The sequence below is a fragment of the Streptomyces sp. NPDC003697 genome, from assembly GCF_053587115.1.
In genome coordinates this window covers 57,030-114,007 of record NZ_JBSFNN010000007.1, presented here as the reverse complement: position 1 = coordinate 114,007, position 56,978 = coordinate 57,030, and the positions used below count along the sequence as shown (strand labels likewise).

Annotated in this window: 49 protein-coding genes, 3 tRNA genes and 1 pseudogene (2 of these 53 cut by a window edge); 19 read left to right on the top strand and 34 right to left on the bottom strand. The window is 71.5% G+C overall.

What is annotated here, in order from left to right:
- The 5 genes in view from ACWDNY_RS04935 to pdhA are tightly spaced (at most 54 nt apart) and all read right to left on the bottom strand, a layout consistent with a single transcriptional unit that may run on beyond the window.
- Positions 1-249, bottom strand: the start of a protein-coding gene (locus ACWDNY_RS04935; protein ID WP_451644288.1) for a molybdopterin molybdotransferase MoeA. It extends 1,161 nt beyond the left edge of the window; only the first 249 of its 1,410 coding nucleotides appear in the window; the start codon lies at positions 247-249; its stop codon lies off the left edge, out of view.
- Positions 246-1,295: an NTP transferase domain-containing protein gene (locus tag ACWDNY_RS04930; RefSeq protein WP_451644287.1), complete on the bottom strand. Its 1,050-nt coding sequence runs from the start codon at positions 1,293-1,295 to the stop codon at positions 246-248. The genes ACWDNY_RS04935 and ACWDNY_RS04930 overlap by 4 nt, the downstream gene beginning before the upstream one ends.
- Positions 1,296-1,349: 54 nt before the next feature.
- Positions 1,350-2,771: a dihydrolipoamide acetyltransferase family protein gene (locus tag ACWDNY_RS04925; RefSeq protein ID WP_451644286.1), complete on the bottom strand. Its 1,422-nt coding sequence runs from the start codon at positions 2,769-2,771 to the stop codon at positions 1,350-1,352.
- Positions 2,771-3,775: an alpha-ketoacid dehydrogenase subunit beta gene (locus ACWDNY_RS04920; protein ID WP_451644285.1), complete on the bottom strand. Its 1,005-nt coding sequence runs from the start codon at positions 3,773-3,775 to the stop codon at positions 2,771-2,773. Before ACWDNY_RS04920 ends, ACWDNY_RS04925 begins: the two co-directional genes overlap by 1 nt.
- Positions 3,772-4,917: a pyruvate dehydrogenase (acetyl-transferring) E1 component subunit alpha gene (pdhA, locus tag ACWDNY_RS04915; protein WP_451644284.1), complete on the bottom strand. Its 1,146-nt coding sequence runs from the start codon at positions 4,915-4,917 to the stop codon at positions 3,772-3,774. Before pdhA ends, ACWDNY_RS04920 begins: the two co-directional genes overlap by 4 nt.
- Positions 4,918-5,107: 190 nt before the next feature.
- Here pdhA and ACWDNY_RS04910 point away from each other — a divergent pair, with 190 nt between their 5' ends.
- Positions 5,108-5,590 (top strand): Lrp/AsnC family transcriptional regulator, encoded by a 483-nt coding sequence (locus ACWDNY_RS04910; protein WP_451644312.1) that lies wholly within the window; start codon positions 5,108-5,110, stop codon positions 5,588-5,590.
- A 17-nt stretch (positions 5,591-5,607) separates the two neighbouring features.
- Here the strand turns inward: ACWDNY_RS04910 and ACWDNY_RS04905 are convergent, their stop codons facing one another.
- Both ACWDNY_RS04905 and ACWDNY_RS04900 read right to left on the bottom strand, forming a co-directional pair.
- A complete protein-coding gene (locus tag ACWDNY_RS04905) occupies positions 5,608-6,198 on the bottom strand; it encodes a TetR/AcrR family transcriptional regulator (protein WP_451644283.1) in 591 nt (196 codons plus the stop codon).
- Positions 6,195-7,709: a 3-hydroxyacyl-CoA dehydrogenase gene (locus ACWDNY_RS04900; RefSeq protein WP_451644282.1), complete on the bottom strand. Its 1,515-nt coding sequence runs from the start codon at positions 7,707-7,709 to the stop codon at positions 6,195-6,197. Before ACWDNY_RS04900 ends, ACWDNY_RS04905 begins: the two co-directional genes overlap by 4 nt.
- A 148-nt stretch (positions 7,710-7,857) precedes the next feature.
- On the opposite strand from ACWDNY_RS04900, the gene paaN reads away from it, so the two are divergent.
- On the top strand, positions 7,858-9,567 hold the full coding sequence (gene paaN / locus ACWDNY_RS04895; protein WP_451644281.1) for a phenylacetic acid degradation protein PaaN: 1,710 nt from the start codon (positions 7,858-7,860) through the stop codon (positions 9,565-9,567).
- Positions 9,568-9,668: 101 nt separating this feature from the next.
- Here paaN and ACWDNY_RS04890 read toward each other — a convergent pair whose 3' ends face one another.
- The 3 genes from ACWDNY_RS04890 to ACWDNY_RS04880 are packed head-to-tail and all read right to left on the bottom strand — an operon-like array spanning position 9,669 to position 12,759.
- Complete coding sequence (locus ACWDNY_RS04890) at positions 9,669-10,424, bottom strand: TrmH family RNA methyltransferase (RefSeq protein WP_451644280.1); 756 nt, start codon at positions 10,422-10,424, stop codon at positions 9,669-9,671.
- A complete protein-coding gene (locus ACWDNY_RS04885) occupies positions 10,421-11,635 on the bottom strand; it encodes an HTTM domain-containing protein (RefSeq protein WP_451644279.1) in 1,215 nt (404 codons plus the stop codon). Before ACWDNY_RS04885 ends, ACWDNY_RS04890 begins: the two co-directional genes overlap by 4 nt.
- Positions 11,632-12,759, bottom strand: a complete 1,128-nt coding sequence (locus tag ACWDNY_RS04880) for a DUF5819 family protein (protein WP_451644278.1) — start codon at positions 12,757-12,759, stop codon at positions 11,632-11,634. The genes ACWDNY_RS04885 and ACWDNY_RS04880 overlap by 4 nt, the downstream gene beginning before the upstream one ends.
- A 397-nt stretch (positions 12,760-13,156) precedes the next feature.
- On the opposite strand from ACWDNY_RS04880, the gene paaA reads away from it, so the two are divergent.
- From paaA to ACWDNY_RS04855, 5 genes are read left to right on the top strand one after another with little or no spacing between them, the layout of a single operon-like run.
- Complete coding sequence (gene paaA / locus ACWDNY_RS04875; protein ID WP_451644277.1) at positions 13,157-14,167, top strand: 1,2-phenylacetyl-CoA epoxidase subunit PaaA; 1,011 nt, start codon at positions 13,157-13,159, stop codon at positions 14,165-14,167.
- Complete coding sequence (paaB, locus tag ACWDNY_RS04870) at positions 14,164-14,451, top strand: 1,2-phenylacetyl-CoA epoxidase subunit PaaB (RefSeq protein ID WP_443240505.1); 288 nt, start codon at positions 14,164-14,166, stop codon at positions 14,449-14,451. The genes paaA and paaB overlap by 4 nt, the downstream gene beginning before the upstream one ends.
- Positions 14,448-15,167 (top strand): 1,2-phenylacetyl-CoA epoxidase subunit PaaC, encoded by a 720-nt coding sequence (gene paaC / locus ACWDNY_RS04865; RefSeq protein ID WP_451644276.1) that lies wholly within the window; start codon positions 14,448-14,450, stop codon positions 15,165-15,167. Before paaB ends, paaC begins: the two co-directional genes overlap by 4 nt.
- Complete coding sequence (gene paaD, locus ACWDNY_RS04860; RefSeq protein ID WP_451644311.1) at positions 15,164-15,709, top strand: 1,2-phenylacetyl-CoA epoxidase subunit PaaD; 546 nt, start codon at positions 15,164-15,166, stop codon at positions 15,707-15,709. Before paaC ends, paaD begins: the two co-directional genes overlap by 4 nt.
- Positions 15,709-16,773 (top strand): 2Fe-2S iron-sulfur cluster-binding protein, encoded by a 1,065-nt coding sequence (locus ACWDNY_RS04855; RefSeq protein ID WP_451644275.1) that lies wholly within the window; start codon positions 15,709-15,711, stop codon positions 16,771-16,773. The genes paaD and ACWDNY_RS04855 overlap by 1 nt, the downstream gene beginning before the upstream one ends.
- A 131-nt stretch (positions 16,774-16,904) precedes the next feature.
- Here the strand turns inward: ACWDNY_RS04855 and ACWDNY_RS04850 are convergent, their stop codons facing one another.
- From ACWDNY_RS04850 to ACWDNY_RS04835, 4 genes are all read right to left on the bottom strand, one after another.
- On the bottom strand, positions 16,905-17,234 hold the full coding sequence (locus ACWDNY_RS04850; protein ID WP_451644310.1) for a rhodanese-like domain-containing protein: 330 nt from the start codon (positions 17,232-17,234) through the stop codon (positions 16,905-16,907).
- Between the two features lie 98 nt (positions 17,235-17,332).
- Positions 17,333-18,181: a hypothetical protein gene (locus ACWDNY_RS04845; protein WP_451644274.1), complete on the bottom strand. Its 849-nt coding sequence runs from the start codon at positions 18,179-18,181 to the stop codon at positions 17,333-17,335.
- Between the two features lie 137 nt (positions 18,182-18,318).
- Complete coding sequence (locus ACWDNY_RS04840; protein ID WP_451644273.1) at positions 18,319-19,842, bottom strand: DUF2252 domain-containing protein; 1,524 nt, start codon at positions 19,840-19,842, stop codon at positions 18,319-18,321.
- A gap of 278 nt (positions 19,843-20,120) precedes the next feature.
- Positions 20,121-20,204: transfer RNA gene (locus tag ACWDNY_RS04835), tRNA-Leu, on the bottom strand.
- Between the two features lie 737 nt (positions 20,205-20,941).
- Between ACWDNY_RS04835 and ACWDNY_RS04830 the strand changes: the two genes are divergently transcribed.
- From ACWDNY_RS04830 to pknB, 6 genes are all read left to right on the top strand, one after another.
- Positions 20,942-21,799, top strand: coding sequence for an FhaA domain-containing protein (locus ACWDNY_RS04830; RefSeq protein WP_451644272.1), 858 nt, complete (start codon positions 20,942-20,944; stop codon positions 21,797-21,799).
- 10 nt (positions 21,800-21,809) lie between these two features.
- Positions 21,810-22,322: an FHA domain-containing protein FhaB/FipA gene (locus ACWDNY_RS04825; protein WP_451644271.1), complete on the top strand. Its 513-nt coding sequence runs from the start codon at positions 21,810-21,812 to the stop codon at positions 22,320-22,322.
- A gap of 140 nt (positions 22,323-22,462) precedes the next feature.
- Positions 22,463-24,031, top strand: coding sequence for a Stp1/IreP family PP2C-type Ser/Thr phosphatase (locus ACWDNY_RS04820; protein ID WP_451644270.1), 1,569 nt, complete (start codon positions 22,463-22,465; stop codon positions 24,029-24,031).
- A gap of 27 nt (positions 24,032-24,058) precedes the next feature.
- Positions 24,059-25,495 (top strand): FtsW/RodA/SpoVE family cell cycle protein, encoded by a 1,437-nt coding sequence (locus ACWDNY_RS04815; RefSeq protein WP_451644269.1) that lies wholly within the window; start codon positions 24,059-24,061, stop codon positions 25,493-25,495.
- The gene (locus ACWDNY_RS04810; protein WP_451644268.1) at positions 25,492-26,973 is read left to right on the top strand and encodes a peptidoglycan D,D-transpeptidase FtsI family protein; all 1,482 of its coding nucleotides are present in this window, start codon (positions 25,492-25,494) and stop codon (positions 26,971-26,973) included. The genes ACWDNY_RS04815 and ACWDNY_RS04810 overlap by 4 nt, the downstream gene beginning before the upstream one ends.
- Before the next feature lie 169 nt (positions 26,974-27,142).
- Positions 27,143-29,155, top strand: coding sequence for a Stk1 family PASTA domain-containing Ser/Thr kinase (gene pknB, locus ACWDNY_RS04805; RefSeq protein ID WP_451644267.1), 2,013 nt, complete (start codon positions 27,143-27,145; stop codon positions 29,153-29,155).
- A gap of 146 nt (positions 29,156-29,301) precedes the next feature.
- Here the strand turns inward: pknB and ACWDNY_RS04800 are convergent, their stop codons facing one another.
- The 5 genes from ACWDNY_RS04800 to ACWDNY_RS04780 all read right to left on the bottom strand — a co-directional run bounded on the left by ACWDNY_RS04800 (position 29,302) and on the right by ACWDNY_RS04780 (position 33,041).
- Positions 29,302-30,069, bottom strand: coding sequence for a class E sortase (locus ACWDNY_RS04800; protein ID WP_451644266.1), 768 nt, complete (start codon positions 30,067-30,069; stop codon positions 29,302-29,304).
- A gap of 14 nt (positions 30,070-30,083) precedes the next feature.
- Positions 30,084-31,292, bottom strand: coding sequence for a class E sortase (locus ACWDNY_RS04795; protein ID WP_451644265.1), 1,209 nt, complete (start codon positions 31,290-31,292; stop codon positions 30,084-30,086).
- Positions 31,289-31,927 carry an aminodeoxychorismate/anthranilate synthase component II gene (locus ACWDNY_RS04790; RefSeq protein ID WP_451644264.1) on the bottom strand — a complete coding sequence of 213 codons (639 nt, stop codon included), beginning with the start codon at positions 31,925-31,927 and terminating at the stop codon, positions 31,289-31,291. The genes ACWDNY_RS04795 and ACWDNY_RS04790 overlap by 4 nt, the downstream gene beginning before the upstream one ends.
- A complete protein-coding gene (locus tag ACWDNY_RS04785) occupies positions 31,924-32,121 on the bottom strand; it encodes a hypothetical protein (protein WP_451644313.1) in 198 nt (65 codons plus the stop codon). Before ACWDNY_RS04785 ends, ACWDNY_RS04790 begins: the two co-directional genes overlap by 4 nt.
- Positions 32,122-32,261: 140 nt before the next feature.
- The gene (locus ACWDNY_RS04780) at positions 32,262-33,041 is read right to left on the bottom strand and encodes a DUF881 domain-containing protein (protein ID WP_451644263.1); all 780 of its coding nucleotides are present in this window, start codon (positions 33,039-33,041) and stop codon (positions 32,262-32,264) included.
- A 140-nt stretch (positions 33,042-33,181) separates the two neighbouring features.
- Between ACWDNY_RS04780 and crgA the strand changes: the two genes are divergently transcribed.
- On the top strand, positions 33,182-33,436 hold the full coding sequence (gene crgA, locus ACWDNY_RS04775; RefSeq protein WP_451644262.1) for a cell division protein CrgA: 255 nt from the start codon (positions 33,182-33,184) through the stop codon (positions 33,434-33,436).
- 556 nt (positions 33,437-33,992) lie between these two features.
- Here the strand turns inward: crgA and ACWDNY_RS04770 are convergent.
- Together ACWDNY_RS04770 and ACWDNY_RS04765 are read right to left on the bottom strand one after the other, a co-directional pair.
- On the bottom strand, positions 33,993-34,889 hold the full coding sequence (locus tag ACWDNY_RS04770) for a rhomboid family intramembrane serine protease (protein WP_451644261.1): 897 nt from the start codon (positions 34,887-34,889) through the stop codon (positions 33,993-33,995).
- A gap of 89 nt (positions 34,890-34,978) precedes the next feature.
- Entirely contained in the window at positions 34,979-35,512 is a 534-nt protein-coding gene (locus ACWDNY_RS04765) for a peptidylprolyl isomerase (RefSeq protein WP_451644259.1), read from the bottom strand.
- 382 nt (positions 35,513-35,894) lie between these two features.
- Between ACWDNY_RS04765 and ACWDNY_RS04760 the strand changes: the two genes are divergently transcribed.
- Positions 35,895-36,596, top strand: coding sequence for a DUF5324 family protein (locus tag ACWDNY_RS04760; RefSeq protein WP_451644258.1), 702 nt, complete (start codon positions 35,895-35,897; stop codon positions 36,594-36,596).
- Between the two features lie 84 nt (positions 36,597-36,680).
- Here the strand turns inward: ACWDNY_RS04760 and ACWDNY_RS04755 are convergent.
- Positions 36,681-36,753: transfer RNA gene (locus ACWDNY_RS04755), tRNA-Ala, on the bottom strand.
- A 183-nt stretch (positions 36,754-36,936) separates the two neighbouring features.
- On the opposite strand from ACWDNY_RS04755, the gene ACWDNY_RS04750 reads away from it, so the two are divergent.
- Together ACWDNY_RS04750 and ACWDNY_RS04745 are read left to right on the top strand one after the other, a co-directional pair.
- Entirely contained in the window at positions 36,937-37,485 is a 549-nt protein-coding gene (locus tag ACWDNY_RS04750) for a helix-turn-helix domain-containing protein (RefSeq protein ID WP_451644257.1), read from the top strand.
- A gap of 76 nt (positions 37,486-37,561) precedes the next feature.
- A pseudogene (locus tag ACWDNY_RS04745) lies at positions 37,562-38,473 on the top strand (serine/threonine-protein kinase); the annotation flags it as partial.
- Positions 38,474-39,769: 1,296 nt separating this feature from the next.
- Here ACWDNY_RS04745 and ACWDNY_RS04740 read toward each other — a convergent pair.
- Both ACWDNY_RS04740 and ACWDNY_RS04735 read right to left on the bottom strand, forming a co-directional pair.
- Positions 39,770-41,086 carry a hypothetical protein gene (locus tag ACWDNY_RS04740; protein WP_451644256.1) on the bottom strand — a complete coding sequence of 439 codons (1,317 nt, stop codon included), beginning with the start codon at positions 41,084-41,086 and terminating at the stop codon, positions 39,770-39,772.
- Between the two features lie 238 nt (positions 41,087-41,324).
- Positions 41,325-41,453, bottom strand: coding sequence for a DLW-39 family protein (locus tag ACWDNY_RS04735; protein ID WP_003999697.1), 129 nt, complete (start codon positions 41,451-41,453; stop codon positions 41,325-41,327).
- A 336-nt stretch (positions 41,454-41,789) separates the two neighbouring features.
- Here ACWDNY_RS04735 and ACWDNY_RS04730 point away from each other — a divergent pair, with 336 nt between their 5' ends.
- The gene (locus ACWDNY_RS04730; protein ID WP_451644255.1) at positions 41,790-42,143 is read left to right on the top strand and encodes a DUF6344 domain-containing protein; all 354 of its coding nucleotides are present in this window, start codon (positions 41,790-41,792) and stop codon (positions 42,141-42,143) included.
- A 193-nt stretch (positions 42,144-42,336) separates the two neighbouring features.
- A complete protein-coding gene (locus tag ACWDNY_RS04725; protein ID WP_451644254.1) occupies positions 42,337-42,624 on the top strand; it encodes a hypothetical protein in 288 nt (95 codons plus the stop codon).
- 1,209 nt (positions 42,625-43,833) lie between these two features.
- Here the strand turns inward: ACWDNY_RS04725 and ACWDNY_RS04720 are convergent.
- The 10 genes from ACWDNY_RS04720 to dnaA all read right to left on the bottom strand — a co-directional run.
- A complete protein-coding gene (locus tag ACWDNY_RS04720) occupies positions 43,834-44,589 on the bottom strand; it encodes a DUF6585 family protein (RefSeq protein WP_451644253.1) in 756 nt (251 codons plus the stop codon).
- Positions 44,590-44,969: 380 nt separating this feature from the next.
- Positions 44,970-45,046, bottom strand: a tRNA-Ile gene (locus ACWDNY_RS04715).
- Positions 45,047-45,145: 99 nt separating this feature from the next.
- On the bottom strand, positions 45,146-45,877 hold the full coding sequence (locus ACWDNY_RS04710) for a DUF3566 domain-containing protein (RefSeq protein ID WP_451644252.1): 732 nt from the start codon (positions 45,875-45,877) through the stop codon (positions 45,146-45,148).
- 18 nt (positions 45,878-45,895) lie between these two features.
- Positions 45,896-48,490, bottom strand: a complete 2,595-nt coding sequence (gene gyrA / locus ACWDNY_RS04705; RefSeq protein ID WP_451644251.1) for a DNA gyrase subunit A — start codon at positions 48,488-48,490, stop codon at positions 45,896-45,898.
- A 42-nt stretch (positions 48,491-48,532) separates the two neighbouring features.
- Positions 48,533-50,614, bottom strand: a complete 2,082-nt coding sequence (gene gyrB, locus ACWDNY_RS04700; RefSeq protein ID WP_451644309.1) for a DNA topoisomerase (ATP-hydrolyzing) subunit B — start codon at positions 50,612-50,614, stop codon at positions 48,533-48,535.
- Between the two features lie 376 nt (positions 50,615-50,990).
- Complete coding sequence (locus ACWDNY_RS04695) at positions 50,991-51,524, bottom strand: DUF721 domain-containing protein (protein ID WP_451644250.1); 534 nt, start codon at positions 51,522-51,524, stop codon at positions 50,991-50,993.
- Complete coding sequence (gene recF / locus ACWDNY_RS04690) at positions 51,521-52,642, bottom strand: DNA replication/repair protein RecF (RefSeq protein WP_451644249.1); 1,122 nt, start codon at positions 52,640-52,642, stop codon at positions 51,521-51,523. The genes ACWDNY_RS04695 and recF overlap by 4 nt, the downstream gene beginning before the upstream one ends.
- 113 nt (positions 52,643-52,755) lie before the next feature.
- Positions 52,756-53,631 carry a phosphogluconate dehydrogenase (NAD(+)-dependent, decarboxylating) gene (gnd, locus tag ACWDNY_RS04685; protein ID WP_451644248.1) on the bottom strand — a complete coding sequence of 292 codons (876 nt, stop codon included), beginning with the start codon at positions 53,629-53,631 and terminating at the stop codon, positions 52,756-52,758.
- Between the two features lie 235 nt (positions 53,632-53,866).
- Positions 53,867-54,997 carry a DNA polymerase III subunit beta gene (gene dnaN / locus ACWDNY_RS04680; RefSeq protein WP_451644247.1) on the bottom strand — a complete coding sequence of 377 codons (1,131 nt, stop codon included), beginning with the start codon at positions 54,995-54,997 and terminating at the stop codon, positions 53,867-53,869.
- Positions 54,998-56,075: 1,078 nt separating this feature from the next.
- Positions 56,076-56,978 carry the end of a chromosomal replication initiator protein DnaA gene (dnaA, locus tag ACWDNY_RS04675; RefSeq protein WP_451644246.1) on the bottom strand. It continues 1,104 nt past the right edge of the window, so the window shows 903 of its 2,007 coding nt (coding positions 1,105-2,007); the start codon falls outside the window, past its right edge; its stop codon occupies positions 56,076-56,078.

The window sequence follows — 56,978 nt, the reverse complement described above, 5'->3', positions numbered from 1 at the left end:
CGCCCCGTCGGGTGCCGGGGGAAGGACGGCGGCGGCCGCGATCTCGCGGGCCTGCGGCCAGGGGGTGGCCCGGTGGCGGCCGTCGGCCGTGTGCGCGAGGTGGTCGCCCGCTCCGGCCGGGTCCTGGCCGGCGGCCCGGCCCGGGCCGCCGCCCGCTGCCGGTCCGTTGCCTTCCTTCACGAGGGCGAGCACCTCCTCGACATCGAGATCCTCGACGTCCTCGCCGGCCTGGACGCCGCGGGGGGTCATCCGGCGCCCGGTTCCGCGCCGGGGCCCGCATCGGCGGTGGTCTCGTCCGCCCAGCGCCGGGCGAGCACGGCGGCCTTCCGGGCGGCTTCGGCGACGGCCTCGGGGCCGCCCTTGCCCTGCGCGGCCGCGTACCCCACGAGGAAGGTGGTCAGCGGTGCGGCGGGCCGGGCCACGCCGTGCGCGGCGTCACGGGCGAGGTCGAGCAGGGCGCCGGTGTCGACGTCCAGGTCGATGCCCAGCTCGTCCTTGACTGCGGTGATCCATTCATCCAACACGTGCCCATGCTCCCTGATGCGTGCCCTGGCGGCGGCGATGTCGTCCCAGGTGTCGCAGTCGAAGGACGCGACGGGATCGGGGACGCGGCTGAGGTCGAGCGCGGCGGTCAGCCGGCGCAGCGGCAGCCCGGCGAGGACACCGCCCGCACCGGGACCGTCGGCGGACCCCGTGCCGGCGGGGGCGCCACCCGCGCCCGAGCCCTCGGCAGGCGCCGCATCGCCGGGGGCGCCGCTCGCGCGGGAAGCGCCGCCGGACGCCGCGTCCGTGAGGGCCGCCAGTCCGCGGCGCAGCGCGGCCGTACGGTAGGCGGCGACCAGGGGCTGGTCGCGCCCGTCGGCGTCGGTGAGCAGAACGCCGTCGCTGCTGCCCGCGCGCAGGGCGCCCAGCAGCCGGCGGACCGTGTCCTCGCCGACGAAGGGCAGGTCGGCGGAGAGCACGACGACGTGTTCGGCCGTGGTGCCGCGCAGTCCGGCCTCGAGGGCGGCGACCGGCCCGACCCCCGGGGGGTCCTCACGCGTCCACCGCACGGGCCGCCCGGTGCCTCTCGGCTCGGCGACCACCACGGTCGTCCGGGCCCCGGCGCAGGCGGCGAGGACCCGGTCGAGCAGGGCCCGCCCGCCCACACGCAGTCCGGGCTTGTCCACGCCGCCGAGCCGCCGGGCGCCACCGCCCGCCAGCACCACGGCGTCGTAGGCGGGGCCGGGCTCGCCGGAGTCACCCGGGGCCCTGGAGCTGGGCGGCTCGTACTCGGGAGGCTCGTACGCGGTCACCCCCCGAGTATGCGTCCCGCCGGGATCACAGGGAACGCGGGCGGGGCCCCTCCGTCACACAGTGCGCAGCAGCACCGCCGGCTGTTCCACGCAGTCGGCCACATACCGCAGGAAACCGCCCGCCGTGCCGCCGTCGCACACCCGGTGGTCGAAGGTCAGCGACAACTGGACGACCTGGCGCACCGCCAGCTCGCCCTCGTGCACCCAGGGCTTGGGGACGATGCGGCCGACGCCGAGCATGGCGGCCTCGGGGTGGTTGATGATCGGCGTGGAGCCGTCGACGCCGAACACGCCGTAGTTGTTCAGGGTGAAGGTGCCGCCGGTGAGTTCGCCGGGCGTCAGGGTGCCCGCCCGTGCCCGCTCGGTCAGCCGGGCGAACTCGGCGGTCAGCGACTCGGCGTCCCGTGCCTGCGCGTCCCGCACGACGGGCACGACCAGCCCGCGCTCGGTCTGTGCGGCGAAGCCGAGATGCACCCGGTCGAGCCGGACGACCTCCCGGGCCTCCATGTCGACGGTCGAGTTGAGCTCGGGGAATCGGGCGAGCGCGGCCGTGCAGATCCGGGCCAGCAGCGCCAGCAGGGAGATCTTCGGCCCTCCGGCCGCGTTCATGGCCGCCCGGGCCCGCATCAGCTCCGTCGCGTCGGCGTCCACCCAGCAGGTCGCGTCCGGGATCTCCCGGCGACTGCGGGACAGCTTGTCGGCGACAGCACCCCGGACGCCCCTGAGCGGGACGCGCGTCCCGGCGGCGGTGGGTGCCGCGGACCCCGGGGCGGGCGCGGAGGGGGCGGCCGGTGCGCCGGGCCGGCGGTGACCGTTCGGTGCGAGGGCCGCGGGAGCGGACGTGCCGTGGGATGCCGCGGCCGCCGGCGGCTCCGTCGCGAGGTCCCGCGCGGCCTTCGCCCGGAGCACGCCCTCGACGTCCGCACGCAGGATCAGCCCGTCGGGACCGGAGCCCGCCAGCCGCCGAAGGTCGACGCCGTTCTCCCGGGCGAGCCGGCGGACGAGCGGCGAGATGACGGGGACGGGACCGTCGGCGTGCTGCGCGGCCTCCCGCACCGGGCCGGGCACCGCGGCGGCCGCAGGCCCACCCGCGCGCGAGGGCGCGTGCGCCGCGCCCGCGGTGACCGGTGCCGGCCGCGGCCGCACCCTGCGGCGCCGCGCCGGGGCCTTTGAGGTGCCGTATCCGACCAGGACGTTGCCGGAGCCCCCGGGCTCCTCCCCGGCGGCCGGTTCGCCGACCGCGACGGTCAGCAGGGGCGCGCCGACGGGCAGTTCGGTCCCCTCCTCGCCGAAGCGGGCCGTGACCACCCCGCCGTAGGGGCAGGGCACCTCCACCATCGCCTTGGCCGTCTCGACCTCGACGACGGGCTGGTCGACGGCGACGACGTCACCGACCTCGACCAGCCACCGGACGATCTCCGCCTCGGTGAGGCCCTCCCCGAGGTCGGGGAGCCTGAACTCCAGCACCTGTGGCATCAGCTCTCCGCCTCCCACTGCAGACGCGCCACGGCGTCCAGGATCCGGTCCACGCCGGGCAGGTGGTGCCGCTCCAGCATGGGCGGCGGGTAGGGGATGTCGAACCCGGCCACCCGCAGCACCGGCGCCTCCAGGTGGTGGAAGCAGCGCTCCGTGACGCGGGCGGCGATCTCTCCGCCCGGGCCGCCGAACCCGCCCGACTCGTGCACGACGACCGCGCGCCCGGTGCGCCGCACCGACGCGCAGACCGTCTCGTCGTCGAAGGGCACCAGCGAGCGCAGGTCGACCACCTCCAGATCCCAGCCCTCGGCCTGCGCCGCCTCGGCGGCCTCCAGGCACACGGGCACGGACGGGCCGTAGGTGATGAGCGTGGCGCTCCGGCCGGTCCGCCGCACCACCGCACGGCCGATCGGGTCGACGCCCGGCGGTTCCTCCGGGTTCCAGGAGTCCTTCGACCAGTACAGGCGCTTGGGCTCCAGGAAGACGACCGGGTCGTCGGAGGCGATGGCGGCGCGCAGCAGCCCGTAGGCGTCGGGCACGGTGGCGGGCGTGACCACGTGCAGGCCCGGAGTCGCCATGTAGTACGCCTCGGAGGCGTCGCTGTGGTGTTCCACGCCGCCGATTCCGCCGCCGTAGGGGATGCGGATCGTGAGCGGCAGCGGCATCCTGCCGCGCGTGCGGTTGCGCATCTTCGCCACATGGCTGACGAGCTGCTCGAAGGCGGGGTACGCGAAGGCGTCGAACTGCATCTCGACGACCGGACGCAGGCCGTACATCGCCATGCCGACGGCCGTGCCGAGGATGCCCGCCTCGGCCAGCGGTGTGTCCGTGCAGCGGTCCTCGCCGAACTCCTGGGCGAGTCCGTCGGTGACGCGGAAGACGCCGCCGAGCGTGCCGACGTCCTCGCCCATGACGTGCACGGACGGGTCGGCGGCCATCGCGTCGCGGAGCGCGCGCGTGAGGGCCTGGGCCATGGTGGCCGGCTTGAGCGCGACGGTGGTCATCGGGCGGTGCCCTCCTCCGACTCGTTCCCGGCGTCGAGTTCCGCGCGCAGCTGCTCCTGCTGCTGCCGCAGCTGCGGTGTGGGTTCGGCGTACACGTGGGCGAACAGGTCCGCCGGGTCCAGGACCGCCTCCTGGTTCATGCGCTCGCGCAGCCGTGCCGCCATCGTCTCGGCGTCCTGGCGCACGCTCTGGACGGCGTCGTCGTCGAGCAGGCCGCGCGCGGTCAGCTCCCGCTCCAGCAGGGCGATCGGGTCGTGTTCGCGCCAGGCCTCGACCTCGGCGTCGCCGCGGTAGCGGGTGGCGTCGTCGGCGTTGGTGTGGGCGTCGATGCGGTAGGTCACCGCCTCCACCAGCGTCGGGCCGCCTCCCGCGCGGGCGTGCCGTACGGCGTCGGCGAGCACCTCGTGCACGGCGGCGGCGTCGTTGCCGTCGACCAGGCGGCCCGGCATGCCGTACCCGACGGCCTTGTGGGCCAGGGAGGGCGCGGCGGTCTGCTTGGCCAGCGGGACGGAGATGGCGAAGCCGTTGTTCTGCACGAGGAAGACGACGGGGGCCTGCCAGACGGCGGCGAAGTTCAGCGCCTCGTGGAAGTCGCCCTCGCTGGTGCCGCCGTCGCCGACCATCGCCAGGGCGACCACGTCGTCGCCCTTGAGACGGGCGGCGTGGGCGAGGCCCACGGCGTGCGGCAGCTGGGTGGCGAGCGGGGTGGACAGGGGGGCGACGCGGTGCTCGTAGGGGTCGTAGCCGGTGTGCCAGTCACCGCGCAGCAGGGTGAGGGCCTCGACGGGATCCACGCCACGTGCCACGACGGCGAGCGTGTCGCGGTAGCTGGGGAAGAGCCAGTCGCGCTCCTCCAGGGCCAGTGCCGCGGCCACCTCACAGGCCTCCTGGCCGGTGCTGGAGGGGTAGACGGCGAGACGGCCCTGCTTGGTCAGGGCCGTCGCCTGCGCGTTGTACCGGCGGCCGAGGACCAGCTGCGCGTACAGCCGGCGCAGCAGCTCCGGATCGGCCTTCGCGGCGGCCTGCGTGCCCAGGACGCGGTAGGGCTCCGTGTCGGGCAGCAGGGGCGCGGGGTCGGTACGGGGCTGCCAGGCGGGCGGCGGCGATGGCCGGTACGCGCCTCGCTGCTCCATGACCGTCATGACGGCACCTCCTCGTGGGAGCGGCTTCGGGAGGCACGGCGTCTGTGACGCGCCTCACCTACCGATTGTTCGGTCGTCGGCACATTTTGGCTACAGGCGGCCCCAGGCTGTGGACAAACGGTTCTGCACAGCCTGAGATGGACGCAGTGCGTCCACGGCGGAGAGGCGGGGGGACATGGCAGCTGAACAAATGGCCGCGGGACGGGACGACAGCGCGCTGCCGCCGCCCCGCCCGCTGGACGCCGTCGACCAGGACATCCTGCGGATGCTCCAGACGGACGGCCGCGCCTCGATACGGTCGGTCGCCGAGCGGGTCCACGTCTCCCGGGCCAACGCCTACGCGCGTATCAACCGCCTCGTCGAGGACGGTGTCATCCGCGGCTTCGCCGCCCGGGTCGACCACGAACGCGCCGGCCAGGCGACGTCGGCGTACATCACCCTGAAGATCGTGCAGAACTCCTGGCGCACGGTCCGCGAGAAATTGCGGCAGCTGCCCGGCGCCTCCCATATCGCCCTGGTCGGCGGCGACTTCGACGTCCTGCTGCTGGTGCACACGCCGGACAACCGGGCCCTGCGCGAGGTGGTGCTCACCCGGCTCCAGGCGATCCCCGAAGTGCTCAGCACCCGCACGCTGCTGGTGTTCGAGGAGGAGGACCTGGAGCCGCAGGGGTGAGCCGGGGCCTGCCCGCCTCACTGCTGGTGGCGCAGGCCCCCGAAGACCAACCGGGCCACGGCGTCGGCCACTTCCCGCTCGTTCATGCCGCGCCCGTCGGGCCGGTACCACTCGGCGATCGAGTTGATCATGCCGAAGACGAGCCGGGTCGCGAGCCGCACCTCCACGTCGCCGCGCACGTCGCCGTCGGCGGCGGCCGCCTTCAGCAGCTGGGCGACCCGGTGGTCGAACTCGCGGCGCCGTTCCAGCGCCCACCGCTCGGTGCCGGTGTTGCCGCGCACCCGCAGCAGCAGCGTGACGTACGGCAGTTCGGCGATGAGCACCTCGACCATGCGCCGCACCACGTACTCCAGGCGGTCGGCGGCACGTCCCGCGCGCGCCTGGTCCTCGTCGAGGATCCCGAACAGCCCGTCCAGCGCCCGGCTCACCGCCCGGCGCAGCAGCTCCTCCTTGCCGGCGACGTGGTGGTAGATCGACGACTTGGAGATGCCCGCCGCCTTCGACAGGTGCTCCATGGAGGTGCCGTCGTAGCCGCGCTCGTTGAAGACGCGCACGGCTACGGACAGCAGGGTCTCGGGCGTGTACGTGTCGCGTCGTGCGGTCGTCATGACGTGCCCTCCCGCTGGTCGGTGGCGTACGCGTGGCGGTACAGCGCGAGTGAGGGCGCGTAGCGTCCCGACGGGTCGCGCAGGTGCAGGTCGTCCAGGAGTTCGTAGGCCCAGGTCCGGCCGAGCCGGCGGTTCCACTCGAAGGGGCCGAGAGGATAGTTCACACCCAGACGCATCGCGGTGTCGACGTCCTCCTCGGTGGCCACGCCCTTGGCCACGGCGTCGAGCGCCAGGTCGACGATCCGGGCGACCGTGCGCGCGACGATCATGCCGGGGATGTCGCCGATGACGCTGACGTCCTTGCCGAGCGCCTGGAAGAGGCCGGTGGCCTCCGCCAGGGTCCGCGGGGAGGTGTCCTTCGAGGCGGACAGGGCGATGCGCGTGGCCCTGCGGTAGTCGAGGGCGAGGTCGAAGTAGACGACGTCCTGGAACTCGACGGCGGTCTGCCCGTCGGCGAGCACCAGCTGGCCGCCGCCCGGCAGCACCAGCCGGGTGCCGTGGTCCTCTTCCTCCTCGCGCACGGGGATGCCCGCCTCACGGATCAGCGCCGGCAGCTCGGCGGCGGGACCGAGGTCTCCCTCCACTACGACCTGGGAAGGAGCCTCGGCCTTCTCCGCGGTGTGCGGCTCGGGGCGCTCCGCCCCGTCGGAGTGGTCGTACCAGCCGCGGCCGGACTTGCGGCCGAGTCGGCCCGACTCGACCAGGCGCCGCTGGGCGAGCGAGGGCGTGAAGCGCACGTCCTGGAAGAAGGACTGCCACACGGAGTGCGTGACGGACTCGTTGACGTCCTGCCCGATCAGGTCGGTCAGCTCGAACGCCCCCATCCGGAACCCGCCGGACCCGCGCAGGACCGCGTCGATGGTGGCGGGGTCGGCGGCCTGTGCCTCGTACACGGCGAAGGCCTCCGCGTAGAACGGCCGGGCGATCCGGTTGACGATGAAGCCGGGCGTGTCCGCGCAGGCGACCGGGGTCTTGCCCCAGGCCCGGGCCGTCTCGTACGCGCGCGTGGCCGACGTGACGTCGGTGGCGAACCCGGAGACGACCTCCACCAACGGCATCAGCGGGGCCGGGTTGAAGAAATGCAGCCCGACGAAACGGCCGGGCGCGGCGAGGGCGCCGCCGATGGCCGTCACCGAGAGGGACGAGGTGTTCGTGGCGAGCAGGCAGTCGTCGGCGACGACGCCCTCCAGCTCGCGCAGCAGTTCCTGCTTGACGTCCAGCCGCTCCAGGACGGCCTCGACGACCAGCGCGCAGTCCGCGAGGTCACGGAGGCCCTCCGCGGGCAGCAGCCGTGCGCGGGCCGCGTCCCGCTCCGCGCCGGTGAGCCGCTCCTTCTCGACGAGCCGGTCGAGGCGGGCTCCGATCGCGGCGGCCGCCTCCCGGGCCCGCCCGGGCACGGCGTCGTACAGCCGCACGGGGTGCCCGGCGACCAGCGCGACCTGGGCGATGCCCTGGCCCATGGTGCCGGTGCCGACGACGGCCACGGGGCTGCTGAGGTCGAGTGCTGTCATGTGCGCGATCCTTCCGCACGACGTTTTCCACAGATGCGGCGGTCCCCCTTGTCCCGACCGATCGTTCGGTTACTCTAGCCCTGTCCGGCTGTTTCCGCCCAGGTCATGAGCTCGACGAAGAGTTCTCCAGACGAGGAGTTGGTCCCGCATGGCCGCCGAACTGACCGCGCAGGAGCTGATCGCAAGGCACCGGCCCACCCTGGACCAGGCGCTCGATGCGATCCGCACGCGCGCGTACTGGTCCCCGCACCCGGAGCACCCCAAGGCCTACGGTGAGGGCGGCAGCCTGGACGCGGCGGCGGGCAGGGCCGCCTTCGACGCCGTCCTCGGCACCCGCCTCGACCTCGGCCAGCCCGGCACCGACGACTGGGTGGGCGGCGAGGTATCGCCGTACGGCATCGACCTCGGCGTGACGTACCCCCACGCGGACCTCGACGTGCTGCTGCCCGCCATGAGCGCCGGCCTGCGGGCCTGGCGGGACGCGGGCGCCGAGACGCGCGCCATGGTGTGCCTGGAGATCCTCCGCCGCATCAGCGACCGCACGCACGAGTTCGCGCACGCGGTGATGCACACCTCCGGCCAGGCCTTCCTCATGGCGTTCCAGGCGGGCGGCCCGCACGCCCAGGACCGGGGCCTGGAGGCGGTGGCCTACGCCTACCAGGAGCAGGTGCGCACCCCGGACACCGCGCGGTGGACGAAGCCGCAGGGCAAGCGCGACCCGCTCGCCCTCGCCAAGCAGTTCACGCCCGTTCCGCGCGGCATCGCCCTCGTCATCGGCTGCAACACCTTCCCGACGTGGAACGGCTATCCGGGCCTGTTCGCCTCCCTGGCCACGGGCAACCCCGTCCTGGTCAAGCCGCACCCGCGCGCGGTGCTGCCGCTCGCGCTGACGGTGCGGACCGCCCGCGAGGTGCTCGCCGAGGCGGGCTTCGACCCGAACCTGGTGGCGCTGGCCGCCGAACGTCCCGGCGAGGGCATCGCGAAGACCCTGGCCACGCGCCCCGAGATCAGGATCATCGACTACACGGGATCGACGTCCTTCGGCGACTGGCTGGAGACCAACGCCCGCCAGGCGCAGGTCTACACGGAGAAGGCCGGCGTCAACACGGTGATCGTGGAGTCGACCGACGACTACAAGGGGATGCTGTCCAACCTGGCCTTCTCGCTGTCCCTGTACAGCGGCCAGATGTGCACCACCCCGCAGAACCTGCTCGTCCCCCGCGGCGGCATCCGCACCGACGAGGGCCCCAAGACCTTCGACGAGGTGGTGGCCGACCTCGCGAAGTCCGTCGCCGGGCTCCTCGGCGACGACGCCCGCGCGAACGCCCTGCTCGGCGCCATCGTCAACCCGGACGTCAAGGCCCGCCTGGACACCGCCGCCGACCTGGGCGAAGTCGCCCTCGCCTCCCGCGAGGTGACCAACCCCGACTTCCCGGGCGCGGTCGTGCGCACACCGGTGATCGTGAAGCTGGACGGCGCCAAGCCGGACGCCGAGACCGCCTACATGAGCGAGTGCTTCGGCCCGGTGTCCTTCGCCGTCGCCGTCGACTCGGCGGCGGACGCGGTGGAGCTGCTGCGCCGGACGATCCGCGAGAAGGGCGCGATGACCGTGGGCGCCTACACCACGGACGAGGAGGTCGAGCAGGCGGTGCAGGAGGTGTGCCTGGAGGAGGCCGCCCAGCTGTCGTTCAACCTCACCGGCGGGGTGTACGTCAACCAGACGGCCGCCTTCTCCGACTTCCACGGCTCGGGCGGCAACCCGGCGGCCAACGCGGCCCTGTGCGACGCCGCGTTCGTGGCCAACCGCTTCCGGGTGGTGGAGGTGCGCCGCAGCGCCCCACAGGCCGCCGCCGGGTAGCGCGGGAGCGGGCCGGCCGGGGCCGCTGCCCGTGCCCCCTCGGGGCTGCACGGGCGGAGACGGTGCACCGCGTGGCGGGGCGGGGCGTCGCCACGCGGCCCTCAGGGGACGCGGTGCGCCCCGGCCGTGGCGCTCCAGTGGTACAGCGTCATGGCCACGCTCGTCGCGAGGTTGTAGCTGGAGACCTGCGGACGCATCGGCAGCGCCAGCAGATGGTCCGTGCGGGCGCGGAGCCCGGCGGACAGGCCGCTGCGCTCCGAACCGAAGGCGAGCACGGCGTCGTCCGGCAGCTTCACCCCGCGGATGTCCTCGCCCTCCGGGTCGAGGGCGAACAGCGGGCCGGGCGGCAGCTCCTCGACCGACAGCCGCTCGACGGCGGTCGCGAAGTGCAGCCCCGCCCCGCCGCGCACCACCGCCGGGTGCCACGGGTCGAGGGTGCCGGTGGTGACCACGCCCGTCGCCCCGAAACCGGCGGCGAGCCGGACCACGGCCCCCGCGTTGCCGAGGTTGCGCGGCTGGTCGAGGACCACGACGGGAGCACCGCGGGGCCTGCGGGTCAGCGCCCGCAGCTGGGCGTCACGGGAGGGCCGGACGGCCAGGGCGGCCACGGCGGTGGGGTGCGGCCGGGGCACGACGGAGGTGTACGTCGCCCGGTCCACCTCCGTCAGCAGCGCCTCCAGCCGGTCCCGCACGTCCGGGGCCAGCTCGTCGGCCAGGGCGAGCGCCGCCCGCCGGTCGCTGGTGACCGCCACCGGGACGTCGGCGCCGAAGCGGACCGCGTGCTTGAGGGCGTGGAAGCCGTCGAGCAGCACGGCGGTGCCGGCGAGCCGGTGCCAGTCGGGCAGGGGGTCGGTCATGCCCCGAAGCCTACGTGGGCGGGCTCACCCGGCTCCGGGGAGCGCGGTCCCCCGGGCACCGCCCGCCCGCCGCGCCCGGGCAGGCGTCCTCGCACCCGTGCCGCCCGGTCGCCGAGCCGGCGCAGGAACGACGTCGGCAGGAACACCGCGTCCGTCGCGATCATCGCCAGCGAGAAGAACGGCAGTCCCAGCACCACCGCGATCACGGCGTGCTCGACCATCATGGCCGCCAGCAGGGCGTTCTTCACCCGCCGGTTGAAGAGCGTGAACGGGAAGGCGACCTGCACGATCACCGTCCCGTACGTCACCAGCATCACCAGCGTGCCGCTGGCGGACATCAGGTCGGCGAGTGCCGGCCAGGGCGAGAAGTAGTCGAGGTGCAGCGGGTAGTAGACGGCGGTCCCGTCCTGCCAGCGCGAACCCTGGATCTTGTACCACCCGGCCGCCGAGTAGATCAGACAGGCCTCAGCCATGATCACGAGCAGGGCCGCGTTGTGCACGGCGTTCGCGATCACGTCGAGCAGGATCCGCGGCTCCGGCGAGACCCCCGCACGCCGTTCGACGAGCCACCACAGGGCCTGCGACAGCCACACGCCCCACAGCAGGGCGGGGACCAGCCACTCGCCGTCGAGCCGTCCCGCCGCCGTCACCGCGACCAGGGCCGACCCGAGCACCGCCCACAGGGCGGGGCCGGCCCGGTCGGGCCGGTGTTCGCCGCGTGCGCGGGCCGCACGCCTCCGCGCGGCCCGCCGCGCGTCCAGCGACCACACCTGGCCGCAGCGCGTGAACACCAGGTAGAGCGCCATCAGGTGCAGCACGTTGTCGCCGCCGTCGCCCACGAAGACACTGCGGTTCTGCAGCGACAGCATGCCGACCATGAAGAGCACGGACGTCGTACGGGTGCGCCAGCCCAGCATCAGCAGCAGGCCGGACAGGGCGGCCAGCAGATAGACGGTCTCGAACCACAGTCCACCTCTGAACCACAGAAGCGCGGTGAAGGCGCCGTTGCCCGAGGTCAGCTGCCGGGCGAGATCCCAGCTCCACGGGCCGCCGGGCCCGTACAGCTCCTCGCGGTGGGGGAACTCGCGCAGCAGGAACAGCAGCCAGGTGGCCGGGAAGCCGATGCGTATCACGGCCGTCTGGTACGGGCCGAGGGCCGCTCCGGTGACCCGGCCCATGCCCTGCCAGAGGGACAGCGAGAGGCGGTTCACCGCGCTCCCCCCTCCGTCTCGTCCGTGGGCACCGGCCACCAGGGCAGCTGGTGGTAGGCGGGCGTGCTGGGCACCTTCTCCTCGCTCCACTCGGGCGGGGGCACGTTGGTGGTGCGGCTGCGGACCTGGACGCGTTCGACGGCGCCGCCCGGACCGGCCGCGTGCGCGTGGTCCAGGCGCAGCACGACGATGCGGCGCAGATACTGTTCCGCGAGCTCCCCCCGCGGGCCCGCCGGGCGGTCGCCGTCGGCGTGCGAGGCGGCGAAGAAGTCCCAGGCGCGGCGCAGCTCGTTCTGCTGGGTGTGGCTGGGCAGCGGGTTGCCCTCGATGGCCCGGCCGTCCTGGGCCGACAGGTCGTACCAGCCGGTGGTGCGGGTGCCGCCGTCCGGCGTCCGGACCTGGGCCCGCGCCTGCACGGCGATGTTCTGCTGGAGTGGGTTCGGCGCGAAGAGCTTCCAGTTCTGCTCGAACTCCGGGTAGATCCACTCGTCGACGGCCCTGCCGTGCTGCTTCGTCACCGTGTTCGACGGAGCGACGTGGAGGAACAGCATGCCGATGTGCACACAGGCGACGGCCGCGACGATGGCGAGCGCCAGTGCCGCTGCGGCCTGGTAGCGCGGGGAGAGCGCGGCGACACCGGTACGGGTCTCGGCCGGGGGGCCTGCGGGCCGGGCGACAGCGGGCCACGCCTGCTCGCGGCGAGGGCCGGGCACGGACGCACGGCCGGGGTCCGGCACGGAACCGGAGCGGAGCCCCGGCACGGGGTCGCGATCGGGGTCCGCCACCGCATCGGGGCGCCCGGGGTCCGGCACGGGCTCGCGGCCGAGGTCCGGCACGGAACCGGAGCGGAGCCCCGGCACGGGGTCGCGGTCGGGGTCCGGCACCGCGTCGGGGCGGCCGGGGTCCGGCACGGGCTCGCGGCCGTGGTCCGGCACGGAGTCAGCAGCGATCCCCGGCACGGACTCGCGGCGAGGGCCGGGGACGGACAGGCCGGGTAGCCGCCCGCGGCCGGCGGTCACCGGGCCCGCCGAAGCCGTCTCCCCGGCGCCGCGGGCAGCGGACGGCCCGCGTGCCGGCGCTTGCGGCCCGTCCGGGGCGTTCGATTCCTCGTCGTACGCGTCCATCCGCCCGTTTCCCCGATCCCCATCCGTCGTCCGCCCGTCCGGCGACCCGGTCAGAGGCCTGCCCGGTCACAGGGCCACCCGGCGCGGGGCCACCCGGCCGCGGATCGTCTCCCGCCGTGCGGCACCCCGCCCGGCGTTCCTCGTTCCGCTCGCCGTTCCCGGCACGGCGTCCGGCACCCGGCGTCCGCACACGGTACTCAGGCCCGCGCACCGGGCGCAGCCCCCGCCGCCCTGCCGGGGCGGCCCGGCCGCTCGCTGCTCCCGCCGTCCGTCCACAGGGTCGGCGGCCGGTTGTCCACAGCGGTTGACACCTTACGGCGTGGCGCTCCACCATTGATGACGACGGACCGAACGATCGGTCGGGAGACGGCAGGAAGTCGAGGTCGAGGGAGACCGCATGGCGACAGCAGCCGCGCACCGGACGACCCGCAGCGAGGCGTACGACGCCTCCGGCGGCGCCGACCACACCGATGCCCACCAGCAGGCGTTCGACGCGGCGGTGGCCGCCGACGAGCGCATCGAGCCACGCGACTGGATGCCGGACGCCTACCGCGCGACGCTGGTCCGGCAGATCGCCCAGCACGCCCACTCCGAGATCATCGGCATGCAGCCGGAGGCCAACTGGATCACCCGCGCGCCGTCCCTGCGCCGCAAGGCCATCCTCATGGCCAAGGTCCAGGACGAGGCGGGCCACGGCCTGTACCTGTACAGCGCGGCGGAGACCCTCGGCACCGGCCGTGACGAACTCCTCGACAAGCTGCACAGCGGCCGCCAGAAGTACTCCTCGATCTTCAACTACCCCACGCTGACCTGGGCGGACGTCGGCGCCATCGGATGGCTGGTGGACGGCGCCGCGATCACCAACCAGGTCCCGCTGTGCCGGTGCTCCTACGGTCCGTACGCGCGCGCGATGGTCCGCATCTGCAAGGAGGAGTCCTTCCACCAGCGCCAGGGGTACGAGCTGCTGCTGGCCCTGAGCCGCGGCACACCCGAGCAGCACGCGATGGCGCAGGACGCGGTGGACCGCTGGTGGTGGCCGTCGCTGATGATGTTCGGTCCGCCCGACGACGCCTCGCAGCACTCCGCGCAGTCCATGGCCTGGAAGATCAAGCGCCACTCCAACGACGAACTGCGCCAGCGCTTCGTGGACATCTGCGTCCCCCAGGCCGCGTCCCTCGGCCTCACCCTTCCCGACCCCGACCTCGAGTGGAACGAGGAGCGGGGGCACTACGACTTCGGCACCATCGACTGGACCGAGTTCTGGGAGGTCCTCAAGGGCAACGGGCCGTGCAACGAACAGCGCATCACCCAGCGAATGCGGGCCCACGACGAGGGCGCGTGGGTACGGGAGGCAGCCGCGGCGTACGCGGCCAAGCACGCCGGTGAGACGGGAGCGGAACGAGCATGACCAACACCGACTGGCCCCTGTGGGAGGTCTTCGTGCGCTCCCGGCGCGGCCTGTCCCACACCCATGCCGGCAGCCTGCACGCGCCGGACGCGGAACTGGCCCTGCGCAACGCGCGGGACCTGTACACCCGGCGCGGGGAGGGCGTGTCGATCTGGGTGGTGCCGTCCTCGGCGATCACCGCCTCCTCGCCGGACGAGAAGGACCCCTTCTTCGAACCGTCCGCCGACAAGCCCTACCGGCACCCGACCTTCTACGACATCCCGGAGGGGGTGAAGCACCTGTGACGACCACCGTCACCGCGACCGCCGCCCTCGCCCTGGGCGACGACGCCCTGGTGCTCTCCCACCGCCTCGGCGAATGGGCGGGCCACGCCCCCGTCCTGGAGGAGGAGGTCGCCCTCGCCAACATCGCGCTGGACCTGCTCGGCCAGGCCCGGGTCCTGCTCTCCATGGCCGGGGACGAGGACGAACTGGCGTATCTGCGCGAGGAGCGCGCCTTCCGCAATCTCCAGCTCGTGGAGCAGCCGAACGGCGACTTCGCGCACACGATCGCCCGCCAGCTGTACTTCTCCACCTACCAGCACCTGCTGTACGGCCGACTGGCCGACGGGGGCGGGGACTTCGCGCCACTGGCCGGCAAGGCGGTCAAGGAGGTCGCCTACCACCGCGACCACGCCGAGCAGTGGACGCTCCGGCTCGGCGACGGCACCGACATGAGCCACCAGCGGATGCAGCGGGCCTGCGCGGCGCTGTGGCGCTTCACGGGCGAGATGTTCGAGCCGGTGGAGGGCCTGGACGTCGACCGGGCGGAGCTGCGGGCCGCCTGGCTGACGTCCGTGGGCGACGTGCTGAGCCGGGCCACCCTGACGCTTCCCGAGGGTCCGCAGACCGGGGCCTGGTCGGCGGGCGCCGGCCGGCAGGGCGTGCACACCGAGCCGTTCGGCCGGATGCTCGCCGAGATGCAGCACCTGCACCGCAGCCACCCGGGGGCGTCATGGTGACCACGGCCACGACCCTGGAGACCGAGCTGCTGCGGCTCGCGGGCTCGGTGCCGGACCCGGAACTGCCCGTGCTCAGCCTCGCGGAGCTGGGCGTCCTGCGGGCCGTGCGCCTGCGCGCCGCGGACGCGGTCGAGGTGGACCTGACCCCGACGTACACCGGCTGCCCGGCCATCGAGGCGATGTCCCTCGACATCGAGCGGGTGCTGCGCGAGCACGGCATGCGGGAGGTCACCGTCCGCACGGTGCTGGCACCGGCCTGGTCCACCGACGACATCACGGCCGAAGGACGGCGCAAGCTCAGGGAGTTCGGCATAGCGCCCCCACGCGTCCAGGGCACCTCCGGGCCGGTCGCGCTGGAACTCGGCCCGACACGCACGCTCTCCGGGCGGCAGGGCGCCGCGGCCGAGCCGGACCCCGTCCACTGCCCCCACTGCGGTTCGGCCCGTACCGAGCTGCTCAGCCGGTTCTCCTCCACCGCCTGCAAGGCACTGCGGCGCTGCCTCACCTGCCGGGAACCGTTCGACCACTTCAAGGAGGTGTGATGGCCCGCTTCCACCCGCTGCCCGTGACCGCGGTCGACAGGCTCACCGACGATTCCGTCGCCCTGACCCTCGCGGTGCCGCCCGGACTGCGCGAGGAGTACCGGCACGCACCGGGCCAGCACCTGACCCTGCGGCGCGTGGCCGACGGAGTGGAGATACGGCGGACGTACTCGATCTGCTCCCCCGCGCCCGCCCCCGGCGGGGACGGACCGCGGACGCTGCGGGTCGGGGTCCGCCTGGTCGACGGCGGCGCCTTCTCCACGTACGCGCTGAAGGAGATCGACGTCGGCGACGAACTGGAGGTGATGACCCCCGCGGGCCGCTTCACGCTGGAACCCGCGCCGGGCCTGTATGCCGCCGTCGTCGGCGGCAGCGGTATCACGCCGGTGCTGTCGATCGCCTCCACGCTGCTGGCGCGGGAGCCCGCCGCCCGCTTCTGCCTGATACGCAGCGACAGGACGACCGCCTCGACGATGTTCCTGGAGGAGGTCGCCGACCTGAAGGACCGTCACCCCGAGCGGCTCCAGGTCGTGACGGTGCTCTCCCGCGAGGAGCAGCAGGCCGGGTTGCCGTCCGGGCGGCTCGACCAGGCGCGCCTGACGGAGCTGCTTCCCGCGCTGCTCCCGGTGGCAGAGGTGGCCGGCTGGTTCCTGTGCGGGCCGTACGGGCTGGTGGGGCAGGCCGAACGGGCCCTGCGAGGACTCGGGGTGACCAAGCCCAGGATCCACCAGGAGATCTTCCACGTGGACGGCGGCACGGCACTCGCCCCGGCGTCCACGGCCCCGGCGAACAGCACGGTGACCGTCCGGCTCGACGGCCGCGGCGGAACCTGGCCGGTCCAGGACGGCGAGACCCTGCTCGAGACGGTCCTGCGCAACCGGCCGGACGCGCCCTACGCCTGCAAGGGCGGCGTCTGCGGTACCTGCCGGGCCTTCCTGGTGTCGGGCGAGGTGCGCATGGACCGCAACTTCGCACTGGAGCCGGAGGAGACGGAGGCGGGGTACGTGCTCGCCTGCCAGTCGCATCCGAGGACGGAGTCGGTGGAACTCGACTTCGACCGCTGACATTCCCTGATCAGGGTGGCCCGGCCATTCGGGGCCGGGCCACCCGAGGCGGGGCGGGGCCACTCGGCCCCGAGCCCGAATGCGGCCGGGGCCCCGGCGACCGGGAGCGGGAAGCGACCTTCCTCACATCGTCAGAGGACGTGGCCCGGCTTGCCCTCATCGGTCACGACGGGGCGGCCCGAGGCGGCCCAGACCTGCATGCCGCCGTCGACGTTCACCGCGTCGACGCCCTGCTGGGCCAGGTACATCGCGACCTGGGCGGAGCGCCCGCCGGAGCGGCAGATCACATGGACCCGCCCGTCCCGCGGCGCGGCCTCGGTCAGCTCTCCGTACCGGGCGACGAACTCACTGATGGGGATGTGCAGCGCCCCTTCGGCGTGACCCGCCTGCCACTCGTCGTCCTCACGGACGTCCAGCAGGAAGTCGCCGTCCTTGAGGTCCGTGACCTGGACCGTGGGCACACCAGCTCCAAAATGCATGCGTCCGACGCTACCCGACCCGGCCGCCCGTCGGCCTCGCTCCGGGCGACGCCGCGGCCGGGGACGCGGGGCCGGCCGTGTCAGCCCTGCGCCAGCAGCGCCGCCAGCTCGGCCTCCCGCCGGGCCACGTCGTCGCGCAACTGCTCGCCGATCTCGTCGAGGAGGCGGTCGGGGTCGTCGGGGGCCATCCGGAGCATCGACGCGATGGCGCTCTCCTCCAGCTCCCGCGCCACCATGGTGAGCAGTTCCTTGCGCTCGGAGAGCCACTCGAGGCGGGCGTAGAGCTCCTCGCTGCGGCTCGGACGCTGCTCCGCCGGCTTCGGCCCGGCCGCCCACTCCCCGGCCAGCTCGCGCAGCTCCCCCGCGTCCCCACGGGCGTACGCGGCATTGACCCGGGTGACGAAATCCTCACGCCGCTTGCGCTCGTCCTCCTCCTGCACCAGGTCGGGGTGGGCCTTGCGGACCAGGTCCCGGTAGAGCCTGCGCGCCTCCTCGCTCGGACGAACCCGCTGCGGGGGTCGCACGGGCTGCTCCGTGAGCATCGCGGCGGCCTCCGGGAACAGTCCGTCCCCGTCCATCCAGCCGTGGAGCAGTTCCTCGACGGCGGGGATCGGCATCAGCCGTGCCCGGGCCTCCTCCGCTCTGCGCAGGTCCTCCGGGTCACCGGTGCGGGCGGCCCGTACCTCGGCTATCTGCGCGTCCAGCTCCTCGAGCCGGGCGTAGAGGGGGCCCAGCTTCTGCTGGTGCAGCCGGGAGAAGTTCTCGACCTCCACACGGAAGGTCTCCACCGCGATCTCGTACTCGATGAGCGCCTGCTCGGCGGCCCGTACGGCCCGTTCGAGCCGCTCCTCGGGCCGCGCCGCACCGTCCTCGGACGTCGCCCGAGCGGCACCGGCGACGCCATCCTGCTCAGCTTCCGGGGTCGTCACCCGACCAGCCTAGGCCACTGAGCCGGTGCTCCCCGCTCCCACCGCGACCGAGGCGCCGCCGACACCGGAGCGCCCCCTCGGTCCCGGCGCCCTCGGATCCGCGCCCTCAGCCCTTCCTCAGGCACCCACAGGCCTCCTCACACGCCCCTCTCCGCCGCGATGCGGCCCGTGCGTACCGCCGTCACCAGCGCGGCGTGGTCGGCCTCCGTGCGGTCGGCGTAGGCCACGGCGAACGCGGCGACGGCCTCGTCCAGTTCCTCGTTCTTGCCGCAGTAGCCGGCGATCACCCGGGGGTCCGCGCTGTGGGAGTGGGCACGGGCCAGGAGGGCGCCCGTCATCCGTCCGTAGTCGTCCATCTGGTCGGCGGCGAGCGCGGCCGGGTCGACGCTGCCCTTGCGGTTGCGGAACTGCCGTACCTGGTAGGGCCGTCCGTCGACCGTCGTCCACCCCAGCAGGATGTCGCTCACCACCTGCATGCGCTGCTGCCCGAGGACCACGCGCCGGCCCTCGTGCGCGACCTCGGGCACCTCCAGCCCGGCGGCCATCAGATGCGGCACCAGCGCCGAGGGCCGTGCCTCCTTCACCTGCAGCACCAGCGGTTCGCCGCGGTGGTCCAGCAGCAGCACCACGTAGGACCGCGTGCCCACGCTGCCGGTGCCGACGACCCGGAACGCGACGTCGTGCACCGCGTGACGGGCCAACAGCGGCAGACGGTCCTCGGACAGCGTGTTCAGGTAGTGCTCCAGTGACGCCGCCACCGCCGCGGCCTCCGCGTCCGGTACCCGTCGCAGCACCGGCGGGGCGTCGACGAAGCGGCGCCCGCCGTCCTCGGTGGCCTCCGTCGACTTGGCGGCGAAGCGTCCGCTGGTGTTGGCCCGCGCCTTCTGCGAGACCCGCTCCAGTGTGCCGAGCAGGTCGTGGGCGTCGGTGTGGGAGACGAGTTCCTCGTCCGCGATGGCGTTCCACGCGTCCAGGACCGGCAGCTTCGCCAGCAGCCGCATGGTGCGCCGGTAGGCACCCACCGCGTCGCGGGCCGCCTCCCGACAGCCGTCCTCGTCGCAGCCGGCCTCCCGGCCGGCGAGCACGAGCGAGGCGGCGAGCCGCTTGAGGTCCCACTCCCACGGACCGGGCACCGTCTCGTCGAAGTCGTTGAGGTCGATGACCAGGCCGCCGCGGGCGTCGCCGTACAGACCGAAGTTGGCCGCGTGGGCGTCGCCGCATATCTGGGCACTGATCCGGGTGATGGGCGTGCGGGCCAGATCGTGGGCCATCAGGCCCGCCGAACCCCGCAGGAAGGCGAAGGGTGTCGCGGCCATGCGCCCCACCCGGATCGGCGTCAGATCGGGTAGGCGGCCCGCGTTGGACTCCTCGACCGCCGTGACCGCGTCCGGGCGCGAGGCGTCGGGGCCGAACTCGGCGTGCGCCCGGCGCGGCACCCGGCGCCGCAGCGCCTTCCCCTCTTCCTTGGGCGTCCCTTCGGCGGGCCACTCGGCGAAGCCCCGCACCCGGGGCAACCGGCACCGGTCCGTCTGTGTGCTTTCCCACCTGCCCGAGCCCGGCTCCGCGCCCGACCCGGACCGCGCGGCCGCCTCCGCGCCCGCCTTCCCGACCTGCTCCGGCACCACAACCGGCACCGCCTCCACCGCGACCTCGGTCACCACGACCGCCTCCCCCGTGCACGCACGAACATCGACGCGAGGCGACCGTACCGCCGACGGCTCGCGGACGTCAGGGCCCTGTGGACAACCCCGCGCAGGGCACACGGCCGACGCCCGCCGCGCCGACCGGCACCGCCGGCCGCGGGCCGTCCCCCGAGCCGGCCGGCCCCTTCCCCACCGCGCCACCCCCGGGCCACACCTGTGATGAGCGTCACCTGAGGTCAGTGTCACACGGACAAACGAAAGCCCCGTAGGTCCGAGACCTACGGGGCTTCCAGCTGTGCGCGAGGGGGGAGTTGAACCCCCACGCCCTTGCGGGCACTGGAACCTGAATCCAGCGCGTCTGCCTATTCCGCCACCCGCGCATTGGGTGTGTCTTCCGATTCCGGCCCCGTTTTCCCGGGGCGGCGCCTTCCGACATGCAGAACATTAGCACGTCCCGGAGGGTGGATTCACATCCCTTCCCCGGGTGCGGCCCGAGGCCCGGGGAGGGCCGGCCCGCCCGTCGGCACCGACCTGACCTGCACAGCAGCACGGTCCTGGCCCGCACACCGGCGCCGCTCCGGGCCGCGATCCGGCTCCGTCCGCCCCCGCCGGCCCCGCGCGGAAGGTCACACGCCGCACGCCCCGAAGTCACCACCCCGCGCCCGTCGGGCCCCGCCTCCCGAACCCCGTCGGGCAGGAACTTCCGGGCCTCCCGCCTCGTATCAAGGAGTGCCGGTTCACGTATCAACCTCGTACCGGTCCCGCCTCCCGCCCCGGGAGCGGACGGGGCGCACAGCCGGGTGCGGGACACTGGTCTGCGGCCGCCTCTACGATCCTGGGCAGAAGTACGCGTAGGACTGCTTCCCGAGGGGTTGGGAGAGGGGCTTCGCGGGGAACCTCGGAGGCAGCTCCGCGGACGCCTCGGGACGCGGCACCGCGCACCGCCTGGAAAGCCGTCGACACCTGTCGGCGGGGCCGACAGGGGGAACCAGCCGATTGACCGGCGCGTGGATACGATCAGTAAGCAGTACCAGGTAAGCAGTACGCAGCAGCACAACGGCAGGATCCGCAACACCGGCAGGGCCCGGCACGACGGAAACGACGGAGGAGGTGCCCCATGGGAGTCCTGAAGAAGTTCGAGCAGCGTCTCGAAGGTCTGGTCAACGGCACCTTCGCCAAGGTCTTCAAGTCCGAGGTCCAGCCCGTGGAGATCGCGGGAGCGCTGCAGCGCGAATGCGACAACAACGCGACGATCTGGAACCGCGACCGCACGGTCGTCCCCAACGACTTCGTGGTGGAGCTCAGCGCGCCGGACTACGAGCGCCTGAGCCCCTACTCCGGCCAGCTCGGCGACGAGCTCGCCGGCATGGTGCGCGACTACGCCAAGCAGCAGCGCTACACCTTCATGGGATCGATCAAGGTCCACCTGGAGAAGGCGGACGACCTCGACACCGGGCTGTACCGGGTGCGCAGCCGTACGCTCGCCTCCTCCTCCAGCCAGCAGGCCCCCTCCTCCGCCCCGCCCGGGCGGCCGGGCCACGGCGCCCCGGGCGGCTACGGCTACCCGCCGGCCGCCGGGGCCCCCGGAGCGCCGCCCATGCCGTCCGCGCCACCGCCCGGCTCGCGCCCCGGCGGCTACGGCTACCCGCAGCCCGCCGCGCAGCGGCCCGCGGCCGCCCCGGTGGCCGGCGGGCGGACCCGCCACTGGATCGAGATCAACGGCACCCGCCACCAGATCTCCCGTCCTACGCTGGTGCTGGGCCGCAGCACCGACGCCGACGTGCGGATCGACGATCCCGGCGTCTCCCGCCGGCACTGTGAGATCCGGACCGGAACGCCCTCGACGATCCAGGATCTCGGGTCCACCAACGGCATCGTGGTGGACGGGCAGCACACCACCCGCGCTACGCTCCGCGACGGCTCGCGGATCGTCGTGGGCAGCACCACCGTTATCTATAGGCAAGCCGAAGGGTGAAGCGGGGGCAATGTCAGAGCTGACCCTCACGGTCATGCGGCTGGGTTTCCTGGCCGTACTGTGGCTGTTCGTGATCGTGGCCGTGCAGGTCATCCGGAGCGACCTGTTCGGTACGCGTGTCACCCAGCGGGGGGCCCGCCGGGAGGCCGGACGGCCGCAGCAGGCCGCACGTCAGGCCGCGCCTCCGCAGCAGCGCGGTCAGCAGGGCGGCGGCCGTCAGCGCCGCAACGCCCCCACCAAGCTCGTGGTGACCGAGGGCACCCTCACCGGCACCACCGTCGCGCTGCAGGGCCAGACCATCAGCCTGGGCCGTGCGCACGACTCGACGATCGTGCTGGACGACGACTACGCCTCCAGCCGCCATGCCAGGATCTACCCGGACCGCGACGGCCAGTGGATCGTCGAGGACCTCGGATCCACCAACGGCACGTACCTGGACCGGTCCCGGCTGACGACTCCCACACCGATCCCGCTGGGCGCGCCGATCCGCATCGGCAAGACCGTCATCGAGCTGCGGAAGTAGTGCTACATCATGAGTGAGCGCGAGCGGAGCGAGCACGCAGTGGCAGCCGGCACCCCGGGCCCCGGCGCGCTCCCGACCGGAGGGTGGGCAGTGTGGCTCGACACGATCGGCTGTACCCCGAGCCGACGGGCGAGGTGCGCATGAGTCTGTCACTGCGCTTCGCCGCCGGATCGCACAAGGGCATGATCCGCGAGGGCAACGAGGACTCCGGTTACGCCGGTCCGCGCCTGCTCGCGATCGCCGACGGCATGGGCGGCCAGGCCGCCGGCGAGGTGGCCTCCTCGGAGGTGATCTCCACCATCGTGCCCCTGGACGACGACATCCCGGGCTCCGACGTGCTCACCTCGCTCGGCGCGGCCGTGCGGCGTGCCAACGACCAGCTGCGCTCGATGGTCGAGGAGGACCCCCAGCTCGAGGGCATGGGCACCACGCTCACCGCCCTGCTGTGGACCGGGCAGCGGCTCGGCCTCGTGCACGTCGGCGACTCGCGCGCCTACCTGCTGCGCGACGGCGTGCTGACGCAGATCACCCAGGACCACACCTGGGTGCAGCGCCTGGTGGACGAGGGCCGCATCACCGAGGAGGAGGCCACCACCCACCCGCAGCGCGCCCTCCTCATGCGGGCCCTCGGCAGCGGCGACCACGTCGAGCCCGACCTGTCGATCCGCGAGGTCCGCGCCGGCGACCGCTACCTGATCTGCTCCGACGGCCTGAGCGGTGTCGTCTCCCACCAGACGATGGAGGAGACCCTCGCCAGTTACCAGGGCCCCGAGGAGACCGTGCAGGAGCTCATCCAGCTCGCGCTGCGCGGCGGCGGCCCGGACAACATCACCGTCATCGTCGCCGACGTCCTCGACCTCGACACCGGGGACACCCTCGCCGGCCAGCTGTCCGACACCCCGGTGGTGGTGGGCGCGGTCGCCGAGAACCAGAGCCACCTGCAGGACAACGGCATCATGCAGACCCCGGCCGGCCGCGCCGCCGGCCTCGGCCGGCAGGCGCCCGGACAGGGCGGCGGGGGCGGCGAGTTCGGCCCGCCCGGCTCCGGCGACACCACGGGCTACGTCCCGGCGGCGGGCTTCGGCGGCTACGGCGACGAGGACTTCGTCAAGCCGGGCAAGAGCCGCAGGTGGCTGAAGCGGTCCTTCTACACCGTGCTCGCCCTCGGCATCATCGGCGGCGGCCTGTACGGCGGTTACCGCTGGACGCAGACGCAGTACTACGTCGGCACCAACGACGAGCACGTCGCGCTGTACCGGGGCATCAGCCAGGACCTGGCCTGGGTCAAGCTGTCGAAGGTCGAGAAGGACCACCCCGAGATCGAACTCAAGTACCTGCCGCCCTACCAGCAGAAGCAGATCAAGTCGACGATCGCGGCGGGTGGTCTGGCGGCCGCCCAGAAGAAGATCGACGAGCTGTCGGTGCAGGCCTCGGCGTGCCGGAAGGAGTCGGAGGTCCGCACCGTCGGGAGCGAGAACGCCAAGACGGCCCAGGGCGTGGCCGCGAAGCCGGCCCGGGGTGTGGCCGGCACCGCGGGAACCACCCGCGTCTCCCTCACGTCCAAGGCGACACCCACGCCGAACCCGTCGGCGTCGAAGTCACCGGAGTCCCCGTCCACGTCCCCGTCCGCGACCGCGCCCACTCCCAGCCCCGGCCCCACTCTCTCGGAGGAAGAGCAGAAGGTCGTCTCGCTGTGCGGTAAGCAGTAGGCAAGCCGTGAGAGGCCCTGTCACACGATGAGCAGTACTTCCAACACGTCGACGCACCACACGTCCACGATCGGCGCCATCGGCGCGCCCAGCAGGCGCAACACCGAACTCGCGCTGCTGGTCTTCGCCGTCGCCATCCCGGTCTTCGCCTATGCCAACGTGGGCCTGGCCCTCAACGGCTCGGTGCCGGCCGGCCTGCTGAGCTACGGTCTGGGCCTCGGCCTGCTGGCCGGTGTCGCCCACCTCGTCGTACGGAAGTTCGCCCCGTACGCGGACCCGCTGCTGCTGCCGCTGGCCACACTGCTGAACGGCCTCGGGCTGGTCGTGATCTGGCGGCTGGACCAGTCGAAGCTGCTGCAGGCCATCGGTCAGGGCGGCGACAAGGCCCCCAAGCAGCTGATGTACACGGCGATGGGCATCGCGCTGTTCGTGGTGGTGCTGATGTTCCTCAAGGACCACCGCGTCCTGCAGCGCTACACCTACATCTCCATGGTGGGCGCGCTGCTGCTGCTGCTCCTGCCGCTCGTCCCCGGGCTCGGCGCGAACATCTACGGCGCCAAGATCTGGATCCACATCGGCAGCTTCACCATCCAGCCCGGTGAGTTCGCCAAGATCGTGCTGGCCGTCTTCTTCGCCGGCTACCTGGTGGTGAAGCGCGACGCGCTGGCCCTCGCCAGCCGCCGCTTCATGGGCCTGTACCTGCCGCGCGGCCGCGACCTCGGCCCCATCCTGGTGGTCTGGTTCATCTCGATCCTCATCCTGGTGTTCGAGACCGACCTCGGTACGTCGCTGCTGTTCTTCGGAATGTTCGTCATCATGCTGTACGTCGCCACCGAGCGGACCAGCTGGATCGTCTTCGGTCTGCTGATGTCCGCGGCGGGCGCCGTCGGCGTGGCCTCCTTCGAACCGCACGTCCAGCAGCGCGTCCAGGCCTGGCTCGACCCGATGAAGGAGTACATGCTCTCCCGTCAGGGTGTGCCGGGCCACTCCGAGCAGGCCATGCAGGCGCTGTGGGCGTTCGGCTCCGGCGGCACCCTCGGCAGCGGTCTCGGCCAGGGCCACTCCGACCTCATCCGGTTCGCCGCCAACTCCGACTTCATCCTCGCCACCTTCGGCGAGGAACTGGGCCTGGCCGGCATCATGGCGGTCCTGCTCCTCTACGGCCTGATCGTGGAGCGCGGCGTGCGCACCGCGCTCGCCGCCCGCGACCCGTTCGGCAAGCTCCTCGCCATCGGCCTGTCCGGCGCCTTCGCGCTGCAGGTGTTCGTCGTCGCCGGCGGTGTGATGGGCCTCATCCCGCTGACCGGTATGACCATGCCCTTCGTGGCGTACGGCGGTTCCTCCGTCATCGCCAACTGGGCCCTCGTCGGCGTCCTGATCCGGATCAGCGACACCGCCCGCCGTCCGGCGCCCGCCCCCGCCTCCAACCCCGACGCCGAGATGACCCAGGTGGTCCGCCCGTGAACAAGCCCCTGCGCCGGATCGCGATCTTCTGCGGCCTGCTGGTGCTGACGCTGCTCATCCGCGACAACTGGCTCCAGTACGTCAAGGCCGACAGCCTGAAGAACGACGACAAGAACCGCCGCGTCACCATCGCGCGCTACGCCACACCGCGCGGCGACATCATCGTCGGCGGCAAGGCCATCACCGGGTCCACGGAGACGAAGAGCAACGGGCTCAACGACCTGAAGTACAAGCGCACGTACAAGAACGGCCCCATGTGGGCGCCCGTCACCGGGTACGCCTCGCAGGCCTTCGGCGCCAACCAGCTGGAGTCCCTCGAGGACGGCATCCTCACCGGCAACGACGACCGGCTCTTCTTCCGCAACACGCTGGACATGATCACGGGCAAGCCGAAGCAGGGCGGCAACGTCGTCACGACCCTCAACGCGGCCGCGCAGAAGGCGGCGTACGAGGGTCTGAAGGAGCGCGGCAAGGGCGCCGTCGTCGCCCTCGAACCCTCCACCGGCAAGATCCTGGCACTGGCCTCCTACCCGTCGTACGACCCCTCGTCGTTCGCCGGCGCGTCCGACTCGGACGCCGAGGCCTGGCAGAAGCTGCAGAAGAAGCAGAATCCGAACGACCCGATGCTCAACCGTGCGCTGCGCGAGGCCTACCCGCCCGGCTCCACCTTCAAGGTGGTCACCGCGGCCGCCGCGCTGGAGAACGGCCTGTACTCGTCGGCCGACGACAAGACCGACTCGCCGCTGCCGTGGATCATGCCGGGCACCACGACGCCGCTGAAGAACGAGGGCAACATCCCCTGCGAGAACGCGACCATGCGCGAGGCCCTGCGGGTGTCCTGCAACAGCGTCTTCGGCAAGATCGGCGCCGACCTCGGCAACGACAAGATGCTGGAGGAGGCGAAGAAGTTCGGCTTCGACGCGGAGCAGTTCACGCCGGTCCGCTCCAGCGCCTCGGTCTTCTCCAAGGACATGAACGACTCGCAGACCGCGCTGTCCTCGATCGGCCAGTACAACACCGCCGCCACCCCGCTGCAGATGGCCATGGTCGCCTCGGCCATCGCCAACGACGGCAAGCTGATGAAGCCGTACATGGTCGACATGCTGCAGTCGCCGAACGTCGACCCGCTCAGCAGGACGGAGCCGCAGGAGCTGAGCCGGCCGCTGTCGGCGAGGAACGCCCAGATCCTGCAGTCCATGATGGAGACGGTCGTCAAGGACGGCACGGGCAAGAACGCGCAGATCGGCGGCGCCACCGTGGGCGGCAAGACCGGTACCGCCCAGCACGGTGTCGACAACAGTGAGAAGCCTTACGCCTGGTTCATCTCCTACGCCAAGGCCGCCGACGGCAGCGCGCCGGTCGCCGTGGCCGTGGTGGTCGAGGACGACCAGGCCAACCGTGGCGACATCTCCGGCGGCGGCCTCGCGGCGCCGATCGCGAAGAGCGTGATGGAGGCGGTCATCGACAGCAAGAAGTGACTCCTGTCACGTCCCCTTCACATCGGTGCACGTTGCGATACCGGTCCTGTATCGGGTGACGGGCTTGGCCAGGTCACGGAAAGCGAGCCGGGTACGGTATGCCCGGACGGCAGTCTCCGGCGGCACACAGGTGCCGGTCGGGACCGACGGAGAGGGCTGGTAGGTAGCTATGGAAGAGCCGCGTCGCCTCGGCGGCCGGTACGAACTGGGCCAGGTACTCGGCCGCGGTGGCATGGCGGAGGTGTATCTCGCGCACGACACCCGGCTGGGCCGCACCGTGGCGGTGAAGACGCTGCGGGCCGACCTCGCCCGCGACCCGTCGTTCCAGGCCCGGTTCCGCCGGGAGGCCCAGTCGGCCGCCTCGCTCAACCATCCCGCGATCGTCGCGGTCTACGACACGGGCGAGGACTACATCGACGGGGTCTCGATCCCGTACATCGTGATGGAGTACGTCGACGGCTCCACGCTCCGTGAGCTGCTGCACAGCGGCCGCAAGCTGCTGCCCGAGCGTGCCATGGAGATGACCATCGGCATCCTCCAGGGCCTGGAGTACGCCCACCGCAACGGCATCGTGCACCGCGACATCAAGCCGGCCAACGTCATGCTGACGCGCAACGGCCAGGTCAAGGTGATGGACTTCGGCATCGCCCGCGCCATGGGCGACTCCGGCATGACGATGACGCAGACGGCCGCGGTCATCGGCACCGCCCAGTACCTCTCCCCCGAGCAGGCCAAGGGCGAGCAGGTCGACGCGCGGTCCGACCTGTACTCGACGGGCTGCCTGCTGTACGAGCTGCTGACCGTCCGCCCGCCCTTCGTGGGCGACTCCCCGGTCGCGGTCGCCTACCAGCACGTCCGTGAGGAGCCCCAGCCGCCGAGCGTCTTCGACCCCGAGATCACGCCCGAGATGGACGCGATCGTGATGAAGGCGCTGGTCAAGGACCCGAACTACCGGTACCAGTCCGCCGACGAGATGCGCGCCGACATCGAGGCCTGCCTCGACGGCCAGCCGGTCGCGGCCACCGCCGCGCTGGGCGCGGTGGGCTACGGCGGCTACGGCGGCTACCGCGACGACCAGGCGACGACGGCGCTGCGGTCGGACTCCGGGCCCGTGGGCGCCACGACGATGCTGCCGCCCACGAACCCGGACGACGGCGGCTACGGCTACGACGACCGCCCCGACCGGCGGCGCCAGAAGAAGTCGAACAACACCTCGACGATCCTGCTGGCCGTCGCAGGTGTCCTGGTCCTCATCGGTGCCATCCTCATCGGCAAGTGGGCCTTCAGCGGCGACGACTCGGCGGGCGGCAGGGTACCGGTGCCCAACTTCGTCGACCAGACCCAGAGCGACGCCCAGCGGGCGGCGGAGAACGTCGACCTGAAGGTGGCGTTCACGCAGAAGCCCTGCGAGAACCAGCCCAAGGGGAAGGTCTGCTCCCAGGACCCGAAGCCCGACACCGAGGTGGACAAGGGCACCACCGTCAACCTCGTGCTGTCCACGGGCGCGCCGAAGGTGGCGGTGCCCAGTGTGCTGGGCCTCGACGTCGAGGAGGCCCAGTCGAAGCTCGAGGGCGACAAGTACCAGTTCAAGGTCGAAACCAAGACGCGGGAGTCCACGGAGGAGGAGGGCACCGTCCTGGAGCAGGACCCCGTCACGGGCGAAGAGGTCCAGAAGGGGTCGACGATCACCCTCACCGTGGCCAAGGCCGTCGAGAGGTCCACGGTCCCCGACGTCTCGGGCCAGAGCTGTGAGGCCGCCAAGCAGCAGATGCAGGCCAGCAACCTGAACGGAGACTGCGTCGAGGTCGACAACAACGACCCCAACAAGGCGGGCAAGGTCATCCAGACCGTCCCGAACATCGGCCAGCAGGTCGACAAGAACTCCAAGGTGCAGATCCAGATCGGCAAGCAGGTCCAGCAGAAGACGCCGGTGCCCGAGGCCCGTGGGAAGACCGTGGCCCAGGCCCGGCAGGAGCTGGCCGCGGCCGGCTTCACCAACGTCCAGATCGCCCCGGGCAGCGACGGCAGCGACAACGCGTTCGTCGTCGACCAGGATCCGAAGCCGGGCCAGCAGGTCGACAACCCCGGTGGCACGACGATCACCCTGAGGACCATCGGCGGCGGTGGCAACAACGGCGCAGGCGGCGGAAACGGCGGCTTCTTCGGCGGTGGTAACGGCTGACGGCCACGTCCCTCGGCAGCGGGCCCCGGCACCCTCCTGGAGGGTGCCGGGGCCCCGTCGTACGTCCTGTTCGGTCGCTGCCGCGTTGAGGACCCGCGGCGGTCCGGCCGGCTCGACAGCCTTCGCCCGCCGGTCTCCGCTCGGCCTCAGCGCAGTTCCGCCGGCGGCGTCCGCTCGCTGTCGACCTTGTCGACGCGCTCCAGTTCGCCCCACACCACGTAGCGGTAGCGGCTCGTGTAGACCGGGGTGCAGGTCGTCAGGGTGATGTAGTGGCCGGCCTTCTTCACGCCGGACTCCTTGGGGACCGCCGTCAGCACCTCGACGTTGTACTTCGAGGTCTCGGGGAGGATGGCGTAGACCTTGTAGACGTACCACTTGTCCTTCGTCTCGAAGACGATCGGGTCGCCCTTCCTCAGCTTGTCGATGTTGTGGAACTTCGCGCCGTGGCCGTCGCGATGGGCGGCGAGCGCGAAGTTGCCGGTCCTGCCGCTCGTCGGCAGGGTCGCCTTGACGGGGTCCGTGTAGTACCCGGCGACGCCGTCGTTGAGGATCTTGGCGGTGGTGCCCTTCTCGACCAGCACGTCGCCGTTCTTCATGGCCGGCACATGCAGGAAGCCGATGCCGTCCCCGCTGTCGAACGCGCCGGGACCGCCCGGCTGGTGGGCCCAGGTGTCGCGGACCTTGTCGGCCTGGTGGCCGGCCTCACGGTCGGCGACGACGTTCGTCCACCACAGGGAGTAGACGACGAACAGGCCGAGGACGAGGCCCGTCGTGATGAGGAGTTCACCGAGGACACTGACCGCCAGGGCCAGCGGGCCGTGGCGGCGCCGTGCCCGGTGTCCGGCGGCGGACGCGTCACCGCGCCCTTCGGTTCCGTCGGTGTGCTCTGCGGTGTCGTCCGCGGTCGCTGCCACTGTTCATCTGCCCTTTAACTGACGAGCGCATCCGGCTTGCCCTTGCTGCGCGGCCGTTCCTCGACCATCTTGCCCCAGACGATCAGCCGGTACTTGCTGGTGAACTCAGGTGTGCAGGTGGTCAGCGTGATGTAGCGACCGGATCGGGTGAATCCCGACCCCCTGGGGACGGGGTCCAGGACGGTGGTGTTGCTCGGCGACGTCACCGGCAGCATCGACGCCATCTTGTAGACGAAGTACCTGTCCTGCGTCTCGACGACGATCGCGTCGCCGGGCCGGAGCCTGTTGATGTAGCGGAACGGCTCGCCGTGCGTGTTGCGGTGGCCCGCCAGACCGAAGTTGCCGGTCTTCGCGTCCGGCATCGCGGTGCGGAGCGGATCCTCGGCATAGTGCCCGACCATGCCCTTGTCGAGCACCCTGGTCTTGCTGATGCCCTCGGCGATCGGCACGACCACGTCCAGCTTGGGGATGTGCAGGATGGCGAAGCCCTGGCCCGGCTCGAACGTCCCCGGGTTCCGCTTCCCGCTCGCCCAGTCGTCCTGGAGCTGGTGCGCCTCGCTACCCGCCTGCGCGTGCGCGCGGATGTTGGTCCACCACAGCTGGTAGGTGACGAACAGCAGCATCACCACGCCGGTGGTGATGAACAGCTCGCCGACGACCCGGCTGGCGATGACGCCGGGGCCCGGTCTGCGGGCCCGCGCCAGACGCCTGGCCTCGACCCGGGAGAGGGGGGCGGAGCGCCCGTCCCCCCGTCCGTCTTCCTGCCCCTCTCCCGTTCCGGCAGGCGCTTCGGGCACACCGCCACGACGCCCATGGCGGGCCTTGGCGGCCTTTCTGCGGGCCGCGCGCCCTCCCGGCGTGGGCACACCGCCCGCTGTGGCTCCTGAGGCCTGTGGGGCCGACAGGGGCCCGCTCCGGGTCTCGTCCGCCGGTGGGACGGGGATCCGCAGCGCCACGGTCTCCTCGTCGGCCGGGGGGAGGTACGGCGTTCCCGACGACCCTCCGCCGGCGGACGCGTACGGCATCCCCGACGACCCCTCGCGGGCGGACGTGTACGGCTGCTGCGATCCTTCGTCGCCGTACGCGTACGGCGAGGCGTGGCGCTGCTGCGACGAGCCCTGTGCCCCGGGGCCGTACCACTGCCCCGCGAACGCGCCCGGCTCCCCGTACGACTGCCCGCCGTACGAGGTGCCCGTCTCGCGCTCCGGGCGCAGCGCGGTCACGCCGTGGCCCTGCCCACCACCGGGGCGAGCCCCGCCGACCTCGCCACCGCTCCGCTGTCGCCGCACTCCACCAGCCAGTTGGCCAGCATCCGGTGTCCGTGCTCGGTCAGCACCGACTCGGGGTGGAACTGGACGCCCTCCACGCGATGCTCCCGGTGCCGCAGGCCCATGATGATGCCGTCGTGCGTGCGCGCCGTGACCTCCAGGTCGGCCGGTACGGTCGCCGGCTCGGCGGCCAGGGAGTGGTAGCGCGTCGCCGTGAACGGCGTGGGCAGGCCCGCGAAGACGCCCTTGCCCTCGTGCTCGACCAGCGACGTCTTGCCGTGCAGCAGCTGGGGCGCGCGGTCGACGACACCTCCGTACGCCACCTGCATCGACTGCATACCCAGGCACACGCCGAAGACGGGTACACCGGTGGCCGCGCAGTGGCGCACCATCTCGATGCAGACCCCCGCCTCCTCCGGCTTGCCCGGCCCGGGTGACAGCAGCACCCCGTCGAAGCCGTCCCGCGCGTGCGCCGTCGACACCTCGTCGTTGCGCACGACCTCGCACTCGGCACCGAGCTGGTAGAGGTACTGGACGAGGTTGAAGACGAAGCTGTCGTAGTTGTCGACGACGAGAATCCGGGCGCTCACTGGTTGTCCACCGTCACATCGTTGAAGGGAAGCAGCGGCTCGGCCCACGGGAAGACGTACTGGAACAGGACGTAGACCACGGCCAGCACCAGCACCAGTGAGATCAGCGCCCTGATCAACGCGTTACCCGGCAGATGCCGCCAGATCCAGCCGTACATGCCGTCCCTTTCGTCGCACCACGGCACCAGACTCACGCCGTAGGGCACCAGACTAACGGCGCGGCGGCTCCGGTTCCCCGGCCTCCGCGGGCTTGTTCCACGTGAAACCGAAGCACGGTCCGCGTGTTCCCGCCGACGGCCGGTCGGGCAACCGTCCACGGAACCGGTCCGCCCTGCTATCCGGCGGGCTGCGCGTAGTGGAGGTCGACCGCGCCCGAGTAGCCGGGCAGCGTCACCGTGCCGTCCTCGGTGACCTTCCAGCCGAGACCGTAGACGTTGACGTAGACCATGTAGTTCTGGATCGCCGGGGAGTCGGCGAGCGCCCGCTTCAGCCGGTCCGGGTCACCGACCGCCGTGATCCTGTACGGCGGCGAGTAGACGCGGCCCTGGAGGATCAGCGTGTTGCCCACGCAGCGCACCGCGCTGGTGGAGATCAGCCGCTGGTCCATGACCTTGATGCCCTGGGCGCCGCCCTGCCACAGGGCGTTGACGACGGCCTGCAGGTCCTGCTGGTGGATGACCAGGTAGTCGGGCTGCGGCTCGGGGTAGCCGGGCAGCTTCGCGGTGGCGTTGGGCGGCGCGTCGTTCAGCGTGACGGTGATCGCCCTGCCCTTGAGCGGCCGGGTGCCGGCGTTTTTCTCCAGTCCGGCGAGCTGGTCGTCCTGGGCCTTCGTGCTGCCGTTGTCGCGTTCGGCGAGTGTCTCGACGTCGTCGCGCAGGGCCGCGTTGGAGTCGTCCAGCTCCTTGTTCTTGTGGCTGCGCTCCTGGATCAGGTCGGACAGCTTCAGCAGGGACGTGTCCGTGCGGATGTTGGTGCCCTTCGCCGTGTCGAAGCTCGTGAAGAAGATGAGCCCGGCGAGCGCGAACACGGCCCCGGTGAGGATCCGCACGGGCCTCGGACGGCGTGTGCGGACGGGGGTGGAACTCGCCCCGGGGGAGTCGGCAGAATTGCTCAACGTACCCTTATCTCCTTCGGCGCCGTGGAAGCACTACGCTAACGGACGCCCGGGGGAGCGCTCAGCGTCCCCTTGTACGCTGCCCCGAGCCAGCCCAGTTCCCTGCGCGGCCACGCAGCGCATCGACAGGAGAGACCCTCGTGCCGAAGTCACGTATCCGCAAGAAGGCCGACTACACGCCGCCGCCGGCGAAGCAGGCTGCGACCATCAAGCTGGAGAGCCGCGGCTGGGTCGCGCCCGTCATGCTGGCCATGTTCCTCATCGGCCTGGCGTGGATCGTCGTCTTCTACGTGACCGACGGCTCGCTGCCCATCGACGCCCTGGACAACTGGAACATCGTGGTGGGCTTCGGCTTCATCGCCGCCGGATTCGCCGTCTCCACCCAGTGGAAGTGACGGCTTTCCGGACTGCGGGGCGGTAAGCCCCTGTTTCGGCGAGGCGCGGTGCTTCCTTCGTCCGCGGTGCGGCGGGTCTTTCGTCCGCGGTGCGGCGGGTCTTTCGTCCGCGGTGCGGTCACCCGTCGATCCGCGACGAGGTGACCCGCCACGCGCGAACGCGGCGGCGGCCCGCTCTGTACGTGGCGGCCCTTTGCGCACGAATACGGCGTTCTCTCCGGCCGGGCAGTCAAGAACCCCGGTCGGCGAGAAGGCGTCCGCAAGCGCCCGCGAGCGAGGAGAAGCCGCGCCGGCTTTCCGGTGAACCCCGCTCCACGGAGGGTTGTCCGCCGAGTTATCCACAGCCCCGGTCGAATTTCCACACTCACCTGGGGAAAAGCCAACCGATCTGTGGATAACCCGTTGAGCATTGACGCCGGTACGACTGTCGCACCGCCTCCGGCCCCGTCACTACAACCCGCCTGACCTGCGCAAACCCAGGTGAGCGACAGGAGGCACAGATGTTCCCGCACCGTATGCACAGGACCCGGCACACGCTGTGGACAACGGTTCGACCTCAGGCGAGCTGGGCCGTTCTCACCAGGGCCAGGACCACCACAGCCCCCAGTACCAGGGCGCAGACGCCGTACTGGATCAGGCCCCGGTGCCGGCGCGGGGCGTGGACCATCGCGTACCCCACCACGAGACCGGCGACCAGGCCGCCGATGTGCGCCTGCCAGGCGATGTTGCTCCACCCGAAGGTGAAGATCAGGTTGATCGCCAGCAGGGCGATGATCGGGCGCATGTCGTAGTTCAGCCGGCGCATCAGGATCGCGGTCGCGCCGAAGAGGCCGAAGATCGCGCCGGAGGCACCGAGCGAGGCCTGGTTCGGGGCGGCGATCAGATAGGTGAGGGCACTGCCCGCCAGCCCCGCGGTGAAGTAGAGCGCGAGGTAGCGGGCCCGGCCCAGGGCCGCCTCCAGCGGGCCGCCGATCCACCACAGGCTGAGCATGTTGAACAGGACGTGCACATAGCCGTTGTGCAGGAACATCGACGTCAGCAGCCGGTACCACTGGCCCTGCGCGACCCCCTGCATCGAGCCGAGCGGCGGGACGTAGGCCTGGCCGATGAGGTACAGCCGGTCGGTGAAGCGGTCACCGACGGCGAGCTGGACGAGGAACAGGGCGAGGTTGAGGCCGATGAGGATCTTGGTCACCAGCCGCGGGTCCGAGGTCACCGTGCCGCCCGCGAGCGTGCGCGGGCGGGAGGCGTCCCGGGCGTGACCCGTGCCGGACCCGGTACGGACGCAGTCCGGGCACTGGAACCCCACCGAGGCGCTGACCATGCACTCCGGGCAGATCGGCCGCTCGCAGCGGGTGCAGCGCACACCGGTCTCACGGCCCGGGTGGCGGTAGCAGGTGGGCAGGACGTGGGCGTCCTGCGGGCCCTGCGGATTGCCTGGCGCCTGATCCATGCGATCCCCTCGTCATCGTGTGCAACGCACCGCCCCGCCCATCCATACGGACGAGCGGGGCGTTTGGTTCCCTCGGGGACCTCTCGGGCTCAGCCCTCGCGGGTCTCCACGACGACCGACTCGATGACGACGTCGTTGAGCGGACGGTCGGTGCGCGGGTTGGTCTGCGTGGTCGCGATGGAGTCGATGACCTTCTGGCTCGACGCGTCGACGACCTCACCGAAAATGGTGTGCTTGCGGTTCAGCCACGTCGACGGGGCGACGGTGATGAAGAACTGCGAGCCGTTGGTGCCCGGACCCGCGTTGGCCATCGCCAGCAGGTAGGGCCTGTCGAACGAGAGGTCCGGGTGGAACTCATCCGCGAACTGGTAGCCGGGACCGCCGGTGCCGTTGCCCAGCGGGTCACCGCCCTGGATCATGAAACCGCTGATCACCCGGTGGAAGACCGTGCCGTCGTAGAGCTTCGCCGTGGACTTCTCGCCGGTGGCGGGGTGGGTCCACTCCCGCTCGCCCTGGGCGAGCTGGACGAAGTTCTTGACCGTCTGCGGGGCGTGGTTCGGCAGGAGCCGGACGTCGATGTCGCCGTGGTTGGTCTTCAGGGTGGCGTAGAGCTGCTCAGCCACGTTCTGCCTTCCGTTGTCTTCCTGTTCCCCCCGATCCTCGCACGGCCCGCGCCGTGCGTCGCCCGACGGCCGCTTCTCGGCACGGATCCGCCGGATTCGGTTGCGAAAACCCCTTTCGGTACTCGCGGCATGCAAGCGAGGAGCGGCGATCCGTGGCATTGTCGACGACAGGATCACGTTGCCCCTTTTTCATCCGCTATTGCACTGGATCGTCCCTCGATCGTCTCTCGGTCAGTCGCCTGATCGGAAGAGCCGGCGGGGACGGAAGTCGTCATCCGTGACCCGGATGACGTCTCTCGCATGCCGCCATGCGCGTCGGCAGGCATGATCCGTAAAAGGGCGGAAAGTCGAATCACCGTACGCCACCGAGGAGGAGGAACCCGTGACCCGCATCGACAGCGTGCGCGCCGCGACCGGCTCGGCGAAGGAGAGCGTGCTGCACGCCGCGGACGTGGTGGCGCCCTACGCCGACACAGCCAAGGAGAGGGCCGCACACTACGCACACGAGGCACGCGTACGGCTCGCGCCGAAGGTGTCGCTGGCCGCCGACCAGGCCCGCGCCCAGTACGGCGTCTACGTCGCCCCCCGCGTGGAGCAGGCCCTCGCCCATGTGCCGCCGAAGGTCGACCAGGCCGCCCAGGAAGCCGCCGCGCGCACGCGCAAGGCCGCGCGGCAGGCCGCCGAGTACTCCCGGCCGAAGATCGAGCAGGCGGTGGCCGCGGCCGGGCCCGTCAAGGAGGAGGCCGCCGCGCGCGGCGCCGCCGCACTGGTCGCGCTGCGCGGCCAGGTCCCGCCCAAGGAGATCCTCCGGCTGGTCCGCCGCCAGCAGCGGCGGGCGAGGGCCGGACGCGCGGTGAAGGCGCTCGTGGTGGCGGGTGCCCTCGCCGGCGGCGCGCTCGCGGCCTGGAAGTGGTGGGACAAGCAGGCCAACCCCGACTGGCTGGTCGAGCCGCCCGCGGCGACGGAGGTCCCCGAGTCCGGCGGGCTGACGTCGGTGGACGGCAGCGGCCAGGCCGTACTGGACCCCCAGGTCCGGGAGAAGGAGGCCGAGGAGGAGGCCGCCGACCGCGACGAACAGGGCTGACCGCCACCCGGACCGGCCGGCACGCACGAAAGAAGCTCCCCTGCACATCCACAGCCGTGGACGCGCAGGGGAGCTTTTCGTCTGTGGAGCCTAGGGGAGTCGAACCCCTGACATCTGCCATGCAAAGACAGCGCTCTACCAACTGAGCTAAGGCCCCGTAAGCAGGAGCGTCCGGCCAGGAGAACCACTACCGGTCGGGCGCCGCAGACCAGAGTACCGGGTCACCCCCCCGATTCCGCAAAAGGATTAGGGGTCCCCGTGGCCGACCACTCTCCGTAAGATGCTCCGCGTGGTTCGCTGGAGCGAACCACGGTACTTGGGGAAGCGATGGGGAGACGCAATGGACGCCGCACAGCAGGAAGCGACCGCGAGAGCGCGGGAACTGCAGCGGAACTGGTACGGGGAGCCACTGGGGGCGCTCTTCCGCAAGCTCATAGACGACCTGGGGCTCAACCAGGCCCGTCTGGCGGGGGTACTGGGACTGTCCGCACCGATGCTGTCGCAGCTGATGAGCGGCCAGCGCGCGAAGATCGGCAACCCGGCGGTGGTGCAGCGGGTGCAGTTGCTGCAGGACCTGGCGGCACAGGTGGCGGACGGCAGCGTCAGTGCGGGCGAGGCCACCGAGCGCATGGACGAGATCAAGCGGTCGCAGGGGGGCTCGGTGCTCAGCAACACCACGCAGACGACGGTCAGTTCGGGAGCGCCCACGGTGAAGCGGGTGGTGCGTGAGATCCAGTCGCTGCTGCGCTCCGTCGCCGCCGCCGGGGACATCATCGATGCCGCGGACTCCCTCGCCCCGACCCATCCGGAACTGGCCGAGTTCCTCCGCGTGTACGGCGCCGGCCGCACCTCCGACGCCGTCGCGCACTACCAGGCGCACCAGAGCTGAGGCCCGCACCCGGCGACCACGGGGGGATCGGTGGGCCCGGACGTGCCGGTCTCAGGGGGAGGAGCGACACACAGCCATGGGTGAGGTCTTCGCCGGCCGGTACGAACTGGTCGACCCGATCGGACGCGGCGGGGTCGGCGCGGTCTGGCGCGCCTGGGACCACCGCCGCCGCCGCTACGTGGCCGCCAAGGTCCTGCAGCAGCGCGACGCGCACTCCCTGCTCCGCTTCGTCCGGGAACAGGCCCTGAGGATCGACCACCCCCATGTGCTCGCGCCGGCCAGCTGGGCCGCCGACGACGACAAGGTCCTGTTCACGATGGACCTGGTGACCGGCGGATCGCTGGTCCACCTGGTCGGGGACTACGGGCCGCTGCCCCCGGCGTTCGTGTGCACCCTGCTCGACCAGTTGCTGTCGGGGCTGGCCGCGGTGCACGCGGAGGGCGTGGTGCACCGTGACGTCAAGCCCGCCAACGTGCTGCTGGAGGCCACCGGCACCGCCCTCCCCCGGCTGCGTCTGTCCGACTTCGGCATAGCGATGCGGCTGGGCGAGCCACGGCTGACGGAGACCAACCTCGTGGTGGGAACGCCGGGTTACCTCGCGCCGGAGCAGATGATGGGCGCGGAACCGGACTTCCCGGCGGACCTGTTCGCCGTCGGCCTGGTCGCCCTCTACCTCCTGCAGGGCGCGAAGCCCGACGCCAAGGCGCTCGTCGAGTACTTCACCGAGCACGGCACGCCGGGCGCGCCGAAAGGCGTCCCCGAGCCCCTCTGGCAGGTCGTGGCCGCGCTGCTGCAACCGGATCCGGCAGCCCGGTTCCGTACGGCGACGGGTGCGCGCAGGGCGCTGGCCGCGGCCGCCGAACTCCTCCCCGAGCCCGGGCCCGACGACGAACTCGTCGAGATCTTCGACCAAGTGGGCCCACTGCCCCCGGGTTTCGCCCCCGACGGCCCCCTCGAACGCAGCCCGGGCGTGGCGGTGGTGCACACGGCAGGAGCGACGGGCTCGACCTCGGCGGCGCGCACGGCGGCGGCGTGGACGGGGGCCGGGGAAGCAGTCCGGGCGCGGGACGCGGAGCCGCCGCGACCGCCCGAGGGGCGGGCCGCCGTGCCCGGGGAGGGCCAGGGCCCGGACGCGCGGTCCGCCCTGCCCGGCGGCGAGGACCACCTCGCCCACGGCACCGGCCCGGTCCACGACACGGGACCCCACGGCGACGGCAGCGCGGAGGACGGCCAGGACGTGGCCGACGGAGACGGCGACGGCACGGGTGGCGGCGGGGAGGCGGTTCTCCAGGACAGTGGCGGCAGCGGTGACGGCGCAGTGAGCGGTCCTGAGGCGGTCCGCCAGGGCGGGATCGGCCACGACACGGGGCTGCGCGGCGGCCACGGCACAGGAGCGCACGGTGGCGACGGCGCCGGGAGCCGGGGCCGTACCGGCCGGCCGGCGCAGCCGGAGGCCGGCGGCGACGCCCCGCACGAGTCGAGCCGGCACTGTCCCCACGACCCGCACGACTCCGGGAGCCATGCCCCCCGCACCCCGCACCGCCCGGGGAGCCACGCACCGCAGGATCCCAGCCGGCACGCCCCCCGCGGCCCGGGCGGCTCCGAGCGGCACGACCCCGGAGGCCACGCCCCGCACGACGGGAACCACACCCCCCGCACCGCGCACGATCCGAGCCCCGCCCCACCGCTCGACGCCTCCGCGTCCACGTCCACGTCCACCGGGGCGTCCACGATGTCGGACACCGGCAGCTTCCACCTGCCTCCGCCCCAGGTCACCGGCTCTGTGCCGCGGTCACCCGGCGGACGGGACGGTTCACCCCCGCCCCGGCCCCGGCAACCCGAGCCCGGACGTCCGTGGCACGGGCACACCGCCGGTGCCGAGTCCCCCGCGGCTCCCCGCCCCGGGTTCAGCGCCCCGCTCCCGCCCGCGGTTCCCGCCGCCCCCCGCTTCTCCCCCCACGACCCCACGCACCCTCTGCCCCACCGGGGGTCACCGCCTCCGCCTCATTCCGCCGGCCTCCCCGCTCCGGCGCCAGGGCAGGACGGCGACACCTCCACCGCCGTGTACACCGCCGAGGTCCCGCAGACGCCGGGCGCGCCCCACCCGCCCGGCACACCGCACCCGGAGCCCACGCCGGGGCGCAGGACGTCCCGCCACCGAGCCGCGCGCCCCCGTCGTCCCGGCCCGCCCCCCGCGGTCGCGATCCCGCTGCTGTTGCTCGCACTGGCGTGCTACGCCGTGGGCTTCTGGGCTCTGACGCGTCTGTGAGGCGCCGGGGCGCCGTCAGGCCTCCGCCCGGCGTCTGGCCACGGCGGTCCACACCCCGAGTCCGGCCAGCAGGACCGTTCCGGCACCGATCCCACCCACGGCGAGCGCCCACAGCGCGGCCTCACCGGGCGCCCAGGTCCCCCCGGCCGTCGCCGCGGCCCGGTCCCGGGACGTGACCGCGAACAGGTCCCGCGGTGCGGACTGCCCGGCGTATCCGGGCCCGGACCGCGCCGCGCCGCCGACCCGGACGCGCAGGGTCAGCTCGAACGGGCCGTCGCCGAACTGTTCCGCCGTCTTCCCGGCCAGGTGCACCACCACGTAGTAGCGGCCGGCGAACCGCGTGGCCTTCACCTGGTCGGAGAAGCCGAACCGGTTGGAATAGGACACGGGCGGCAGTGGTGGGGAGGCGGCGGACGCCTGCCGCCCGTCGTAGCCGTCGCTCGCGTCCGCGACGGACCCCCGGGCCGGGTTGTAGAGGGACAGGGTCAGCGCTCCGGTCACATAACCGCGGACTCCGCTCGAACCTCCCAGCTCGGCAAGGACGTTCAGCTGCTGCCCCCAGTCGACCGGCACCGCGTAGAAGAGCGTCTGCCCGGGCCGCAGCCGGGTCCGCCAGACCCCCTGGCCCACCCTGCTCGCCGTGGCGAACCCGCCACCGCCCGCCCGTTCCACCGGATTTCCGGCCACCGGTGCGGGCGAGGCCGAGTCCCATGCCCCGGGGGCCCTGCTCGCACCGGACCGTGCCAGGGGCGGCTCCGTCACGGGGACCAGTTCCAGCGCCCAGTCGTCCGGTGACGAGCCCTTGGCGTCGGTGCGTTCGACGACGACGTGGAAGGTGCCGGCGCCCTGGCAGAGCACCCGGCCGGGAAGGACCTCGCGTGCTCCCCACGCGGCGATCGGATGCGCGCTGTGGCTCGCGCCGAAGCGGGCGCTCTGGAAGGAGCAGGAGGTGCCGTCGGCGGCCTGGACCGACACCCGCAGTCCGTCGGTGGCGGCCACCGTGGATCCGGGCCGGGGAACGGCGGTCGCGGAGACGTAGGCGCTGGAGGTGTCGTCGAGGTCGAGGCGGTAGTAGACCTTGCCGTGGGCCGGCAGGGAGCTGGTGTACGTACGGCCGGGCTCGAGGCGTTCGGCGCCGGCGGGGCTCGTCGCGCCGGTGACGGACCGGGCGTCGTCGGCGAAGGCGTACGGTTCCGGTGACCCGGCGGCGACCGCGGTGTGGCCAGAAAGTGCCACCAGGGACAGCGCCGCCGCGACCACGGCCGTGCGGGCAGCACCGGCCGGGCGGCCGCGCCCGGTCCCCGCGCGCCGTCCCCCCTTACGACGCACCATCACGCGCACCACCCGCACCTCCCCCTCGCCGCTCCGGGACGTCGCCCATCCTGCCCCGTGCGGCGGTACGCCATCCGCACAATCCGCTGATGCGTCCGACACGCGGCTCCGCGCGGCGACGCGTACCCGACGCGTCCGTGCCCCGCAACACGAGAGCCCGGGCCGCGGCCGGCCCGGGCAACACAAAACCCCGACCGCGAGGGGCGGCCGGGGCCTGTTCAGATCGGGATGCAGGTACTCACGAACCCGTGGGCACGGAGTCAGTCGCCTCCGTCCACAGATCCTGCTCGGCGCGATCCGCCTGGATCTGGCGGTACACGAGGAGCCCGCCGATGGCGGCCAGTGCGACCAGGAGAAGCTTCTTCACCGCGCGACCTCGTCTTTCCTTGACGTAGGGGACCTCTGGCGCCCGACTATACACACCGGCCGATACCGATCAGTGACCTGAGTCGGGCCCCAACTCCCGGTCGCGGCCGCACCGTAGGCGGGCACGCGCCGACCGGATCGGAGAGTGATCACACCTCCACGGACGGTGAAGTTTGGCGAGTCTTGCCCCTCTTCTTACGTTTTCTGAGTCTGTGGGTCCATACGAGTGGTGTTCATCCGAAGATCCCTGTGACACGGGCGTCGGTCCACCACTTCGCGGCCCCCATACACATCATGGGCAACGTACGCAAATTGCCCGACCCGAAAGTGAGGGGCCATGGACCAGAGCAAGGTCATGAAGGTGTGGACCACCATCGTCACCGTCTTCCTCGCGCTGTGCACGGCGCTCGGATTCACCACGACGACCGCCGCCGCGGCGCCGACCGCGTCGCAGCCCGAGACGGCACCGAAGAGCACGGTTCCGGTGCCGGCCCAGTCGACATCCCCGTGGTCCCGCGTTCACGCCAGGTCACTGCCCCCCACGATGAAACAGCGCATCCGCGCCGAGGCCCACGGAAAGAGCCCCAGCTGCCGGCACCGCCCGACGACCGAGGAGCCCGCCGAGATGACCGACGCCCTGTGCGTCCCCGACGTACCGCCGGTCAGACCGACGATTCCCCTCCAGCGCTGACAGCGCCGACGCGGCACCGCGGTGCCGCCTTCCGGAACCCATGACAAGAACGGCGATCTTGCGTACAGCACCGCCTCGACCCACGAAGATCCCCGGTCACCACGACCGGGGATCTTTGTCATGCCTCCTTGAGAGCTCTGGTGAGGCGGGCACACCTCTCCACTACGTTGCCGGGAACTAGCTCGTCGGCTCCATGGGCGGCGCCATGATCGGCGCCGTGGGCGGCGCCATGGTCGGCCCCGTGGTCGGCCCCGTGGTGGGCGCCATGGTCGGCCCCGTGGTGGGCGCCGTCGTCGGCCCCGTGGTCGGCCCCGTCGTCGGCCCCGTGGTCGGCCCCGTCGTCGGCCCCGTCGTCGGCCCCGTGGTCGGCCCCGTCGTCGGCCCCGTGGTCGGCCCCGTCGTCGGCCCCGTGGTCGGCCCCGTGGTCGGCCCCGTCGTCGGCCCCGTGGTGGGCCCCGTGGTCGGCCCCGTCGTCGGCTGACTTGGTACGTTGTTGTTCGTCACATTCTGGGTGTTGTTCTGGATCGCGGTGTTCACCACGCTGTTGAGCACCGTCTGCGGTACGCCGGGTGCTGCGGCCCGTGCGGCTGCGGCGGCCTGTGCAGGGGTCGCGCCCCTCCTCACCGCCTGTGCGGCTGCTGCCTGGGCCGCTGCGGCTGACCCGCCCCCTGCGGATTCCCCTGCCGGTGCGGAGCACGGCACACCCGCCACGGAGACCGGACCTCCACCCGCGAGAGCCGCCTGGAAACTACCGTTCTGCCCCGTGACGGTGCCGAGGGACGTCCCCCCGCGCATGACCGGGTATGTCGTCGTGCCGGTATTGAACCCCTGTCCGGACAAGGTGCCACCGGCCAGCCGGCACGTCTGGGTCGGAACTGCAGAAGTCTGCGAAGCAGAGACAGCGGTCGCCCCCGCAGCCAGTGCGATCGTTGCGGCGGCGGCCAGCGTCTTCCCTTTTCGCATGGGTGTCTCCATTCGTCGACGAGGAAGTCCCGGCGCAGGGCGCGGCAGGCGCGAGCATGCCGAGACCTCTTCCCTCCCTCGCCATCCTGGGGAAGGAGCCGTCACGTCGGCGTGATCCCTGCGTGACGCTCATGTGACGCCACGCGGCCCAGGGTTTCCCACCGCCACCGGATTGCCAGCCGTGCACGCAGAGGACCCCCGGACCTGGGGGACCGGGGGTCTTGTCGCCGATGCGACGAACGGGGTCTGGACCTCACTGACGCCGTCGGCCGAGGCCGCGCGGAGGAGCGATCGGCATGCTCCCCGCTCCCCGCACAGGCCCTCTGATCAGCCCACCTCGCGGCGAGGCTGGAAGCGGCGGCGCCGTACTCGGTCACCGATCTCACCCACGACGATCACCAGCGCAGCACTCGCCGCGCACCCCACAAGGCTCGCCGGCTGACCGAGCACCTTGCCCAGGAGCCAGAAGACAGCGGTGACAGCCGCCCACCACATAACCCAAAAGCCGATCACGGACCACCAGCGCCGCCTCTTCACGGCATGACGATACGTGGACTCTGAGCATCGACCAATGCCAGTAATGAACACGTCCCGTCCGGCTCTTTCCAGGCGGGGGGACTCTTTCATCCAGGATGATCAATGGCGCGAAGCAGCAGTACGCCGGCTGGGGAGGGCTCCACATCTGCGACTGCACTGCCATGCGTTGCCCTTGACCGCGCTCCGGCGGTCAGGCGTCCTGGCGCGGCCCGCGGTATCGGAGCTGCTCCACGAGGGTGAGGAAGAGGAAGAGATTCGGGATCTTCTTGACCGGCATCCTTGCCCAGGGCAGTTTCTTGCCGACCTTGCGCAGCACCAGCACCCCCTGTGAGAGCTCGGCCTTCTCGATCTGCGGCCACGTCAGGCTGCCCTTTGAGGTGGCCACACCGCCCAGGTTGACCGAGAGCTCCCCGTAGGTCAGGGTGCCGCCCTGCTCCAGCCCGGCGAGCAGTCCGGGGAGCTGTGCCCGGGTGATCTCCTGCTGCAACGCCGGGCCCCAGCGCTCGGGCTGGTCGTAGAAGCCGGTCACCTTGAGCGTCGTACCGTCCGCGCGATAGAGCGTGTAGACGTAGGTGGTGCCGACATATATGCCGTTTGCGTACCGCTCGGTGATCTCCTGAAGCACCGTCATCGTGTCCCAGCGGAAAACGGACACTTCGCCGCTCTTCCCCACCTCGGCCAGGCCATGTTCGAAGAGGTGCAGTCGGCGGGCAGCCTGTTTGCGCGAGAGATTGGGCGTCTGGGCAGCGAGCCAGAGGAAGTAGGCGCCCAGGGGAGGAAGGATCAGGGAAACGGTGCCCATGAGCAGAAGGGCAGCGATCCGCACAGGGCCGACACGCTTGGGCAGGAACGTCTCACGCAGTTGTCCGAGCCCTTCGGTTCCCAGAGGTGCCGTCTGGGGGGCTGATGTCTGCCCGGCCTCTTGCTGAGCGGCGGATTCCACCATGAGTCGTGCTCCCTACCGTGGCGTTTCAGAAATTCGGTGATCATTGTGTGGCCGGGCCCGACGGCGGTACGTGTCGGGGGGCTTGGCGGCCACCCGAACCGGCACGCCGGCCGGGAATCCACAGCCTCCGTCTCACCTGCACCCGGCACTCTCCCCAGCTCCCATCCCGTACACCGTCGCCCCACACACCGTGGAGCGGGCGTGGTTCATGGCGTCCAGGTGACCATGGACCTGTACACGCACGTGGTCGGCGACAGGGGGCGCGAAGCCGTCGCGATGCTTGCCGAGCCGTTGGAAGACCCGCTCATCGGCTGACGCTGTTGGTGTCAAGAGTGGGTGTGCAAAGACCCCCGGCCCTAGTGGACCGGGGGTCTTTTCGCTGGTGGGGCTAACAGGATTTGAACCTGTGGCCTCATCCTTATCAGGGATGCGCTCTAACCAACTGAGCTATAGCCCCGCCGCGCTCGGCGGTGTGTCCCGTGCGCTGACTCCTGAAGATTAGCGCACGACGTGGTCAGTCCCAAAATCGGTTACCGGTGCCGGCGCCCGGGGACTCTCACTCGTCCTCGGCCAGGGTCAGCTCGACGCCGCCGACGAAACCGGCGGAGAGGTTGTAGACGAACGCGGCGAGAGTCGCGAGCGCCGTCGCCAGGATGACGTCGATGACCGCGATGACCGACGCGAACATCAGCACGTGCGGGAGGGACAGGAAGGACTGCAGGTCGAAGCCGTTCGACTCGTTGGAGCCGGTCGCCTCCGAGATGGTGCCTCCGACGGTGGAGAAGACGCCCATCGCCTCCAGCACCATCCACAGCACGGCGGCGGCCACGATCGTGCAGATGCCCAGCGCGATGGAGAGCAGGAAACTCACCTTCATCACCGACCACGGGTCGGCCTTCGCCACGCGCAGCCGCGCCTTGCGGGTCCGCGGTGTCGTCGTGGCGCCCGTACGGGGGCGGCGCACCGCGCCCGCCTGGTAGGCCTGGGGCGGGTGGTAAGGGCCCGTCTGCTGCTGCGGCTGGCGCTCACCCGGCAGCGGGGACGCCGACTGCGGCCCGACCGCCTGGCCGGAGGCCGCCTGCTGGGTCTGCGGGCCTCGGGTGTCCGTCACCGTTCCCCCCTGGGATCCGTGTGTGTCGGGCGAGTGCGAGTCGGTCGCGGACGGCTTGATCGCCTTCAGGTTGGTCGTGTGCGGGTCCGTAGTCTGCGCGGCGGAGCCACGGCCGCCGCCGTCCGCTTCCGTACCCGTGGGGGTACCGGCCGATCCGGCGCCCGTGGCTCCGCTCACGATGACTCTCTCCTCGTGCTACTCGGCCGAGGGCGCCTCGCCCTCGTCCGTGCCGGTGGACGCGGCATCCTCCGCGGTCTCGTCCACGGCCACGTCGCCGTCGACTTCCTCCGCCTCGCGTCCCGCCTCGGCGTTGCGAGCGATACCGACGACGGCATCGCGCTTGCCCAGGTGGATCAGTTGGACGCCCATGGTGTCACGGCCCGTCTCCCTGATCTCGTTGACTCGCGTACGAATCACACCGCCCGACAGCGTGATGGCGAGGATCTCGTCGGTCTCCTCGACCACCAGCGCCCCCACGAGCGAACCGCGGTCCTCGACGATCTTGGCGGCCTTGATGCCGAGGCCGCCGCGACCCTGGACGCGGTACTCGTCGACACGGGTCCGCTTCGCGTACCCACCGTCGGTGGCAGTGAAGACGAACGTACCGGGTCGGACGACATTCATCGAGAGCAGTTCGTCGCCCTCGCGGAAACTCATGCCCTTGACGCCCGAGGTGGCGCGGCCCATGGGACGCAGGGTGTCGTCGGAGGCCGTGAACCGGATCGACTGCGCCTTCTTGCTGATCAGCAGCAGGTCGTCGTCGGCGGAGACGAGTTCGGCACCGATGAGTTCGTCGTCGGAACCGTCCTCCCGCTCCCGCAGGTTGATGGCGATGACACCGCCGGAGCGAGGCGAATCGTAATCCTTCAGAGGCGTCTTCTTGACCAGGCCGCCCTTGGTGGCCAGCACCAGGTACGGCGCCGCCTCGTAGTCCCGGATGGCGAGGATCTCGGCGATCGTCTCGTCCGGCTGGAAGGCGAGCAGGTTGGCCACGTGCTGGCCGCGCGCGTCCCGGCCGGCGTCCGGCAGCTCGTAGGCCTTGGCGCGGTACACCCGGCCCTTGTTGGTGAAGAACAGCAGCCAGTGGTGCGTGGTCGACACGAAGAAGTGGTCGACGATGTCGTCTTCCTTCAGCTTCGCGCCCCGCACGCCCTTGCCGCCGCGCTTCTGGGCGCGGTAGTCGTCGGTCTTGGTGCGCTTGACGTAGCCGCCGCGGGTGACCGTGACGACGATGTCCTCCTCGGCGATCAGGTCCTCGATGGACATGTCGCCCTCGTACGGGATCAGCTTGGTCTTGCGGTCGTCGCCGAACTTCTCGACGATCGCCGCCAGCTCCTCGCTGACGATCCCGCGCTGGCGCACCGGGGAGGCGAGGATCTCGTTGTACTCGTTGATCTTCGCCTGGAGTTCGTCGTGCTCCTGGACGATCTTCCGCCGCTCCAGGGCGGCGAGTCGCCGCAGCTGCATCTCGAGGATGGCGTTGGCCTGGATCTCGTCGATCTCCAGCAGGCTCATCAGGCCGCCGCGGGCGATCTCGACGGTGTCGCTGCGCCGGATCAGCGCGATGACCTCGTCGATGGCGTCCAGGGCCTTCAGCAGACCGCGCAGGATGTGGGCGCGCTCCTCGGCCTTGCGCAGCCGGAAGCGGGTCCGGCGGACGACGACCTCGATCTGGTGCGTCACCCAGTGGCGGATGAACGCGTCCAGCGACAGGGTGCGCGGCACGCCGTCGACCAGCGCCAGCATGTTGGCGCCGAAGTTGGTCTGCAGGTCGGTGTGCTTGTAGAGGTTGTTCAGGACGACCTTGGCGACCGCGTCCCGCTTCAGGACGATGACCAGGCGCTGCCCCGTGCGGGACGACGTCTCGTCGCGGACGTCCGCGATGCCGCCGATCTTGCCGTCCTTGACCAGGTCGGCGATCTTCTGCGCGAGGTTGTCGGGGTTGACCTGGTAGGGCAGCTCCGTGACCACCAGGCACTGGCGGTTCTGGATCTCCTCGACCTCGACGACCGCGCGCATGGTGATGGAGCCGCGGCCGGTGCGGTACGCCTCCTCGATGCCCCTGCGGCCGACCGCGAGGGCGCCCGTCGGGAAGTCGGGGCCCTTGATGCGCTCGACGAGCGCATCGAGCAGCTCCTCGTGCGAGGCCTCCGGGTTCTCCAGGCACCACTGGGCGCCGGCGGCGACCTCGCGCAGGTTGTGCGGCGGGATGTTGGTCGCCATGCCGACCGCGATGCCGGCCGAGCCGTTGATCAGCAGGTTCGGGAAGCGGGACGGCAGGACGGTCGGCTCCTGGGAGCGGCCGTCGTAGTTGTCCGTGAAGTCGACGGTCTCCTCGTCGATGTCGCGGACCATCTCCATCGACAGCGGCGCCATCTTGCACTCGGTGTACCGCATGGCCGCCGCGGGGTCGTTGCCCGGCGAGCCGAAGTTGCCGTTGGAGTCCACCAGCGGCATCCGCATCGCCCACGGCTGCGCGAGACGGACCAGCGCGTCGTAGATCGAGGAGTCGCCGTGCGGGTGGTAGTTGCCCATGACGTCGCCGACGACGCGGGCGCACTTGTAGAAGCCGCGCTCGGGGCGGTAGCCGCCGTCGTACATGGCGTACAGCACGCGGCGGTGCACGGGCTTGAGACCGTCGCGGACGTCGGGCAGCGCGCGGGACACGATGACGGACATCGCGTAGTCCAGGTACGAGCGCTGCATCTCCGTCTCGAGCCCGACGGGCTCGACGCGCATCGCGAGTTCGCCGCCCTCTTCAGGGGTGACAGGGGTGTTCTCGTCGGCCATTGCTGGTGAGATTCCTTCCTGGTGCGGTCAGCTGAGACCGACTCAGATGTCGAGGAAGCGGACGTCCTTGGCGTTGCGCTGGATGAACGCGCGGCGGGCCTCGACGTCCTCACCCATGAGGACCGAGAACAGGTCGTCGGCCTGGGCGGCGTCGTCGAGGGTGACCTGGCCGAGGACCCGGTGCTCCGGGTCCATCGTGGTCACGCGCAGTTCCTCGGCGTTCATCTCGCCGAGGCCCTTGAAGCGCTGGATCGAGTCCTCCCGGACCCGCTTGCCGCGCTGGCGGCCCATCTCCAGCAGTGCGTCGCGCTCACGGTCGGAGTACGCGTACTCGATGTCGTCCTTGCCCCACTTGATCTTGTAGAGCGGAGGGCGGGAGAGGAACACGTGGCCGGCCTCGACCAGCGGCCGCATGAAGCGGAAGAGGAAGGTCAGCAGCAGGGTGTTGATGTGCTGGCCGTCGACGTCGGCGTCCGCCATCAGGATGATCTTGTGATAGCGGAGCTTGTCGATGTCGAAGTCCTCGTGCACGCCCGTGCCGAAGGCGGAGATCAGCGCCTGGATCTCCTGGTTCTGCAGGATCTTGTCGAGACGGGACTTCTCGACGTTGAGGATCTTGCCGCGGATCGGGAGGATCGCCTGGTACTCCGGGTTGCGGCCGGACTTGGCCGAGCCGCCGGCGGAGTCGCCCTCGACGATGAAGATCTCGCACTTGGCCGGGTCGTTGGACTGGCAGTCCGACAGCTTGCCCGGCAGGGACGCGCTCTCCAGCAGACCCTTGCGGCGGGTGAGGTCCCGGGCCTTGCGGGCCGCGACGCGCGCGTAGGCCGCCTGGATGCCCTTGCGGATGATGTCCGCGGCCTCGTTCGGGTTGCGGTCGAGCCAGTCGGTGAGGTGCTCGTAGGCGATCTTCTGGACGAAGGTCTTCGCCTCGGTGTTGCCCAGCTTCGTCTTGGTCTGGCCCTCGAACTGCGGCTCGCCCAGCTTGACCGAGATGATGGCGGTCAGGCCCTCGCGGATGTCGTCACCGGTGAGGTTGTCGTCCTTGTCGCGCAGCAGCTTCTTGTCGCGCGCGTACTTGTTGATCAGTGACGTCAGCGCGGATCGGAAGCCCTCCTCGTGCGTACCGCCCTCGTGGGTGTGGATGGTGTTGGCGAAGGAGTACACGCCCTCGCTGTAGCCGTTGTTCCACTGCATCGCGACCTCGACGGACAGGAGCTTGTCCTTGTCCTCGGCCTCGATGTCGATGACGGAGGGGTGCACCACGTCTCCCTTGCGGGAGTTGAGGTACTTCACGAAGTCGACGATGCCGCCCTCGTAGTGGTACGTGACGGACTTGACCTCGTCCTTCACGTCGGCGCCGGCCTCGTCGGCGCCGGTGGTGGCCTTCGCCGACTCCCGCTCGTCGGTGAGCCTGATGGTCAGGCCCTTGTTGAGGAACGCCATCTCCTGGAAGCGCCGTGACAGCGTCTCGAAGGAGTACTCGGTGGTCTCGAAGATGTCGCCGTCGGCCCAGAAGGTGACCGAGGTGCCGGTCTCGTCCGTCGCCTCGTGCTTGGCCAGCGGGGCCGTCGGGACGCCCATCTTGTAGTCCTGCGTCCAGCGGTGACCGTCGGTCTTGACCTCGACGGAGACCTTCGTCGACAGGGCGTTCACGACCGAGACGCCGACGCCGTGCAGACCGCCGGAGACCGCGTATCCGCCGCCGCCGAACTTGCCGCCCGCGTGCAGCACGGTCAGCACGACCTCGACGGCCGGCTTGCCCTCGGAGGGAACGATGCCCACCGGGATGCCGCGGCCGTTGTCGACGACGCGGACGCCGCCGTCGGCCAGGATCGTCACGTCGATCGTGTCGGCGTGGCCGGCCAGCGCCTCGTCGACGGAGTTGTCGACGACCTCGTACACGAGGTGGTGCAGGCCGCGCTCACCGGTGGAGCCGATGTACATACCGGGTCGCTTGCGGACTGCGTCCAGACCCTCGAGGACGGTGATGGCGCTGGCGTCGTACGAGGCCGTGACCTCACCGTTCGAGGAGGCGGCCCCGTTCGCGCCGGCGTCGGTGGACGGGATGTTCTCGTTGGGGTTGCCGGAATCGGCCACGAAGCGCCCTTTCTGGCACAGCACGAAGCCGGGCTCGTCGGCGGTTTGCCGGAGCGGCTGCGGCATGTTGCGTTGGTAAGCCTTGTTTCAGCGTTGCTCAGCTTTTCCCGGGCGGTCCCCACATGCGGGGCGGGATTGTCTTCCAGTCTACCGGTAGCGCCGACAGTGATGGGGGTTTGCGGGTACCTGAGCCCGCATGTGCCGCCCTGAACCGGTCTCGGCCGGGTCCCGATATAGGGAAGGGGGCTCCAAGAGGCTCACAGCGGCACTCAGCGCTTCCGGACGTCAACCCCTCACTACTCGCGGGTCAGGTCGGTGTCCGCACTGGTGTGCGCCCCGACGCCGAACGGCCCGGACGGGCTCGCGTCCGGGCCGCCATGACCGCTGGGTGTGAGGTCTGTCACCCGTAGGTGTCGCCGGGTCCGATGCTGCCCGGAGCACGCAGGGGACCGTAACGACGGGCGGGGCCGCCCGGCCCGAGCACCTTGATCAGCCGCACCCTGCCGTGCCCCAGGTCCTCGTTGAGGCGGGCGACGAGCGTGGGAGCGAGCAGGCGCAGGTTCGTCGCCCAGGCCGTGGAGTCGCAGCGCACGGTCAGCACCCGCTCGTCCTCGTCGTACCTCTCCGGCACGCAGTGCTTGGCCACGTCCGCGCCGACGATCTCGGGCCAGCGCCCCATGACGCCGCCGACCGCGGCCGGGGCCTCCCAGCCCCGCTCGGTGAGGAGCCGGTTGATCGCCGCGCCCAGCGCCATGGGATCACGGCCGTCCGCCCGCGCGCCCGAGCGCAGGCCCCCGCGCCGGGCCTGCTTCCGCTGCCGCGTCGCGTCCCCCCGCGCGCGGGCCGCCTCCTTCGCCGCCCTCAGCGCCACCCGCGCGAGGTCGACGCCGGAGGGCTCGGCGCCCTTCTTCGGGGACGGGTCCTCGGCGCTCATACGCGTTCCACCGCCCCGCCGGACACGGCGAAGCGCGTCCCGGTCAGCACATGCGGCACGTCGTCGTCGACGGCGGCCGTCACCAGCACCTGCTCGCCGGGCGCGACCAGTTCGGCCAGGCGCTCGCGTCTGCGGGCGTCCAGCTCGGCGAAGACGTCGTCCAGGATCAGCACCGGCTCGTTGCCCTCGGCGCGCAGCAGGTCGTAGGAGGCCAGACGCAGCGCCAGCGCGTACGACCAGGACTCGCCGTGCGAGGCGTAGCCCTTGGCGGGCAGCTGACCGAGCTTGAGGAGCAGATCGTCCCGGTGCGGCCCCACCAGGGTCACGCCCCGCTCGATCTCCTGCTTGCGGGCCTCGGACAGCGCCGACAGGAGCTGGCCGAACAGGTCCTCGCGCGTGTGTGCCTCACCGGGGGCGGACGACCTGTACTCCAGGGCGACCGGCCCCCCGCCCGGCGCCAGCTGCTCGTACGCCTTGTCGGCCAGCGGCTGGAGCGCGCCGATCAGGTCCAGGCGCCGGGCGAGCAGTTCGGCGCCGGCGCGCGCGAGGTGCTGGTCCCACACGTCGAGTGTGGACAGGTCCATCGAGCGGCCGCCGTGCCGCCGGGCCAGGGCCGCCGACTTCAGGAGGGTGTTGCGCTGCCTGAGGACCCGCTCGTAGTCGGAGCGCACGCCGGCCATCCGCGGGGAGCGGGCGGTGATCATCTCGTCGAGGAACCGGCGCCGTTCGCCGGGGTCTCCCTTGACCAGGGCGAGATCCTCCGGGGCGAACAGCACGGACCGTACGATGCCCAGCACGTCACGGGGCCTGACCTGGGACGATCTGTTGATGCGGGCGCGGTTGGCGCGGCCCGGGTTGATCTCCAGTTCGATCAGCTGCTGCCGCTCGCCCTGCCGTACCTGCGCCCGGATCACCGCGCGGTCCGCCCCCATGCGCACCAGGGGCGCGTCGGAGGCGACGCGGTGGCTGCCGAGCGTCGCGAGATAGCCGACCGCCTCGACGAGGTTCGTCTTGCCCTGGCCGTTGGGGCCGACGAAGGCCGTCACCCCCGGGTCCAGCGGCACCTCGGCCCGGGGGTAGGAGCGGAAGTCGGCCAGCGACAGATGCGTGATGTGCATGGTCGTTCGCCGACCTCCCCAACGTGGTGCCTCGGATGTCCCCGGTCCGTCCACGGCCTGTGGACGAACCGGGCCGGTCCTGGGGGTGCAGGGCGCCGCCCCCAGGCTGTGGACTACTTCTTCTCGACCGCGTGGCCGCCGAACTGGTTGCGCAGCGCGGCGATCATCTTCATCTGGGGCGAGTCCTCCTGGCGGGAGGAGAACCGCGCGAACAGCGACGCGGTGATCGCCGGCAGCGGCACCGCGTTGTCGATCGCGGCCTCCACGGTCCAGCGTCCCTCGCCGGAGTCCTGTGCGTAGCCCCTCAGCCCGTCCAGGTGCTCGTCCTCGTCGAGGGCGTCGACCGCGAGGTCGAGCAGCCAGGAACGGATGACCGTGCCCTCCTGCCAGGAGCGGAAGACCTCACGCACGTCGGTGACGGAGTCGACCTTCTCCAGCAGCTCCCAGCCCTCGGCGTAGGCCTGCATCATCGCGTACTCGATGCCGTTGTGGACCATCTTCGCGAAGTGGCCCGCGCCGACCTTGCCGGCGTGCACCGAACCGAAGTCGCCCGCCGGCTTGAGGGCGTCGAAGACCGGCTGCACCTTGGCGACGTCCTCGTGGTCGCCGCCGTACATCAGCGCGTAGCCGTTCTCCAGGCCCCAGACGCCTCCGGAGACGCCGCAGTCGACGAAGCCGATGCCCTTGGCCGCCAGCTCCTTCGCGTGCTTCTCGTCGTCCGTCCAGCGGGAGTTGCCGCCGTCCACGACCACGTCACCGGGTTCGAGCAGCTCGGCCAGCTGGTCGATCGTGGACTGGGTGGGCGCTCCTGCCGGCACCATCACCCAGACCACCCGAGGACCGCTGAGCTTGCCCACCAGTTCTTCCAGGCTGTGGACATCGGCGAGGTCCGGGTTGCGGTCGTATCCGATGACGGTGTGGCCGGCGCGGCGTATGCGCTCGCGCATGTTGCCGCCCATCTTGCCGAGGCCGACGAGACCGAGCTCCATCAGTTGCGTTCCTTAGGTTGCACGACGTGGCGTTCAGGCACTTTCGTACCCGCGTCCGAGCCTAAAGCCTGGGGGTACCTGCCACGCCTTTCGGGCAGCCGGGGACCTCACGCACATCTGTGGGCATACCCGCTCACTCGTACTCCCCCGCCGCGCCGTGCTGCCGGCGCGGTCCACAGGCGCCGTGCGGGCGGTGGACCGGCACGGCGCCTCCGGGGGTGGTGCCGGACAGACGTCAGCCGCTCAGCCGCACCGGCATGATCAGGTACTTGTAGGCCTCGTCCGCCTCGGCGTCCACCGCCGGCCTGCCGCTGAGCAGCGCGGGCTTCGTGGAGGTCGTGAAGGAGAGCTGGGCCACCGGGGAGTCGATGGCGCTGAGGCCGTCCAGCAGGAACGTCGGGTTGAAGGCGATGGAGATCTCGTCGCCGTCGAGCTGGGCGTCCACCCTTTCCACAGCCTGTGCGTCGTCGCTCGAGCCGGCCTCCAGGATCAGCACGCCCTGCTCGAAGCTCAGCCGCACCGGGGTGTTGCGCTCGGCGACCAGGGCCACACGCTTGACGGCCTCCACGAAGGGGCCGGTCTCGATGACGGCGACCGAGTTGAACTCCGTCGGGAACAGCGTGCGGTACTTCGGGAGGTCGCCCTCCAGCAGGCGCGTGGTGGTGCGCCGCCCGGCACCCTCGAAACCGATCAGGCCCTCGCCCGCGCCCGAGCCCGACAGCGCCAGGGTCACGGTGTCGCCGGCGCCGAGTGCCTTGGCGGTGTCCAGCAGTGTCTTGGCGGGCACCAGGGCGACCGCGGAAGCGTCCGGGTTCTCCGGCTTCCACAGGAACTCGCGGACCGCGAAACGGTAGCGGTCGGTGGAGGCCAGCGTCACCGACTCGCCCTCGATCTCGATGCGCACACCGGTGAGGACGGGCAGCGTGTCGTCGCGGCCGGCGGCGATCGCGACCTGCTGCACGGCGGAGGCGAAGACCTCGCCGGGGACCGTGCCCGTGGCGTTCGGCATCTGCGGCAGCGCCGGGTACTCCTCCACCGGCAGGGTGTGGAGGGTGAAGCGCGAGGAGCCGCAGACCACGGTCGCCCGTACACCGTCTGTGGAGATCTCCACCGGCCGGTTGGGGAGGGCGCGGGAGATGTCGGCGAGCAGGCGGCCGGAGACGAGGACCGTGCCCTCCTCATCGACCTCTGCGCCGACGGACACGCGAGCGGAGACCTCGTAGTCGAAGCTCGACAGGCTCAGCTGGCCGTCCTCGGCCTTCAGCAGCAGGCCGGCGAGGACAGGCGCCGGCGGACGGGCCGGGAGGCTGCGTGCCGCCCAGGCCACTGCCTCCGCGAGTACGTCGCGTTCCACCCGGATCTTCACCGTAAGCCGCCTCCTGCTGTTGCTGCTGCTGAGTCCTCCGACTCGGTGTCACCGCCCTCTGCGACGGGAAGGACACCGGGGACCAGTCTGACGCACCGCACTGACAGCAGGTGCCTGTCGGGGTCAAGTCGGGTCGAGGGGCAGTCGGGCTCGAGAGAGCGAGTTGTGCACAGGGCCCTCTTCGAAGCGGATTCAGCACTCTCTCTAGTCGGGAGTAGTAGTAGGGCCTGTGGATACCGTGGATAACCACGTTTGCCCAGCTCAGCGCACGAATTTTGTCCACGGTCCCTGTGGGCGGCGTCGGTGGACAACCCGGGGTCTCTGTGGAGAACGGGAAGTTCTGCACACCCCGCCCACAGCCCGTAGGCACTTCTCCCCAGCTGCGTCCCCAGTTTTACCCACGTTTCCCACACCCCAATCCGGCACCTTGGTGTGACCGCTTTCACTCGGCACGGTGAGGAGCGGCGTCGGGTTGCCGAACAGTGGACAGGCATGTGGAGAAGCCGCCGATCACTGGGGACAACAGGCCGTTTCCTGTGGGCGGGCCGTGGACAACGCCGTGCACACCCTGTGGACCGCCACTTCGTCCACAGGGTGTGGAGATCGCTCGTCCACGGTTCCCCAGGCAGCTGAGCTGGGCCGACGCTCTTTCTACCGCACAGACTGTGGACGCGGTCTGGACAACTCCCGAATCCCCAGCGTGTGGACCGCGGAAAGTCACCGGATCTGTGGAGAGCACCCGTAACCCGGACGGTATTCGAACAACCGGACACGCGAGGGCACGCGCTGAGGGGGACGCCCGCGGCCGGCCGGGGCGCCGGGAGCCGGGGTGAGCGCCTCGCCCATGGCGCCGCGAAGCACGCTGAGCGCCTCGCCCGGGGCGGCAGAAGGCGGGCTGAGGCGAGGCGGGCGAGCCCCGGGACGGCGACGGGCGAGCTCCCGAGAAGGCCACGGGCGGGCCACCGAGAAGGCCACGGGCGGGCCGCCGGGCGAGGCGGACGTCGCCGTGTACGACGAAGGGCGCCCCGGGACGGGTCCCGGGGCGCCCTGGCGGTCGCGGCTCGACTCCGCGCGGCCGTCAGCCGTTCTTGATGCGGTTGGTCAGCTCGGTGACCTGGTTGTAGATGGAACGGCGTTCGGCCATCAGCGCGCGGATCTTGCGGTCGGCGTGCATCACGGTCGTGTGGTCCCGGCCGCCGAACTGCGCGCCGATCTTGGGCAGCGACAGGTCGGTCAGCTCGCGGCACAGGTACATGGCGATCTGGCGGGCCGTCACCAGGGCGCGGCCGCGCGAGGTTCCGCACAGATCCTCGACCGTGAGGCCGAAGTAGTCGGCGGTCGCCGCCATGATGGCCGTGGCCGTGATCTCCGGGGCGCTGTCCTCACCGCCGGGGATCAGGTCCTTGAGGACGATCTCCGTCAGGCCCAGGTCCACCGGCTGCCGGTTCAGCGAGGCGAACGCGGTGACGCGGATCAGCGCGCCCTCCAGCTCGCGGATGTTGCGCGAGATCCGCGAGGCGATGAACTCCAGCACCTCGGGTGGCGCGTTGAGCTGCTCCTGCACAGCCTTCTTGCGCAGGATCGCGATACGCGTCTCCAGCTCGGGCGGCTGGACGTCCGTGATCAGACCCCACTCGAAGCGGTTCCGCAGCCGGTCCTCCAGCGTCACCAGCTGCTTGGGCGGCCGGTCGCTGGACAGCACGATCTGCTTGTTGGCGTTGTGCAGGGTGTTGAAGGTGTGGAAGAACTCCTCCTGCGTCGACTCCTTGTCCGCCAGGAACTGGATGTCGTCGACGAGCAGGATGTCCATCTCCCGGTAGCGCTTGCGGAAGCTGTCGCCCTTGCCGTCGCGGATGGAGTTGATGAACTCGTTGGTGAACTCCTCCGAGCTCACGTACCGCACCCGAGTGCCCGGGTACAGGCTGCGGGCGTAGTGCCCGATCGCGTGCAGCAGATGCGTCTTGCCCAGCCCGGACTCCCC

Coding starts and splice junctions, on each gene's coding strand:
- ACWDNY_RS04830 (WP_451644272.1), top strand. CDS start 20,942: ATGGGAGTCCTGAAGAAGTTCGAGCAGCGTCTCGAAGGTCTGGTCAAC.
- ACWDNY_RS04750 (WP_451644257.1), top strand. CDS start 36,937: ATGGACGCCGCACAGCAGGAAGCGACCGCGAGAGCGCGGGAACTGCAG.
- ACWDNY_RS04920 (WP_451644285.1), bottom strand. CDS start 3,775: ATGACCACCGTCGCGCTCAAGCCGGCCACCATGGCCCAGGCCCTCACG.
- ACWDNY_RS04720 (WP_451644253.1), bottom strand. CDS start 44,589: ATGGTGGAATCCGCCGCTCAGCAAGAGGCCGGGCAGACATCAGCCCCC.
- ACWDNY_RS04925 (WP_451644286.1), bottom strand. CDS start 2,771: ATGCCACAGGTGCTGGAGTTCAGGCTCCCCGACCTCGGGGAGGGCCTC.
- ACWDNY_RS04855 (WP_451644275.1), top strand. CDS start 15,709: ATGGCCCGCTTCCACCCGCTGCCCGTGACCGCGGTCGACAGGCTCACC.
- recF (WP_451644249.1), bottom strand. CDS start 52,642: ATGCACATCACGCATCTGTCGCTGGCCGACTTCCGCTCCTACCCCCGG.
- ACWDNY_RS04910 (WP_451644312.1), top strand. CDS start 5,108: ATGGCCGCGGGACGGGACGACAGCGCGCTGCCGCCGCCCCGCCCGCTG.
- ACWDNY_RS04825 (WP_451644271.1), top strand. CDS start 21,810: ATGTCAGAGCTGACCCTCACGGTCATGCGGCTGGGTTTCCTGGCCGTA.
- ACWDNY_RS04725 (WP_451644254.1), top strand. CDS start 42,337: ATGGGCGGCGCCATGATCGGCGCCGTGGGCGGCGCCATGGTCGGCCCC.
- ACWDNY_RS04730 (WP_451644255.1), top strand. CDS start 41,790: ATGGACCAGAGCAAGGTCATGAAGGTGTGGACCACCATCGTCACCGTC.
- ACWDNY_RS04900 (WP_451644282.1), bottom strand. CDS start 7,709: ATGACAGCACTCGACCTCAGCAGCCCCGTGGCCGTCGTCGGCACCGGC.
- ACWDNY_RS04695 (WP_451644250.1), bottom strand. CDS start 51,524: ATGAGCGCCGAGGACCCGTCCCCGAAGAAGGGCGCCGAGCCCTCCGGC.
- pknB (WP_451644267.1), top strand. CDS start 27,143: ATGGAAGAGCCGCGTCGCCTCGGCGGCCGGTACGAACTGGGCCAGGTA.
- gnd (WP_451644248.1), bottom strand. CDS start 53,631: ATGGAGCTCGGTCTCGTCGGCCTCGGCAAGATGGGCGGCAACATGCGC.
- paaA (WP_451644277.1), top strand. CDS start 13,157: ATGGCGACAGCAGCCGCGCACCGGACGACCCGCAGCGAGGCGTACGAC.
- ACWDNY_RS04820 (WP_451644270.1), top strand. CDS start 22,463: ATGAGTCTGTCACTGCGCTTCGCCGCCGGATCGCACAAGGGCATGATC.
- ACWDNY_RS04740 (WP_451644256.1), bottom strand. CDS start 41,086: ATGGTGCGTCGTAAGGGGGGACGGCGCGCGGGGACCGGGCGCGGCCGC.
- ACWDNY_RS04880 (WP_451644278.1), bottom strand. CDS start 12,759: ATGGACGCGTACGACGAGGAATCGAACGCCCCGGACGGGCCGCAAGCG.
- pdhA (WP_451644284.1), bottom strand. CDS start 4,917: ATGACGGTCATGGAGCAGCGAGGCGCGTACCGGCCATCGCCGCCGCCC.
- ACWDNY_RS04815 (WP_451644269.1), top strand. CDS start 24,059: ATGAGCAGTACTTCCAACACGTCGACGCACCACACGTCCACGATCGGC.
- ACWDNY_RS04770 (WP_451644261.1), bottom strand. CDS start 34,889: ATGGATCAGGCGCCAGGCAATCCGCAGGGCCCGCAGGACGCCCACGTC.
- ACWDNY_RS04890 (WP_451644280.1), bottom strand. CDS start 10,424: ATGACCGACCCCCTGCCCGACTGGCACCGGCTCGCCGGCACCGCCGTG.
- ACWDNY_RS04905 (WP_451644283.1), bottom strand. CDS start 6,198: ATGACGACCGCACGACGCGACACGTACACGCCCGAGACCCTGCTGTCC.
- paaN (WP_451644281.1), top strand. CDS start 7,858: ATGGCCGCCGAACTGACCGCGCAGGAGCTGATCGCAAGGCACCGGCCC.
- paaB (WP_443240505.1), top strand. CDS start 14,164: ATGACCAACACCGACTGGCCCCTGTGGGAGGTCTTCGTGCGCTCCCGG.
- gyrA (WP_451644251.1), bottom strand. CDS start 48,490: ATGGCCGACGAGAACACCCCTGTCACCCCTGAAGAGGGCGGCGAACTC.